Genomic DNA, 56,701 nt, shown 5'->3' on the forward strand with positions numbered 1-56,701 from the left:
CAGGGTGTCCACCGCCAGCGCCTTGCTACGCGCAATTCACGCGCCAGATCAACGACTTGCCGCTCCCAGCTCGGGCAACAGTCACGGATTCAGGAACATGACTATTGATTGATGACAATGCGTCTACAGCTTCAATCTCACGCCAGTGAATGTGGTCTCGCTAGTCTCGCTATGGTATGTAGCGCCCACAACTTACAGCAGGATCTATCGGAATTGCGCCGTCGCTTTTCGGTTGGCTTAAAGGGAGTAACGCTACAGCAACTGAGTAGCTTTGCAGCAGCGTTAGGCTTTGCGCCTCGAGCGGTCCGCCTGGAGCTCGAAGAACTTGGAGCCTTACGTCTCCCATGTATATTGCATTGGGATCTGAATCACTTTGTGGTTCTGGAGAAGGTTTCCGGCAGTCAAGCATTAATACTCGACCCTGCCGTCGGCAAGCGTAGACTTACCATTTCCGAAGTATCCAGACATTTCACTGGTGTGGCTTTAGAAGTCACACCGATCGGTGAATTAACGTCCAAAGTCTACGCCCCACGCGTCAGTTTATCGGCGCTGACTGGCAAGGTCACAGGTTTGAAGCGTGCACTCCTGCAAATCCTCTGTGTCGCGGTGGTGCTGGAGTTCTTCGCCATCGCCGCCCCACTACTAAATCAAATGGTCGTGGACGAGGTGCTGACGTCAGGAGACCGCGATCTATTGACTGTCCTCGTTTTGGGCTTCGGCCTACTGCTTGTTGTACAGACTCTGATCAGTCTGAGTCGCTCTTGGATGGTCATCGTGCTCGGCCAGACGCTTTCGCTGCAGTTGACGGGGACTGTCTTCGCGCACTTGGTGCGTTTGCCAGTTGAGTTCTTCGAGAAGCGACATTTAGGTGACATTACCTCTCGCTTCGGCGCAGTTAGTGCAATTCAGCAAACTTTAACCACTTCGGTAATTGAGGCAATCCTAGATGGATTGATGGCAGTTGCAGCCTTGGTCATGATGCTTGTCTATGCTCCCATGCTCGCGGCGATTACCGTAGGGTCAGTGGTGCTGTACGGCGTATTGCGTTGGGCCTCCTATGGCCCCTTTCGCAATGCCTCCGCAGAGCGACTGGTCGTCGCCGCTAGAGAAAACACCCATTTCTTGGAAACGCTTCGCGCAATCACGCCCTTGAAGCTATTTGGCCGAGAACAGGAGCGCCGGGCTCGCTGGCAGAATCTTGTCGTAGAAGTACAAAATCGCGACGTGCGCACAGCAAGAATGAGCATGATCTTCTCGACAGCAAACACCTTCCTTTCTGGCTTGGAGAACCTGTTGGTGCTCTGGCTGGGTGCCAAGCTTGTCATGAGTGGCATGGTAAATGGTAGCGTGAGTTCAGGCGCAGGGATGACTATCGGCATGCTGTATGCCTTTATAAGTTACAAAAGCCAGTTTTCTGGTCGGGTTTCAGCCTTAATTAATTATGCAGTTGAGCTCAAAATGCTTGGCCTACACGCTGAACGTTTAGCTGATATCTGCTTAGAACCACCCGAGCCAGACGAGGCCCCAGCAAACGATCTCTCACACTTGAATCCATGCATTGAGCTTCGCGGCGTCAGTTTTCGCTATAGCGAGGGCGAGCCATGGATTCTTAAGGACGCGACTTTCAAAATTGACGCGGGCCAGTGTGTAGCTATTGTGGGCGTCTCAGGCGCTGGAAAGACTACGTTGCTCAAAATAGCGCTGGGGCTCCTCAAGCCCACGGAGGGAGAGGTGTTATATGGGGGCCGACCGATTCGCCATCTCGGCATTGCCAACTACCGACGCCAGATTGGTACCGTGATGCAGGAGGACGTGCTGCTTACTGGCAGCCTTGCCGACAACATCGGCTTCTTCGACTTGCGGCCAGATCAGGCTCGCATCGAGACATGCGCTCGAATCGCCCAGCTGCATGAAGACATCGCCAGAATGTCAATGGGGTACCAGACGCTAGTGGGTGACCTCGGCTCAGGTCTCTCGGGCGGACAGAAGCAACGCCTACTACTGGCCAGAGCTCTATACAAGCAGCCGCGAGTGCTGGCCCTCGATGAAGCAACAAGCCATTTAGACTTGGGCAATGAGCGTGCTGTGGCGTCGGCGATCACTCGGTTGCAGCTGACTCGGCTGATTGTCGCGCATCGCCCCGAGACCATCGCTGGGGCACAGCGGGTTGTGCAGCTTAGGGACGGCCAAGTCTTTGACTTGGCTCGCGCCGCAGCCTGAGGTGACCTTGCCCGCGTTTCCCGGATCACATAGCTGAGACCATTACGCGGCTTGCCTTTGTTGGGCGGCAAGCCATGCCCTTTCGAACTGCATCGGACTGACGTAGCCCAGCGACGAGTGGAGCCGTCGATGGTTGTAGAACGACAGCCAGTCGACGACCTCGTCCATCGCCTCGCGTCGCGAACCGCTGCCCGTGAAGCCTGTCGCTGGTAGCTGCCGGCCTCAGCATGTCGGCGGCTACGAGGGTAGTCTCGCGATCGCGAGATCACGCGTCCTTGAACAGCGAATGGCTGCCGATGGGCACTGTCTCAGCCATAAACGACGGCAACGCAGTCGGCCTTCGGATGGGCCGCAGGACCCGTCCCCGGCGCCCGCTCAGCGAGTCGGCTTCAGCAGCACAAAGCTGACAACGTCATCCCGGCGCACGACCAGATTGATGACCTTGGCCTTGTCGGCCTTGGCGATCTGCGCCTGGAAGGCCTTGACCGAGCCCACCTCGACGTTGTCCACCGACAGGATCAGATCGCCCTCGCGCAAGCCGGCGCGGGCGGCGGCGCCGGTGGCGGCATCGACCTTGACCCCGGACTTGATCTTCAGGTCCTTGCGCTGGGCCTCGGTCAGCTCCGACACCTTCAAGCCCAGGACCGCACTCGGCGCCGCGGCCGGCGCGGCCTCGCCATCACCAGCCGCGGCAGCCGCGCCCTGGCGCTTGCTGCGCTCGTCCTCGCCGATGGTGACGACCAGGTCCTTGTAGCCGCCGCGGCGGAACACGGTCAGCGTCGCCTTGGCGCCGGGCTTCACGGCGGCGATCAGGCGGCGCAGGTCGGCGGCCTTGTCCACCGGCTTGCCGTCGACCTTGGTGATGACGTCACCGCCCTCGACGCCCCCCTTCTCCGCCGGGCTGCCGGCCGTCACGTTGCGCACGACGGCACCAGCTGGCTTGCCCAGCCCGATGGCCTCGGCCACTTCCTTGGTGATGTCGTCGGGCAGCACGCCGAGGAAGCCGCGCACGACATGGCCGCCGGCGCGCAGTTCGTCGGCCACACGCATCGCGTCGGCGATCGGGATCGCGAAGGAGATGCCCATGTAGCCACCGCTCTGGCTGTAGATCTGCGAGTTGATGCCGATGACCTCGCCGCGCATGTTGACGAGCGGGCCGCCGGAGTTGCCGGGGTTGATGGCCACGTCGGTCTGGATCAGCGGCAGCAGGTCACCGGTGTCGCGCTGCTTGGCGCTGATGATGCCGGCCGTCACCGAGTTCTCGAGGCCGAACGGCGAGCCGATGGCCATGACCCATTCGCCGACCTTGGCCCTGTTGCTGTCGCCGATCTTCACGACCGGCAGCCCGCTGGCTTCGACCTTGACGACGGCCACGTCGGAGCGCTGGTCGACACCGATGATCTTGGCCTTGAGCTCGCGCTTGTCGGTCAGCGTGACGATGACCTCGTCGGCGCCCTGCACGACGTGGGCGTTGGTCATCACATAGCCGTCGGCGCTGAGGATGAAGCCCGAGCCGACGCCGCGGCGGGTCGGTGCATCGTCTTCCCCGCCCGGCGTGCCGTCGCGCGGCGCGCCGCGGCGCTGGTTGGGCACGGGGATGCCGAAGCGGCGGAAGAACTCCTGCATCTGCTCGTTCATCTCGCCCTGGTTGTCGGCCAGCTTGACCTTCTCGGCCGTGCGGATGTTGACGACGGCCGGGCCGACGCGCTCGACCAGCTCGGTGAAGTCCGGCAGCTCGCGGGCCTGGGCCGCGGCGGTCGGCTGGCCAAAGGCGAAGGCGAGCGCCAGCGCCGTGCCCGACAGCAGCAGGCGTGCACGGGCGGGATGGGGGCGGTTCTCAGCGTGCATATTGAGTTTCCAGGAATGCGACAACGAAGGGGTCAGGTGGAACAACGCAAGGCTAACGGCCAGGGACTTCAGCGACGGGCCGCGAGGCGGCCGGTTCGGGCAGGCTCAGTTCCCAATCCACGATCTCTGGCGCCGGCTCGCCCGCGAGGATGCCGATAGAAGGCAGCGTACGGCCTGCGGCGGTCTGTGCAAAGCTGGCACCGCCAAGCCCCTGCGCGCGGGCCAATGTGACCGGCACCGCGGCCACGACCTCACCGGGAGCCTGGGCCGGCCTCAGCGCACCGATGCCAAGAGCCATCGCGACGAAGCCCGCCGCGACAGCCAGCGGCGCCAGCCAGTCGCGACGACGCGGATGCTCGACAACCGGCGCCGGCAATTGCGCATGCAGGGCCGCCAGCAAGGCCTCGGGGTCGCGATGCAGGGCGGGCAACTCGGCGGCGCGCAGGCCATCGCCGGCCGCATGCCAATGCGCCCAGCGCTCGCGCAGCGCCGGGTCGCGTGCCCAGTCCTCGCTGACGCGCGCCCAGTCGGCCGGCGTCGCGCGGCCGTCCATCACGGCGGACAGCGCCTCGTTCAGCGCCTCGTTCAGCGCTTCATCACCCGGGCTCACCATCGCCGCCCTCCCCCGCCGCCCAGCAGCGGCCTGAGCCGCGCGGCCACGGCCTCGCGTGCGCGGAAGATGCGCGAGCGCACGGTACCGGGCGGGCAGTCCAGCAGGTCGGCGATCTCTTCGTAGCTCAAGCCATCCACCTCTCGCAGCAGCAGGGCGCGGCGCTGGTCCTCGGCCAGCGCCTCGACCGCCGCATTCAGCCCCTGGGCCAGCTGCCGGCTCGCCAGCAAGGCTTCGGGGGTCGCATCTTCGGTTGGAGCCACCTCGGTGCCAAAAGTTCCGTCCTCGTCATCCAGCGACCCGGCTGGCCTGTGCCGGCTGCGGTGGCGCTGCGCCGCATTGACGGCGATGCGGTAGAGCCAGGTGTAGAAGGCGCTCTCGCCGCGGAAGGCCGGCAGCGCCCGATAGGCGGCCAGGAAGGTTTCCTGGCAGAGGTCGGCCACGTCTTCGGGCGAGCGCACGCTGCGCGCGAGCAGGCGCTCGACACGGCGCTGGTATTTCAGCACCAGCATGTCGAAGGCGGCCCGATTGCCGGCCTGGGCCTCGCGCACCAGCAGCGCGTCGGCGTCGGGATTGCTCATTGCGGCACTGCCGGCGCGGCGAACAAGGTCGCACGCAGGGCACCCCAATGCGCGGCCTGCTGGTGCCGCGACCGCGCCAGCCAGCGCGGCCCCGGGCCGGCGCGCAGCAGCAGCCATGCGTCGAGGTCGATCAGCACGGCGACTTGCACGGCGGTTTCGTCATCGCGATGGGGTTCGGCCAGCCACCGGGCCTGCCCATCCCAGCGCAGGCTGCGTGGCCGCACAGCGGCGGCCCACCAGGCCCAGAGCGCCACGAATGGCACGACCAGCAGCACGGGCCAGGCCTTGTCCTGGTGGCTGATGGCCCAGACGGCCAGCCCGCCCGATGCGAGCGTGGCGATGAGGGCCACGACGGCCTGCACCGCGGGCTGCGGCGACAGTTGCACGACGACGGGCGGCGTGCGGCGCATCGCGCGGCCGGCTGGGGCTTAGACGCGCTTGAAGATCAGCGTGCCGTTGGTGCCGCCGAAGCCGAAGTTGTTCTTCGCCGCGACATCGATCTTCATCGGCCGCGCCTCGTTGGCGCAGTAGTCCAGGTCGCACTCGGGGTCCTGGTTGAAGATATTGATCGTCGGCGGCGCGACCTGGTCGCGGATGGCCAGTGCGGTGAAGACCGACTCGATACCGCCCGCGCCGCCCAGCAGGTGGCCGGTCATGGACTTGGTCGAGCTGACGACCATCTTCTTGGCGTGGTCGCCGAAGGCCAGCTTGATGGCGTTGGTCTCGTTCACGTCGCCCAGCGGCGTGGACGTGCCGTGGGCGTTCATGTATTGGATCTGGTCGGGGTTCATGCCCGCGTTGCGCAGCGCCGCGCGCATGGAGCGCTTGGGGCCGTCGACGTTGGGCGCGGTCATGTGATAGGCGTCCGAGCCCATGCCGAAGCCAACCAGCTCGCAGTAGATCTTGGCGCCGCGCCTCTTGGCGTGTTCGTACTCTTCGAGCACCAGCACGCCGGCGCCCTCGCCCAGCACGAAGCCGTCGCGGTCCTTGTCCCAGGGGCGGGACGCGGTCGCGGGATCGTCATTGCGGGTGGAGAGCGCCCGGGCCGAGGCGAAGCCGCCAATGCCCAGCGCCGACACCGCACCTTCGGAACCGCCCGCGATCATCACGTCGGCATCGCCGTACTCGATGAGGCGGCCGGCTTCCCCGATCGCGTGCAGACCCGTGGTGCAGGCTGTCACGATCGCCAGGTTGGGGCCCTGGAAGCCGAAGTTGATGGAGACGTGGCCCGAGATCATGTTGATGATCGAGGCCGGGATGAAGAACGGCGAGATGCGGCGCGGGCCACGGTTCATCAGCTCGGTGTGGGTGTCCTCGATCATCGGCAGGCCGCCGATGCCCGAGCCCACGAGCACGCCGATGCGCTCGGCCTGTTCTTCGGTCAGTTGATCGCCGGTGGGGATACCGGAGTCCCGCACCGCCTGAAACGCAGCCGCCAGGCCGTAATGGATGAAGGCATCCATGTGCCGGGCTTCCTTGGCGGGGATGTAATCCTCGATGTTGAAGCCCTTGACCTCACCCGCGAAGTGGCACGCCAGGATGCTGGCGTCGAAGCGGGTGACGGTGGCAATGCCGGAACGACCGGCGAGGATATTGGCCCAACCTTCGGCAACGGTGTTGCCGACGGGACTGATCAGGCCAAGACCGGTGACGACAACGCGGCGACGGGTCATGCAGTGCGGATCAGAGAGTTGCGAGAGAAGGGGCTGAGGCCGAAAAGGCGCTCAGGCCTTCTGGTGCTTGACGGCGTAGTCGATCGCCAGTTGCACGGTGGTGATCTTCTCGGCCTCTTCGTCCGGGATCTCGATGCCGAACTCGTCTTCGAGGGCCATCACCAGTTCCACGGTGTCCAGAGAATCGGCGCCCAGGTCGGCGACGAATGCCTTCCCGTTCGTGACGTCGGCTTCCGCCACGCCGAGTTGCTCGGCGATGATTTTCTTGACTCGTGCTTCGATATCGCTCATGACTCCTCCAGGAGGGGTTTGCTGAAAACAGCCCGCCATTCTACGGGCTCTAGAGTGGCACCCCTAGTTCAAGGTGCCGGGGTGGCCTGGAAGGGTCCGCAGGCCACCAGGGGTCAGGACATGAACATGCCGCCGTTGACGTGCAGTTCGGTGCCGGTAATGTAGGCCGCGCCCGGTGACGCGAGGAAGACCACGGCGGCGGCGATCTCGTCGGCCGAACCCAGGCGGCCCAGCGGGATCTGGGCCAGCAGCGCGGCCTTCTGGGCCTCGGGCAGCACCTCGGTCATGTCGGTGGCGATGAAGCCCGGCGCGATGCAGTTGACCGTGATGTTGCGGCTGCCCAGTTCGCGGGCCAGCGAGCGGGTCAGGCCCGCGACGCCGGCCTTGGCCGCCGCGTAGTTGGCCTGGCCGGCATTGCCGGAGGCGCCGACGACGGAAGTGATGTTGACGATACGGCCGCCGCGCTGCTTCATCATCGGCTTGGTGGCCGCGCGCGCGAGGCGGAAGACCGCCTTCAGATTGGTGTCGATGACGGCGTCCCAGTCCTCGTCCTTCATGCGCATGGACAGCATGTCGCGCGTGATGCCGGCGTTGTTGACGAGGAGTTGCAGGCCGCCTTCCTTGGCGACGATGTCATCGATGGCGGCCTGGGCGGCTGCACCATCGGTCACGTTCAGCACGATGCCGCGGCCGCCGTGGGACGCGAGCGCCTCGGTGATGCCGGTGGCGCCGGATTCGGACGTGGCGGTGCCGATCACGCGCCAGCCGGCTTCGGCCAGGCGCAGCGCGATGGCGCGGCCGATGCCGCGGCTGGCGCCGGTGACGAGGGCGACGCCCTTGGATGCAGTTTCAGTCATGGATTCAGCCTCCGAGCAGGGCGCGGGCCTCGGTCAGCGAGGCGGGGTCGAAGACGCAGGCGGCCTGCAGCTCGGCGTCGATGCGCTTGGCCATGCCGGTCAACACCTTGCCGGGGCCGGCCTCGATGAGGTGGTTCACGCCGCGGGCCTTGAGCGCCTGCACGACCTCGACCCAGCGCACCGGCCCGAAGGCCTGGCGGTAGAGGGCGTCACGCAGTGCATCGGCGCTCTCGGTCACGGCGACGTCGATGTTGTTGACGACCGGGAAGGCGGCAGCCTGGAACTGCACCGTGGCGAGCCTGTCCTTCAGGCGCTCGGCGGCCGGCTTCATCAAGCTGGAGTGGAAGGGCGCGGACACCGCCAGCGGCAGCGCGCGCTTGGCGCCCATGGCCTTCAGGATCTCGGCGGCCTTCTCGGCACCGGCCTTGCTGCCGGCGATGACGGTCTGCTTGGGGTCGTTGAAGTTGACCGCCTCGATGGCCTCGCCGGTTTCGGCCGCGGCCTTGGCACAGCCCTCGCGGACGGCCTGGCCGTCCAGGCCCAGGATGGCGTACATGGCGCCGGCGCCGACCGGCACGGCCTCCTGCATGGCCTGGGCACGGAAGCGCACCAGCGGCAGCGCGTCGGCCAGGCTCAGCGCGCCGGCGGCAACCAGCGCCGTGTACTCGCCCAGGCTGTGGCCGGCCGCGGCGACGGGCACTGCGCCGGTTTCGGCGACGAAGGCGCGCCAGCAGGCGATGCCGGCCGTCAGCATGACGGGCTGGGTGTTGGTGGTCAGGTCCAGCTGCTCCTTGGGGCCGGCATGGATCAGCGCGGCCATGTCCTCGCCCAGGGCGGCCGAGGCTTCTTCGAGGGTACGGCGGACTTCGGGGTGGTCTCCCCAGGCATCCAGCATGCCCACGGCCTGGGAGCCCTGGCCGGGGAAGACGACAGCAAATTGTGCAGACATGGGAATTTCAGTAGTTCAGCAGGGCCGCGCCCCAGGTGAAGCCGCCGCCGACGCCTTCCAGCATCAAGGTGTCGCCGCGCCGCACACGGCCGCTGCGCACGGCCACGTCGAGCGCCAGCGGCACCGAGGCGGCCGAGGTGTTGCCATGCTCGTCGACGGTGACGATGAGCTTGTCCAGCGGCATGCGCAGCTTCTTGGCCGTGCCCTGCATGATGCGGATATTGGCCTGGTGGGGGATCAGCCAGTCGATGTCGGCATCGGTCAGGCCGGCCTTGTCGAGCACCGAGCGGGCGACCTTCTCCAGCACGCCGACGGCGACCTTGAAGACGGCCTGGCCGTCCATCCTCAGCAGCGGCGAGCCGATGACCTGGCCACCGGACACGGTGCCGGGCGTGCAGAGGATGTCGGAGTGGCGCGCGTCGGCACGCAGCTCGGTCGCGAGGATGCCCGGCGTGTCGCTGGCCCCCAGCACGACGGCGCCGGCGCCATCGCCGAACAGCACGCAGGTCGTGCGGTCCTTGAAGTCGAGGATGCGCGAGAACACCTCGGCACCGACGATCAGGGCCTTGCTGGCCGCGCCGGCCTTGATCATGGAGTCGGCCACGCTGAGCGCGTAGACGAAGCCCGCGCAGACGGCCTGCACGTCGAAGGCGGCGCAACCGAAGGCGCCGAGCTTCTTTTGCAGCAGGCAGGCGGTGGACGGGAAGACCATGTCGGGCGTGGACGTCGCGACGATGATGAGGTCGAGCTCCTCGGCCTTGACGCCGGCGGCCTCGAGCGCGGCCTGTGCGGCGGGCAAGGCCAGGTCGCTGGAGGTCTGGTCGGGGGCCGCGAAATGGCGGGCCCGGATGCCGGTGCGCTCGACGATCCAGTCGTCGGAAGTCTCGATGCCGTCGGCCGCGAGGCGCTCGGCCAGGGCCTGGTTGGTCACCCGGTCAGTGGGCAGGAAACTGCCGGTGCCGAGGATGCGGGAATAGCGGGGGGAAGTCATGCAGCCTGCGCGGCCGTCGCCGCGCTGTCTCCGGTGTTGTGTCCGGCATCGGTCGCTGACGCTTGCAGCGTGCCGACGATGCGCTCGTGCACCCGGTCAAGCAACCGGTTGCGGGCGGCATCATAAGCGCGGGCCAATGCCTGCTCGAAGGCGAAGGCGTCGGCCGAGCCATGGCTCTTGAAGACCAGGCCGCGCAGACCGAGCAGTGCCGCGCCGTTGAATCGGCGATGGTCGACACGTCGCTTGAAGCGGTTCAGCACCGGCAGCGCGACCAGCGCCGCGAGCTTGCTGAGCCAGTCGCGCCCGAACTCCGCCTTGATGAAGCCGCCCATCATGCCGGCCAGGCCTTCGGAGGCCTTGAGCATCACGTTGCCGACGAAACCATCGCAGACGACGATGTCGGTCGTGCCCTTGAAGATGTCGTTGCCCTCGACGTTGCCGTGGAAGTTCAGCTGGCCGGCAGCCCCGGCCGCACGCAGCAGCTCGCCGGCCTGCTTGATGGTCTCGCTGCCCTTGATGGCCTCTTCGCCGATATTGAGCAGGCCGACGCTGGGCTCTTCGATGCCATCCACGGCTCCCACGAGCGCGCTGCCCATGACCGCGAACTGCAGCAGGTTCTCGGCGGAGGAATCGACATTGGCGCCCAGGTCCAGCACCGTCGTAAAACGACCCTTGGCATTGGGCATGACCGCCGCGATCGCCGGGCGGTCGATGCCCGCCAGCGTCTTCAGCAGCACCTTGGCTACGGCCATCAGCGCGCCCGTGTTGCCGGCCGACACGCAGGCGTGGGCCACCGCCGGCTCGCCGTCACGGCCCTCCTTAAGCTGCTGGATGGCGACGCGCATCGACGAATCGCGCTTGCGGCGCAGCGCCACCTCGATGGGGTCGTCCATCGTGACGACCTCGCTGGCCGCCACGATGCGGCAGCGCGGCCAGCCTGCGGCGGCGGTCAACGCCTCGGGTTGGCCGACGAGGATGAGTTCGGCGCCGGGGTGCTTGTCGAGGAAGGCGCGGCAGGCCGGCAGCGTGACCGAAGGGCCGTGGTCGCCGCCCATGCAATCGACGGCGAGGCGGACAGGATCGGGCAGGGGCGCGTGGGTCATCGAGACGGCGGTCCGGGCAAAAACGGTTCAGAAAAGACCAAACCCGGCACTGCGCGAAACGCAGGCCGGGTCGGCAGATTCATCGTTGCACGCCGCCCACGGGCGGCGCGAAGCATCAGGCCGCGTCGGCCTTGCTCTTCAGCACCTTGCGGCCACGGTAGAAGCCGGTGGGGCTGATGTGGTGACGCAGATGCACTTCGCCGGTCGTCGGCTCGATGGCCGTGCCCGGGGTCACCAGGGCGTTGTGGGAACGGTGCATGCCGCGCTTGGAGGGCGACTTCTTGTTTTGCTGAACGGCCATGAAATTCTCCGAAATCTGCGGGGTTTGGGGTTGCGACCCCGGGGAGTGAGAACAAGGCTCGAACTCCAGGCCGCAGAAAAGCCCATGAGTGTAGCACCGGATGCCAAAAACGCCAAGGCGCGCGCTTCACAGGCGGCTGGAGCGGCAGGCTCGGCATGATCGTCAGCCGTCCTTGCGCTTGAGCGCGGCCAGCGCGGCGAAGGGGTTGGGCCGCTCTTCCGGCACGGGCTCGCCTTCTTCGTCAGCAACCGCCAGCGGCTCCGGGCAATGCTCGTGGCGCGGCACGAGCGGCAGGGCCAGCAGCAGCTCGTCCTCGATCAGCTCGCGCGCATCGAGGTGGCGCGGCAGGGCCAGCACATCGTCGTCGCTGTCCACATCCAGTGCGGCGGCTTCAGCCTCGGTATCGACGAAGCGGATCCAGCGATCGATGGCAATGGCCTCCGGCACCGGCTTCAAGCAGCGCTGGCAGGTCAGCGCGACCTGGGCCGACGCGGTCAGATGCAGCCAGGTCTGCGCAGCGGCGGCCTTGGGCCGGCGGACCTCGCCGTGCAGGCTCCAGCCCAGAGGCGGCCAGCCGGTGGCCGGCGCCTCGGGCGCGGCCGCATCGGCCAGGCGCTCCAGCGCGGCCGCGGGCCATTCGCCCTCCAGGCTGGCGCCGTCATGCGCGAAGGCGGCGAGGTCAAGCTTCTCTGGAACGAAGGCGCGCGATTTCATAGCCCTGAGTTTAGATAAGGAGTTCGGCACATCCAGGCGCCTCGACGCCGCCTGCACGGCCGTCGCCCTACCTCCCTACCCGTGAGCCCACGGCCAGCCCCTCGGTTCGAAGCGACGGGTTCGCCGCACGCGGCCCGGCGGGCGACTCGCGCGCCCGATGCCTGCGCCGCTTCGGGAGCCGTTGACTCAGCCTCACTGACGCCTCACCGAGACCCGGAGTGCGGCAGCATATCCAGCGCGCGCCGGAACTCGAACCGTCGCATGGCATCCTCGACAGCGCTGGCGGAACCGCCCAGCACTTGACTCAACAGCTCGCGCTCGCGATCAAAAAGGATCAGCGCCTGAGCGTTGTCTGTTTCCAGGAGTTGCCGGAAGACTCGCAGTTGCGCCCGAGCACGGCTCGGATCAGAGGCCGAAGGCGTGCCGGGCCCGCGTCGTGCTGCACCCTCCAGCAGCGCCAGCAGAGCCTGCTGCAGATCGAGCCCCTGGGACAGCGCGAGGGTGGCGGCGGCATCATCATGCCGCTCCAGCGCCATCTCCAGGAGGCCCGCTGACCGCGCCAGTTGTGCAGCACCGAGCAGGCCCGCCACGCTGCGGGCGGTGTGGGCCGCGCGTACCGCGGCGGCATGATCGCCTGACTCCAGGGCCTGCGTGACCTGATGCAGGTGGCCTTGGCGGTCGTTGCGGAACCGTTCGACGACGGACGCATATAGGGCGGTCTTGTTCATGAGCCGGCCCAGTGCCAGGTCCACCTCCAGCCCACCGTCGCGCAAGACGTCAAGATTCAACGGCGGGTCATCGCCAGGAGTGCAGGGGGCGGTGCGAGCCGCCCTTGCAGCGCCGGGGCACCAGCGCTCGATACGGTCGAAAAGCCTGGTGGGATCGAGGGGCTTGCCAAGGTGGTCGTCCATGCCGGCCTCCAGGCAGCGCTCACGGTCGCCCGCCATCGCATTTGCCGTCAGGGCCAAGATGGGGATGTGCTTGCCGTCGCTCCTTTCGCGCTCACGGCGACGCCAGGCGCGAGCCGCGCTCATCCCGTCCATCAGCGGCATCTGCATGTCCATCAGCACGATATCGTGCCCGCCCGACTCCAGGTGCCGCAACGCCTCCTCGCCATTGCTCGCGACGGTCACGGCTGCACCCACCGAGTGCAGCAACTCCGTGACCACCTGCTGGTTGACCTCGTTGTCCTCGGCCAGCAGCACTCGCAGGCCCTCGAAACGCGTCGCCACCGGTACGACGGCCACATGGCGTCCCGAGGCGAGCGTGGGCACTTGCACGTTCAACAATCCATCGACGGTATTGGAAAGCAGGCTGGCGCATACAGGCTTGATGAGCACGCCTGCAAAGCCTGCCTGTTCGGCCTCGCGGATCACCTGCTCACGCCCGTAACCTGTGAGGAGGATGCAAGGCGGCGGCCGACCCACGGACTGCGCCAATAGCTGGCGGCGCACTTCGATACCGTCCATGTGGGGCATGCGCCAGTCCAGTAGCACCACATCGTAGGGTTTGCCTGCGACGGCGGCGCGCGGAATCCGCTGCAGAGCCTCGGCGCCACCCTCGGCCTGCTCAACGCTGAAGCCCATGCCCAGCAATACCTGCATGAGTGCGTTGCGCGTGCCCTCATGGTCGTCGACGACGAGGATCCGTCGCCCCTCGACCTCGGCAGCCGGCCGCAGCATAGGTTTGGCATGCCCGCGTCCGAAATTGGCCGTGCACCAGAACGTGCTGCCCTTGCCGGGCTCGCTGATCGCGCCGATCTGGCCATGCATCAGCTCGACGAGGGCTTTCGAGATCGCCAATCCAAGGCCCGTACCACCGAAACGCCGCGTGACGGAGGTGTCGGCCTGCTGGAACGATCGGAACAACCCCCGCGCCTGCTCATCCGTCATGCCCATGCCGGTATCCGACACCTCGATGCGCAACTCCACCGACGTTTCATGCAAAGCGACGCTGCGCACGTGCACCGCGATCTCGCCCTGTTCGGTGAACTTGATCGCGTTGTTCGTGAGGTTGATGAGGATCTGGCCGAACCGGAGAGCGTCACCCACGAGCATGAAGTCGATGTGGGGATCGACATCGAACAGCAACTCCAGCCCCTTGGCCTCGGCGCGCTCGCCCACAAGCATGGCGAGGTTCTCGAGCACAACCTCGAGGTCAAATTCGACCCGCTCCAATTCCATGCGACCGGCCTCGATCTTCGAGAAGTCGAGGATGTCGTTGATGATCGCGAGGAGGTGCTGACCCGAACTCTGGATCTTGTTCAGGTAGTCGAACTGCCGCGTATCCAGGTCGGTCTGCAACGCCAGATAGGTCATGCCGAGCACGGCATTCATCGGCGTGCGAATCTCATGGCTCATGTTGGCCAGGAAATCGCTCTTGGCGCGGGTTGCCGCTTCGGCCAGTTCGTTGGCCGCGGCGAGCTCGCGGTTCTGCGCCTGGATCAGCTCGAACAACTCCTCGCGGCTCGCCTCCTGAAACTGCTGCCGCATCGCCTCCACCTCGCCCGGGCTCGGCGCGCCCGTCAGCTGGCAGCGCAGGTAGATGCCATTGCGCACCCTGCCGAGCTCCAGGCCAGCGCCCAGATGGGCCGGCAGCGCGATGTCCGGCCAGTCCTGCGTGCCGGCCGGGGTGATCTCGAGGCGCAGGGACCGCCCGTCAGGCGCAAGATCGGCCCGCAGCCGGAGCGCTGGCAGGCGGCGTAGCACCGGCGCGCAGATCTCTGACAGCAGGCTGCAGCAGCCGATCGCCTGAGTCGTGCCGAGAGTGTGGCAACGGGCCAGCATGCTCAGCAGCTTTCGTCGCGCATTGACATGAGCAAAGGCGCCGCCGAGCCGCACCTCACCCAAGGGCACCGCGCGCTCCGTCATGCCAGCCTCACCACGGCACAAGCTGCGTCGTCGAGGGCCTGGCCACATTGGCTCACCACCTGATGGGCCAGGGCCGGTGCATCGCTCGTTCCTGGCAGGCCGCCGCGAAAGCCACCCAGCGACTCGCTGACGCCATCCGAACAGAGCAACAGCACCTGCCCCGGCGAAAGCCGGACCTGTTGCACGAAGGGTGTCGGGAAACGGTCGCCGAGAACGCCGTTACGCGACACGCCGGCCCAAGCCCGTTCGCCAGATCCTGGCCCCAACAAGTGCGCGCGCACATTGCCGACACCGGCATAGCGCAGCAGGTGCGCCACAGGATCGATACGCGCCACGCCCGCCGCGGCGCCAGCCGTGTTGCGGCAGGCCTGGTGCAGGGCCTCGAGCAGCGGCACGATGTCCGGTCGCGGATGTCCCTCCACCAGGGCCACCAGGCGCATGACCAGATCGTTGGCGCGCGGCCCGTGGCCGGACGCGTCAATCATCGCGACAAGGAGCTGGCCGCTCGTGATCTGCCGGAACACGATGGCATCGCCAGAAATAGGTTGCCCCAGGCAGGGGCGGGTTTCCCGGCCACAACTCATCTGGAGCGCCGTCGGCTTCGCACCCGGGCGGAGGAGATAAGTCAGGTGTGCACGCTTTTGAGGTGGTCCTTCCCCAAGGCACGTGAGGGCTCGCACGCTCGTGCCACAGCCCGGGCCTGTCTCAATGTGAACTTGGTCCGCCATGCGGATCACACCAGGCAGACCCAGGCCTAGTGTGCCCGCGGTGCTGAAGTGTTCACACACGGCAGCCGGCACGTCAGCGATGCCGGGGCCGGTATCCTCGGACAGGATTTCGATCATGTCCTGGCCGGACTTCTGGCACCGGCACACGCGCAGATCGCCGCCATGCGCGAACTTGAGCATGTTGCTGCCGAGTTCGGCAGCGATGGTGCACAGCAGCGTGCGCTGCGCCTCGGCGACGCCGGCCAGCAACACGGTCCGTGGTAAATGGCTCAGCGCCAGCTGCAGGTCCAGCTCGCTGCGCAGCCGGAAAACCACCTGCTGCTCACCCGTCAGAGCGTCCTTCGCACCGTAAATCGGCCCGCCGGGCGGGCTTAGGGCCTCCACAAGTCGGTGTTCGGGGCTCATGAAGCCGCCTCCGCCTCGGCCATGCTGCGCGCATGATCCAGATCGCGACAAAAGCGCAGCGCCGGAGCCTCCGATTGTGTGAGCGCGAGGTGGATGGCGATGCCCGGATTCAGCGCTGCCAGATAGGCGCGGGCGCCCAACAGCTGGCACATGCCTCCCAGATCGGCCAGGCGCGCGAAGTCATGGCTGTCCATCACGAGCACGGCCGAACAGTCCAGCACGACCGTCCGCCAGGGCCTCGACGCCAGTCGCTGCAAGACGGCCTGCGCAAGTCGCTCCAGGCGGTCTGGCGCCATATCGGGCGGGAGATTGGCCACGAGCATGCCGCCCAGCTCGCTGATCCGGCTGGCATGCTCAATGTCGTCGGCGTCCAACATGTTGGAGGCAGGTTTCAGATCGCCTTGCCGACTCGCTTTAGCGCCATCTCGAAGGCATCGCGCAGTGTGGCGGTCGTTTGGATGTCGCCGACCGACACGCCCAGTTCAACCATGGTCCGCGCGATGGACGGAGACACGCCCGAAATGATGGCCTCGCAGCCCATGAATTGCGTGGCCTTCGTGATCTTGATGAGTTGGTTGGCGACACCGGTGTCCACGCTGGCGACGCCCGAGATGTCGAGTACGAAAACCCGTGCGCGCGTCTCGGCGATCTTCGTGAGCGACTTGGTCATCACGTCGGCCGTACGCGTGGAATCGATGATGCCCACCAGCGGCAGCAGCAGGATGCTGTCCCAGATGGGCGTCACCGGCGTGCTCATCTCCATGACGGCCTTGGCGTGAAGCGCGATCTTGTCGCGCGCGATCGTCGCGATGGTGTCGATGACGACGTAGGTGTCCAGCAGCATCAGCTTGCCGATGGCTGCCGTCTGCCGCACTGCGGCGGCCAAGTCGTCGGAGCGCAATTCACGCAGACGCTCAGTAATGAAGGCCAGGAACTGGCTGACGCCCGCGAAATAGATGTCGTTGGGTAGGTCGATGCTGGCGTGCACCTGCCCGATATGTTGGCGTTGAGAAAGATAGACGGCATCCACGCGGCCGCGCAGAAAGGTGCGCCAATGCTGGGTCTGCTGGCTCCTCACTCGGCCCAGCTGCTCGTCGGACGAAAAGAGCTTCATGGCGCCGGGCTGGCTGCGCAGCCACTCGTACCAGCGCTCCACGATTTGGTCAATCTGCCCGTCGAGCACGACGCCAGCGGCCGCGACTTCAGCCAAATCGGCCTCGGAAATCGAGAACATTCCCAGCAAGTCGTCTGGCGTCATACATGCTCCCTTGTCCCGTTTTTCGGGCTCCACCGCGGCCACTCTAAGGCGTCCATGGATTGGGTGACTAGGGAACACACACTGGCAGTGCGGATTTCCGAAATTCCGGTGGAATTCAGGAGCGTCGGAGCTTGGGGCGATCGGCGCCTCGAGCCCCCCAAAAGTACCGGGCACTCGTCCAGCAAGGACGTCAACGGAGGCTCAGGGGTGGCGCTGCCCATGGCGCAAGCCACGCGGAATGTCTCGTCGCTCCACCAACGAGATGACGACGTCCAAGATGGTCTATCCCGCCGCCGCCGAGGGAGCTGCCGTCAGCGTCTCATCGTAGGCAGCTTGAAAGTGGCAACCTTCCGCACCAGTTGCAAGGCCTGCGCGCGTAGGCCATCGGCTGCGGCGGCCATTTGCTCGACCATGGCGGCGTTCTGCTGCGTAGCTTGATCAATTTGCGAAACGGCGGCACCGACCTGGCTTACGCCTGAGCGCTGCTCCGTGCTGGATGAGCTGATCTCGCCCACGATGTCGGCCACACGCTGGATGCTGGCAACGACCTTCACCATCGTTTCGCCAGCCTGATCGACGAGTGAGTTGCCACGATCCACCCGCTCCATGCTCTGCGTGATCAGTTGCTTGATCTCGCGTGCAGCTTCGGCACTGCGCCCGGCAAGCGAGCGCACCTCTGCGGCAACCACCGCAAAACCTCTGCCCTGCTCTCCTGCCCGTGCGGCCTCGACTGCCGCGTTCAGCGCGAGGATGTTGGTCTCGACGACCTCCGAGACCACTTGACCACCCTCCGACGCGATTTGGGATGCGCCGCGCGCCAACTGGTTGGCTTGAAGGGCGTTGTCGACGTGGTTGCGCACCGTCGCCCCCAACTCTTCCATCGAAGCCGCCGTCTGCTGCAGGGCGCTGGCTTGGCTCTCCGTGCGTGCACTCAGATCCTGATTTCCGGAGGCAATCTCGGAGCTGGCGTTGGCGACCGACTCCGATCCGTCACGCACCTGCCGAACGATGCCGACCATGCTGTCGCGCATGGTTTTCACACCCTGCATCACGCTTGCACGATCACTCGCACCCAGTTCAATTTCAACGCTGAGATCGCCTTGAGCCAATCTGTTCGTGATCGCATTCACCTGTGCCGGCTCACCACCCAGCTGGCGCGTGATGCTGTCGTTCGCGGAACGCTTACAGCTCATCGCCCACGGCCTCAAGAGCGCGGGCTGTGCGCACACCCTGCTGGCCGACTCGGGGCTGGAGATCCTGCGCCAGGCCTGCAAGGGGCTGCCCCGCCAGGCCAGTCGCATCTTGTGCACCGCCATGCGGCTGGCCGTGCCCAAGGGGCTCAACCACCTGCCCGACGAACTGCTGCAGCAGGCCATCGCGGAGTTGCAATGACCACGCCCGGCACTTCAGCGCCGCACGACAGCATCCCGCTGCCCCGCCTCAGCGACGAGGCCGCCGTCGAGCTCTACCTCTTCGTCGAGCACCTGTTCATGCTCCTCGAGTCGCGCTACGGCGATCAGATCCGGCGCCACTTCGACGATCGAGACCGCCACAACCTCCTGGACGCCGACCCCGATCGGTCGGCGAACGATCCGCCGTTCTGACGCCACCTCGCACTCACCGCCAACGCCGCCAGCCCACCCCTGGCGGCGTTGTTCATCGCGCCTTCGCCATCGCCGTCTCACGGTGCTCAGGGCGCGAGTTCCCCCTGATGCTTCATGAGACAGCGGCCTCGACTCGCCCTCGAATAGCTCGGGACCGCGAGTCCAAAACTACGCGGGACGTAACACGCAGCAAGACGCCGGACCTGGTGCAGCAAGAACTGTGGGGGCTGTTGCTGGCGCGCTTCGCCGTGCGCCAACTCATGGCTCAGGCGGCCTGGCGCCAAGAACTCTATCCTGACCGATTGAGCTTCATGCACGCGGTGCGCGCGATCAAGCGAAAACTGCCGCAAGCCGCGGCTGTTCCCCCCCCTGAGCGCCTAGGTCAACGGCGAGATGCCTCGCTCGCGGAGATCGGTCGTGGGCTGTGCTCCAGCAGCCGAGGCCGCAGCAACCCGCGCGGGGTCAAACGCAAGATGAGTAACTTCACCGTCCGCCATCGCGGCGCCGTACTACATCGCAGGCAACAACCAATTCCTGTCCTTCGTATCTGAACAGTATTGAATCTAGGCCGCATGGCGTTGTTGCACGCAATGATCGACTACGGCACCTCCTTGGCTTGGGCCGGGCGCAGCGACGTCTCTCCCGTGGGCCCGATGTTGACGCCCGACGCATGGTGCCGTGTCGACCTTCAGGGCGGCGTCGCCCAGCTGCATGTGCAGGCACTCGACGCGGGCCTCGGCGGTCGCCGGGGCACCTGCTCGTTCGACTACGTAGAACGGCTATATGTTGCCGTGCTAACAATGTAATCAAGACGACCCACTCGAAAAAGCATCAAACGAGCCTTGTCAAGGAGCGAGCAGGCTCGTAGGCTTTCTGTACTCGCGTGCCGCCAGCAATAACTACTCTAGGCGCACCGTCGTAGAGCTGGTTAGGGAGGCTTGAGTGCACGCACCTATCCCATTCCTTCTACAGCGTTGCCCGTTCCTGGTCGGCATCGGTGGGATTGCGTTGCTAACGGCCCTGTGCGGATTGACCCATCGCCGGTGCCAGACCACCGCGGGGGTATCCAAGCTTCGTGTCGCCAGGAAGTTCCCGGGCAAGGTCGAAGACGCGGTCATCCATGTCGGTACCGGGGTTGGGGACGGGCAACAGGTCTGCTTCGTGTCGGACAACGGCGCTGGCTTTGACGTGACCCATGTCTCGCGGCTGCTCGACGCGTTTCAGTACCTTCATCACGAGGTCGATTTCCGGGGCACTGGCGTCGGCCTGGCCATCGCCCAACGCGTGATGCGCCGCCACGGCTGGTTGTTGGGGGCCAATGCGTCCGTCAGCCATGGCGCGACCTTTCATTTCCGTCTAACGGAACATGATGATGAACGATGAGAATAAGACCATCCTGCGGGGTGAAGCCAACCCGGCCGACGTCGCGCTGACACCGCGGGCCTCTAAGCGCAGCCATCTGACGGACCCGCTCGCTGTCGCCCGCGATGGCGTCGAGGCACTCAACTTTCCCTTTGCGCGCGGCGCCCATGCCGGCGGAGTCGGGACGTATTTGCCGACGCTGGTCGTAGTCGACCTGAAGCTGCCAAAGCTTGATGACTTGGGTGTGCTCAAGTCCTTGCGCGCTGATACGCGCACGGCACCGCTGCCCACGGCCATCCTGACCTCATCCAAGGCAGAGCAAGACGTTCTGTCGGCCTATTCCTTCGGCGCAAACCGCTACGTTCGAAAGCCCGTCGATTTCGTCGAGTTTGTCAGTGCCGTCAAGGTGCTTGGCCAGTACTGGCGCGCACGCAAGCAAATCCCACGGCGACGGACACCATGAACGAGCGCCGAATCAAGGTCCTCGCTGTCGAGGACTCCGAAAACGACTTTCGCTTGGCCATTCGCCAACTCAGACGGGCGGGTTTCGAGCCGGACTGCCAGCGCGTCCAGGACCTGACGAGCCTGAGGAAGGCCTTGGGCGAAGGCCCCTGGGACGCCGTCATCTCCGACTTCAGCATGCCGGGCTTCAGCGGGCTGGATGCGCTCGCCGAGTTCCGCAAGGCGGCGCTGGACGTTCCCTTCATCTTCGTCTCAGGAACGATCGGCGAGGAAACCGCTGTCTCGGCGATGCAGGCAGGTGCCAACGACTACGTGATGAAGGAGAACATGAATCGTCTCGGCCCCGCGCTCGAGCGTGAGTTGGGCCAGGCCGCAAGGCGCGCCGCCCACCGGCAGGCGGAAGCCGAATTGAGCCGATTCGAGGCGCAGCTCCACCAGGCCCAGAAGATGGAGTCCCTGGGTACCCTGGCCGGCGGCATTGCCCATGACTTCAACAACCTCCTCGGCGCCATCCTTGGCAACCTTGAGCTGGCTAGGTCCGACTTGCCGCCTGATCACCCTGTGCAAGTCGCGTTGGGCCAAGTCCAGCAGGCGAGCGTGCGGGCTCGTGACTTGGTCCGGCAAATATTGACCTTCAGCCGACGCCAGCCGCAACAGTTGCAGAACATTCCGCTGGGGCCCGTCGTCGAGGAGACCTTCCGGCTGCTGCGCGCAACGCTGCCCGCCAGCGTCGAGCTGAGGCTGCGGCAGGGAAAAACGCCGCTGTACGCGAACGCCGACGCGACCCAGTTGCAGCAGGTCTTGATGAACCTGTGCACGAATGCCTGGCACGCGCTGCACGGCGAGCCGGGACAGATCGACATCGGCTTGGAGGCCACGCACATCGACACGGCCACCGCCCGTATGCGTGGCCTTGTCGCAGGCCCGCATGTTCATCTCTGGGTGAAGGACACGGGCTCCGGCATAGATGCTTCAACGCTCGCCAGGATCTTTGAGCCCTTCTTCACCACCAAGTCCACCGGGCAAGGTACCGGACTGGGGCTGTCGGTCGTGCATGGCATCGTCATGAGTCATCACGGCAGCATCTCCGTAGACAGCGATCCCGGGGCGGGCAGCACCTTCCATGTGCACCTTCCTGCGACATCCGCAGTACCTGCATTGGCAATGCCGACCGAGCCCCCAGCGCCAGTCGAGCCTGCGCGAGGAGAGCACGTGGTCTATCTTGATGACGACGAGACCGTCATGCTCGTCATGGTCCGGATTCTCGAGAAGGCGGGTTACCGATGCAGCGGGTTTCAGGACGCACATAGCGCTTTAGCCGCCGTCCGAGATGCGTCCCAAAGGGTCAAAGTCTTCATCACCGACTTCAACATGCCCGGCCTGTCGGGGCTGGAGGTGGCCCGTGAAGTGGCGGCCATCCGGCCCGGGCTTCCCATCGCGATCAGCTCCGGCCTGATCACTGACGAACTCCGCGAGCAGGCACGACGGGTTGGCGTGCTGGCTGTGATCGAGAAGGAAAACGCCTTCAGCGAGATCGTGCCGCAGGTGGCCCGCCTGTTGAACTTCGCAGCAAAGCCAGCCTCCACTTGATGGGCAACATCCAGATCGGCACTTGCTATCGGCTGACCGGGTTGCCCGGCGCAGGCAAGACAACCCTTGCGAGCGCCTGCCGACGACGCCTGAAGTCTGAAGGGCGCGACGCCTGTGTTCTGGTCGCGGATGTGCTGCGGGAGGGCATCAATCGCCATGCCACTGATCGCGGACAGTGTCCGGGCGATCGCGGATACCCTGAGTCGAGTGCCTGAGTGACGGCCCGGATGGTAGGTCGTGAATCTGCTGCCCGATGGGTGGATGCCGCTACGCTACATGGCGTATGCAAAAAACAACGCTCTCAGCCTGTGATCGCGCCGAGCCTGACGACCGTTGGACTGCTGCTGGCTCTGCTGGCGCCGCCGGCCGTCGCCAACGGTTGTCCAAGCCAGCTTCGCATCGGCGTCGTCGACTATGAGTTGCGCCCGCTGGTGCTGGCCGGCGGGCGCGGAGTCGCGCCGCAGGGACGGCTGATCGACTGGGTGAGGCAGGCTGTGTCGCGCAGCGGATGCTCGCCGACACTGAGCTTCGAGCGCATGCCGATACGGCGCGGCCGCGTCGAACTGGAGCGTGGGAGCATAGACATCTGGGCCGTTGCGCTGGTCGACGGCAGCCTTCACGAGCAGGGAGCGCTGCCGATGGCGCGCGGCCAGTCCGACGCCATGCTGGGCTTCTACCGCGCCAGCTACTCGCTGTATGTACTGACCGGCGAGACCCGCGTCAGTTGGGACGGCGACATTCTCAGTGGGCCGGCCGAGTTCAGCGTCGGCATAGCACCGGTGCAGGCTCTGGCCGAGGTGAGCCGCGACAAGGGCTGGACGGTGGATCGCGCCCCGGACACGCCCGGCGCACTGGCCAAGTTGCTATCGGGCCGCCATCTGGTGGCCATCCTGCCCGACCCGGCGATCGCGGCCCAGCTTCCCGAGGTGACGCAAAAGCTGCGCCGCCTATCGCCACCGGTATTGACCACCTGGTACCACTCGCCCGCCAGCAAACCCTTCGCGGCCCACTACCCCGACTTCATGCACAGCTATTGGCTGGAGTTGTGCCGCATCGGCCGTGCCGAGCAACGAGAGGGCCTGCCCTGCCGGGAACCTTGAGCCTGTCAATTGCACAGCAGCCGCTCGCCGGTGGCTGGCGATGACATCTCGCAAGGTGTTGGCGGTTGTCAGGATTCGCGCCTATTCGGCGGTGAGGACGCGGTTTTGAGCTTGAGCCAGTAGCCGGCGCGAGAAGCGGCGGAGCCCCCGCGGGGGGGGGCTCAGGTCAATGGGATGAGGGATGCGCCAGCGACGGCGGAGACGTTAAAACGGCGCCTCCGGGTCCAGAGCAGGCGGCGTAGTCGTCGGGGACGAGTTGGTCGCGCCAGGCTTGCTGGATCCGCGAGCTGTATTGGGCCCACAACAGCTCACGCAGGGCCTGCAGGCACTCGAAGACGGCCGACAGCCAAATATGCCGACACGTACCTGGCCGCCTTCACCTACCGCTTCGACTTGCTCGGCTTGGTCGCCTGTCTCATGCAGCGAATCCCGACAGTCGTCGTAGAAGCGTTGCGAACACAACGCTGGCGGAATGCCCTCGATGCCGTAGCCGTCGACCATCAAGACGTCCATGCGATGAGGGGCCGAGCGCGCGAAATCCGCGCCGTCGCCTCTGCGCACCGAAAACCGAGCATCGTCAGGCGGCACATGAAACATGTCTCTGAGCGCGATCACATGCGGATTGATCTCGACGACGTCGATGCGCGCCGCCCCTGTTGCGGCAAGACCTGGCCCATGACTGCACGGCGGCGACGCCCCCACATGCGAGCGCCGTCGGCAGTCCGGCAAACTCGGTCGCTTGAGCCGGAGCTAGAACGACGTCCACTCGCCCTTGTCGGCCTCGGCGACGACGACGCCGGCAAAGGCGGGTCTAGCGGCCTTCTTCAGGGTGGGCTTGACCGCGAGTTCAGCCTTGGCAAGCTTGGGCTTGAGCGCAGCCGACGCCGGCGGGTTGGCTCCCCCCCGGGGCCGTTCAGTAGGCACATCGAGCTTGAAGGTGGCCACCTTCTCGGCAAGCTGCCGGGCTTGGATGCGCAGGCTTTCGGCTGCCGCGGCGCTCTCCTCGACGAGAGCCGCGTTTTGTTGCGTGACCTGGTCGAGCTGAGTGACGGCCTCGCCGACCTGGGCGATCCCCTTGCTCTGCTCGCTGCTGGCCGTGCTGATCTCGCTGATCAGATCGGCGACCCGCCTGACCTGGTCGACCACCTCGCCAATGGTGCGGCCGGCTTCGCCGACCAGTGCGTTGCCGGCCTCGACACGCTCGACGCTGCTGCCGATCAACGTCTTGATTTCGCGCGAGGCCTCGGCGCTACGCTGAGCCAAGGTACGCACCTCGCCGGCCACGACCGCGAAGCCGCGCCCCTGCTCCCCGGCACGCGCAGCTTCGACAGCCGCGTTCAACGCCAGGATATTGGTTTGGAAGGCGATGCCGTCGATGGTGCCGATGATGTCGGCGATCTTCTTCGAGCTCGTCGTGATCTGGTCCATCGTTTCGATGACCTGACTCATGACTTGGCCGCCGTTGCCGGCCATGCGAGCGGCGCTGTCGGCCAATTGGGCGGCCTGGCTAGCGGTATCGGTGTTGTGGTTGACGGTCGCGCTGAGCTCTTCCATCGATGCGGCCGTCTGCTGCAGATTGCTGGCCTGCTCCTCGGTGCGCTGGCTCAGCTCGGCGTTGCCCTGGGCGATCTGACCGCTGGCCGTCGCGACACTGTCCGCATTGCCACGCACCGTGCCAACGATGCCAACGAGGCCGTCATTCATGCGTTGCAGCGCACCGAGCAGTTGGCCGGCCTCGTCCTTGCGCGTCGTCGCCAGCCGCAGCCGCAGGTCGCCCGAGGCCACCGTTTCGGCCGCCGCGACGGCCTCACGGATAGGCGCGACGACGGAGCGTGTGATCAACAGGGCCATCGCCGCGCCGATCATCACGGCCGCTCCGGCGGCCACCAGGACAGCCACCGAAGCGAAGGCCACCGAAGCGTCGGCAGCCCGGGCCGACTCACGCATCAGCCCTCGCTGGAAATCGACCAGCGCATCCAATGTCGCGAAATAGTGTCGTTGGCTCGTTCGGACCTCGCCCAGCAGCGCGTCGCGAGCGGCGTCCTTCTGCTGTTGTTGCGCAAGGTCCAACGCCCGCTGCATCGACGAGGTATAGCCTGCCCTCGCCTCCTTGGCCGCGGCCATCAGTTTCGCCCCCTCGCCGTCAACGATGGTCTGCTGCAGTTTCTCGTACAGCTCGACCGTGCTCTTGCGGTTGGCCGCGATGGTGCTCATCTCCTGCTTCATCGCGTTCTCGTCGTTCAAGAGCATGATGTTGCGCACCGCCCGAGCCGTGAGATTGGCGTTGTTCTTGATCGCCATGAGCTGTTCGACCTTGACGATCCGGTCATTGACCATGACCGTCAACTGGTCGTTGATCTGCCAGAGCTGCACGCGGGCATAGCCCGCCAACAGCACGCAAAAGCCAATGGAAATCGCGAAGGCCATGCCGAGGCGCTGGCCGATGCGCAGGTCAGTCAGGAATCCCATCGTTCTCTCTCCCTGGTGGCTAAACGGCCAAATACATTGGCCACTCGAACGCATATCATGACTGCTAGCGGTGCGACTGGTGTGAGTCGGTGCCAGTCTTTTTCGTCACTTGTCACATACGCAGCCGACCCGCAGCCCAACTCGAAGACCAAGGCCGCCTGCGCCAATGGCTACGCCCGTGTCTTCGGGCCCTTCGCTACGGCCGAAGTCTCCTCGACCAACGCTACGCCTTCTTGCGTGACCTGATCCATCTGGCTCCACGGTGCCCCGGCTTGCTCGATGCCAGCGCTTTGCGCTGACGTGACGCGACTGATCTTTCCCGCAATGAATGCCGGCGCACCTCATTGGGGCACGATCGCGAAAGGCCCTTCGATAGCCGATTTCTCACCTCGCGCCATGCACCAGCAATACCGCGCCGGCCAACATCAGCAAAAGCGCGACGAACCTTCGGATCTGAATTGAACCCACACGTAACGGAAAGCGCCTCTGCACCCTACTGACGCCGTAGACGATGGGCACGGCGCACAGACTCAGCAGCAGCGCCTCCCGCGAAAATCGCCCGACGGCCAGCACCAATATGAGGCGCACCAGGCTATTGACAGCGACCGCCACGAACAAGCATTGTCGAATCGCCTCTTGCGGCAGCGGTTGTCGATACATGTGGAACACGAGCGGAGGTCCCGCCGCGGAGAAGAGACCGCCCAACAACCCGGACAACGCGCCCGCCACGCCATAGGAGAGCGGCATTGACATCGAGGCTCGCGTGCGCTGCTGAACGAGCAGCAGCGCGGCACAGGCGATGATGGTCGCCCCCAGCATCAGCCCCAGTAGCTGCACGGCATTGCTGCTGAGCCAGCCCAGAAGCAGCACGCCGAACCCTACCCCCACGAGGCCGCCCGGCAGGGCCGGCAACACGACACGCCATTGCGGTGTCAGCGGATGCGCGCGCAAGTACACGATCGCGTTGAGCAGTCCAAGCACCGTGGCTGCGTTGGCTGCATCGCCCACCGAGGCGAGCTGCAAAAGACTGCTCAGCGTCAGAAGCACCAGCGCGAATGCAAATCCGGTGAGTCCTTGCAGATACGTCGCAAAACCGACACAAATGGCGAAGAGGAAATAGTTCACGAACGCCGCAACTTGAAATCAGTGCGCGACAGTGCAGGCGCGCGAATTTCGCTGCAGTCCCCGGTCGAATTCCATTGACAGCGACTCTCCTGCGGAGGAGCATAACGCCGCAAGACAATGGCAGGGAGTGCCGACCATGCAACCGACGCGCGAGCCGCTGGATGCCGTCCGTGTGCCTGCGCGCGCGACGCAAATCAATGTATTCCGGCATCCAAGCCATGTCTTGCTGGAACATCGAGAGCGCCTGTTGAACCAGCGGCCCGCCACGGTATGGCTCACGGGGTTGAGCGGAGCTGGCAAGTCCACCTTGGCCTACGAGATGGAGCGCCGTCTGCTCGGCAAGGGCAGCCTGGCTTTCGTGCTCGACGGCGACAACCTGCGCCACCATCTCAATCGAGACCTCGGCTTCACCGCCCAGGACCGCCACGAGAACATCCGCCGCACCGCCGAAGTGGCCTCGCTGATGAACGACGCAGGGTTGATCGTCTTCAGCGCGCTGATATCGCCGCACCGGGCAGACCGCGCCATGGCGCGCGCCATCATCGGAGACGAGCGTTTCGTCGAGGTTCATGTCAGCGCAGACCTGCAGGTCTGCGAGGAGCGCGACCCCAAAGGCTTGTACGGAAGGGCGCGCGCCGGTCTCATCACTCATTTCACCGGCATCTCCGCACCTTACGAGGCGCCCGAGGACCCCGCCCTGCGTATCGACACGAGTCAGCTTGATCTCCATCAGTCAGCCGACCAGCTGATGAGCTACCTGTGCGAACGCGGGCTCGTCCAGTGAACGACCACGCCTACGACCTGTTCAACGGCGATGCCGACGGCATCTGCGCACTGCATCAGCTTCGCATGGCCGAACCACGCGAGGCGACGCTCGTCACCGGCGTGAAGCGAGACATCGAGCTGTTGCGCCACTTGCCCGCTGGAGAAGCGGCGGATGCCACGGTGCTGGACCTCTGCTTCGACCGCAACGAAACCGGTGTGCGCCGCGTGCTGGACGCCGGCGGCCGCGTGCACTACATCGACCACCACGCCGCCCACAACCTCTTCGAACATCCGCGCTTGACCAGCCTCATCGACACGTCGAAGGGCGTTTGCAGCGCGCTACTCGTCGATCAACATGTGGGCGGGCGGTTCAGGGACTGGGCCATCGTCGGCGCATTCGGCGACAACCTGCTCGGCGTCGCGGGCGCATTGGCGCAGCAACGCGGGCACGACGAGCCGGCGACGGCGTGCCTGGGGCGCCTTGGCCTGCTGCTGAACTACAACGCCTACGGCGAAACGGCCGAAGACCTGCACCTGCACCCTCGAGTGCTCTACGAGGCGCTGCACGAGTTCGAGAGCCCCTTCGACTTCATCGACCATGCGCCGGAATACGGGCATCTCGCTGAAGGCTACGAGCTCGACAGGCGCGGCCTGGCCTCACTGCGGCCATACCGGCAGGACGACACGGGCGAGCTGTACCTGTTGCCTGGCGAGCCGTGGGCACGTCGGCTCGCCGGCACGTTGGCCAACCAGCGCGCCGCGCTGTACGCGCGCAAGTCCATCGCCGTGCTCACCAGCCGCACCGACGGCGGCTACCTCGCCAGCGTGCGTGTCGCCGCGAATTGCACTGCCGGCGCCGATGTCCTGTGCCGTCGTTACCCCGGCGGCAACGGGCGCTCGGCGGCAGCCGGCGTCGACCAGTTGCCCGATTCGGCGTTGGACGGCTTCATCGCCGACTTCTTTCTGCACATCAAGGGAGATCACAAATGACTTCGACCGAGAATCGCGGCGGCTCGCGCCGCCCGCGCCCGCTGCTGATGGTGCCGTTACGCCGCTGCGGTAGCCATGCCTTGCGGCTGCGCCTGAACTTCAACCGCGAGTTCTACTCACCCTACCCGCTGCACATCATCGACTTCATGCCGCTCGTGCCGATGTACGGCGATCTCGATGACGACCGGAACTATTTCCAGCTCGTGGTGGACGTGGTGGGCCTGCAGGCGGCCAGCATGGTCAAGTGGCCCGGGGTCGTGTTCGACCCTGCCGAGGTCTTCGATGCCATCCAGGCTCAATCACGCAGCGTGCATCGCGTCGTGTGGGAGTTGTTGCTGCGCGCCGGCGAGCACCATGGCGCGAAGATCGTCATGGACAAGTCGCTCGACAGCGTGCACTACGCGACCGAGCTGATGCAGATCTTCCCCGACATGCTGTTCCTCAACGTCGTGCGGGACCCGCGCGCGCAGGTGGCGTCGATGAACCGAGCGATCATCCACGACTTCGACACCACACTGAACGCGAAGACATGGGTCGAGGCCCACGACGCAGGTCGCGCGCTCGCCCAGCGACATCCCGAGCGCGTGCTGACCATCCGCTACGAAGACTTCCTGTCCGACCAGGAGCGAACGCTGAGAAACGTCTGCGTCTTCATGGGCATCGAGTTCCTGCCGCAAATGCTGGACGTGGCCGACTCGCAGGAGGCGCAGCAACTGTCGAAGATGTCCGATCTGTGGAGCTCGAACTGCTTCGCACCCATCCCGGCCAACAAGGACAAGTTCAAGAGTCAGCTCAGCGGCGACGAGATCGAGACCATCGAGACCGTGGCTCGCGAGCACATGCTGCATTACGGTTACGAATTCATGACCGGGGCCCAGAGCGCACTGCCCAACGAGAGCGCACTTGCCAGCTGCCAAGATCGCTCCGCGCGCGGGCGTGCACAAGCATGGCGACAGCTTGCGCAGAACAACTACCGTGACCACGCGCTTCGCCGCTTCCGCGCAGATTACCTGGCGCGCCTGCGCGACGGCCTGCAGGCCCACTCGAATCCCACCTGATCCCCGCCGACCGAGCGCTCGTCAGCGCTTTGGCCCTCGTCTCGCTCATCTCATTGCACAGCAGAGGAAGGCCCTGCCATGGACTGGACGATCGCGTTCGCCGGCTTTGGTGTCGGCGCATTGGTGGGCATGACCGGTGTGGGTGGCGGCTCCCTGATGACGCCGCTGCTCGTGCTGCTATTCGGTTTCGCGCCCACGACTTCCGTTGGCACGGACTTGTGGTTCGCAGCCATCACCAAGCTCGTGGGCGCGGCTGTCCACCACAAGCGTGGCGGCATCGACTGGCAGGTGCTGTGGCGCTTGAGCTTGGGCAGCCTTCCCGCAGCCGTGCTCACGTTGCTGTGGCTTCATCACAGTGGGGCTGAGCGCATCCATCAAGGGACGATCGTCAACGCTCTTGGTGGTGTGATCCTCGTGACTGCATTCGCAATCCTGTTCAAGAAAAGGGCTCTGGCTGCAGCGCGGTCCGTGAGCCAATACATGCCCAAGTGGCGCGCGCTGGCCTCGCCCTCGGCGATGACGGTGGTGGCCGGAACGATCCTCGGCGTCCTGGTCACGCTGACGTCCGTAGGCGGAGGAGCGCTGGGCGTAGTAATGCTGATGCTCCTCTATCCGACGCGCATGAAACCGGCCGAGCTGGTTGGCACCGACATCGCGCATGCGATACCGCTCACGCTGATCGCCGGCACCGGGCACTTGATGCTCGGCCACGTGGATTTCGCGCTGCTGGGTCAACTGCTGCTGGGCTCAATCCCCGGCGTCGTTCTCGGCTCGCTAGGGGCGGCCCGTGCGCCGGAGACACTGATACGCAGCGCCATCGCCCTCACCCTGATGCTTGCGGGCGGCAAACTGCTTGCAGCCTAGAACCTAACTGTGAATCATGTCCGGCGCCACGCCGCAAGCGGCCCAAGGCGCACTCGATGCCGCGCTCCGCGCCGAACCGCCTCGGCGGGCCACCGTCGAGGATCTGGAGCAGCTGGACGAGGTCCATGTCGACGTCATCGCGGCCCCGCTACACGTACACGACCGAAGAGTGGATTGCCGTGTTCATCGCCCACTTCGGAATGAGCGACCACTGCGAATCGCACGAGAAGAGGCCCCGGCCGCCACGCACCGATGGCTCGCTGTGGCAAGCGGCGCGTGTCCGATCGCCGCGGCCCACCAGCAGATCCGGGACGGGTCAAGGCGTCGCGCGCACGAATCGAGCCGAGCGGCGAACAGTGGAACGCCGGCGCCCGCAGGTGCCCCCAGCATGCTCGCGATGCCGGTAACGCCCATGGAGCATGGACATGCAACTGAAATCTGGCAGACCTGGACAACATCATCGCCTGGCGAAGGGGGCGGCTGGAGGCGCAGTGGTTCCGGCTCGGCCCTGCGAGCCCCTTCCACCCCGGCAAGGCTTGCAGTGACTGCAGCGCAAGGAAGGTGCGTTCCGCACGCAGTCAGTTTCTCCGCAGGCATCTTGCGAACTCATCGGAATCAGGCGAAGCTAGCGGTCAACGAATTTTGAGGTTAGCGGCCAAAGGCCGAGTCAGGCGACGTGGGGCAAGGGGCTCGAGGGCCCGCGCCAATTCCATCGCATCGCTGACGGACCTCTTGGAGGTGGCAGATGGACTTGGCCAGCTTTACCGACCATTGGCAGGCGCAGCGGCAGCGGCTCTTCAAATCGGTACCGCCCGAAGGCCGCAAGGTCCGCTATCTGGACAAGGAGTTCCTGGTTTACCCCGACACCTTCTGGCCTTTCGCCGACAGCCTGCCTTTGGTCAGGCATTTCAAGGTCGGGTCGGGTGAAAGCGTGCTTGACGTGGGCACCGGCTCGGGTGTCATCGGCGTCTTTGCCTGCTACCGGGGGGCGGGGCGCGTCGTCGGGGTGGACGTCAATCCGGCAGCCATCCGGAGTGCCACCCACAATGCCCAGGCGCACGGCTTCGCCGGCACGATGCAGGTGCTGCAGTCCAACCTGTTCGAAGCGCTGGGTGATGAACAGTTCGACGTCATCACCGCCAACCTGCCGTTTCGGAACAAGCCCGCGCATGACATGGTGGCCATGTCGCAGTGGGACACGGACTTCAAGACCAACACCGGCTTTTTCGAGGGCGTGGGCCGGCACTTGAAACCCAAGGGGCGCATCTACTTCGTGCAGTCCAACTTCGGCGAAATCGAGGCCATGAAATGCCTCGCGCAAGCAGCGGACCTGCAGACCACGGAACTCGCTAGCGAATCGACCGACGAAACCCGGCGTCAGCAGTTCTTCGTCTTCGAGATGACCCGGGCCTGACACTGCGTTTACCGTGGACAGCTTTCTACTGGCCATCACGTCGCGCCGCGACGTTCCCAGTTCCGAACTGGACTTGATGGTCCGCAGAGTGGTGGTCATCTTGTCGGGTTCGCGCGGCGGGTCCAGCCTGTTCAAGGAGACTCTGGCCCTTCATCCCCGCATCGCTTCGCTGGATGGGGAGTTGGATCCCTTGCTGATCTTGTCCGGCAACGGATTCAACCAGAACTCCGACAGCGATTGCATCGAATGGATCGCCAACGCGGCGGAGCTGACCAGCAACATCCTGGACGAGCTTTCCTTTGCGTCGGCAGACCTTCTCGACACCGAACTGTTGCTGAGGAAATGGAAGAACCGGCTGCCGCTGCAGTTCCCTTTGCACTTTCTCGACCCCGACACCTATCGCCGGCTGGAGCAGTCGCTGGAAGCGGCGTTGAGCCAGTTCGACCATGACGATCATCGCAGCGAGGCCGAGCTTCAGGAGCTTGTGCTCCGGGCCGTTTTCGGGGACGAGCCCTGGCGGATCAGCTACTACGACGGAAAGGCCGCTCCAGGATCGAACCTGCATTTCGACGAGCCACTGAAGATCGAGGAACCACCCTTCGTGGTGCCCACGCTCCGGCGGCGTGCCTTCGGCCTGGCTGACGTGCAGGACGCGGTACTCCTGTTCAAATCCCCGTCCGATGCCTACCGCATCGGCATGTACGAACAGCTGTTCCCCAATGCCGAGGTGACCTATATCCACCTGACTCGCGGCTTTGCTCAGTCCGTCAACGGCCTGATGGATGGATGGCTCTACCCACTCGGATTCTTTTCGCACGATCTCAGCAAGATTGGCTGCGAACTCGACATCCCGGGGTACTCGGACACCACACCCTTTGGGCGCAAATGGTGGAAGTTCGACCTGCCGCGCAACTGGCGGTACTTCACGAACTCGAAGCTGGAAGAGGTGTGCCTGAACCAGTGGTACTCCATTCACGATGCCATCCTGCAAAGCGGCGTCTGCACCTTGCGTGTCTCCTTTGAAGACTTCATCGCCAAACCCGCCGCGACGTTGAAGCTGATCACGGATCACCTGGACCTGCCCGCGATGGCCTTGCCAGCCGTGCTGCCTGTCAGGATGGCCACCGAGCCGCCTCGTTCGAGGCGCTGGCACAAAAGAGGTCGCCTGCTGATGGACCTTGGGCAGCGGGACGAGGTTCCCGAAATGATGGACAGGCTCGGTTACCCGATGGACCCCGACGCATGGCTGTGAACGCAAGGCTTCTGCTGCCCTACCTGATGGGCCAACGCCGCGACGGCCTTCGCCGCGTGCTCGACATCGACTGTCATCCCTGGGAGGTGCTGGCGCCGGAGCGACTGCACCACACGCGCATCGCCGACCCTGTTGCCAAGCTGCAAAGCCTCGGCTCGCTCTACGCGCTGCAGGCCGCACGCGTCGCCGCACTGACCCGCAGCGGAATGCGGCCGGTCTGCTTGGCGGGCGACTGCGTCGCCAGCCTAGGCATGTTGGCCGGCTTGCAACAAGCCGGACAGCCGCCCGAGCGCGTCCTTTGGTTGGACGCCCATGGTGACTTCCACACCTGGTCCAGCACGCAGACCGAGTACATCGGCGGCATGCCGCTGGCCATGTTCGTCGGCCGCGTGGACCACGACTCCGATCCGCGCAGCCAGGCGGCACTCGCCTGTCTGGCCACCATCGGCGTGCAGGCCTATCCGCAGTCGCAGATCGTTCTTGCCGATGCGCGCGACCTCGATCCCGGCGAGCGGGAAGCCCTGCTGGAGTCTCAGATCCAACGTTGCGACGTCGGCGCTGTCCTGGAGCACCTGCAGCCGCGAGAGCGGATCTATGTGCACTGGGACACCGACGTCATCGACGATCAGGCTCAAATGCCGGCGCTCAAATACCATGTCCAACGCGGACCGAGTGCCGCCGACATGGCCGCTCTTTTCGAGGCCCTGCGGGCTTGCAACATCGTTGCAGTCTCCGTCTCCGCCTGGCATGCGGAGCGGGACGAAGACGACATGACCGCCAGGGCTTGCCTGAACCTGTTGAACACGCTGATCGCCCCATGACGCCTCGCCTGCTGGGGAGGCCCGGCGCGAAACCGATGCCGAAGCAAGGGCGCAAGCCCAACAGCACCGGTGTGCCGCTCGGGATTGCACGAGGAATACCTGACACCCTCCCCTGACGCGTTTCGTGAGACGGTCACCCACCAGCATCGTCGAACCCGAACCAGCATCGTTGGACCCAAGGCAGTTAGTCTTGTGAGGCCACGCTTAAGCTCAATGGGGCTCGGCAGAGCTCCATATGCGTCGAGCTGCTCTCGGCCAACATCTGGGCCTTGCCGGCATGCGCCAGGGCATTCCTCATGAAATGCAAGCGGCAGCACTGCCGGCTTGCTTTGAGCCCCCTGCTGGCGGCCGCTTTGACGCCCTGGTGGCTGTCGCTGACATGAGCTTCCGCCGCGCAGCCCGCGGCGGTTGAGGCCGCGCAGGAACTCGGCCAAGAAGAGTTCGGCTTCGCTGGCGCCGACCTTCAGCCCAAGCACCTCGCGCTCGCCGTCGGCGTTGACCGCCCATGGCAACCATGACGGCCAAGTCCGATTCGCGTGACGTAGTTCCTTTGTATTTCAAGCGGCGGAGCGCTCAATGGCGTCGTCGTGACTAATGTGACATTCGGAACTTACGTGACGACCCGAATCAGGCCGCCGGATCCGGCCTAAGCACAGACCGAAGCGGGAAGACGCTCCGGCGTGCACCGCCCGAAAGGCTTGCCATGCGCACCAACCTTCCCATCACTCAACGCGAATTCGACTTTCCAGCCGGCGTCACCCTCATGTCGACGACAGACACTCACAGCCGCATCAACTATGCCAATGCAGCGTTCATTGGGGTCAGCGGCTTCGACCGTGATGAGCTCATGGGCCAGCCGCACAACCTTGTGCGACACCCTGACATGCCGACACAGGCTTTTGCGGACATGTGGGCCACACTCAAGGCCGGAGAGTCCTGGACGGCGCTGGTCAAGAATCGTCGCAAGAACGGCGACCACTATTGGGTGCGCGCCAACGCCACGCCGGTCATCCGCAACGGTCAAACGACCGGCTATATGTCCGTGCGCACGAAGCCCAGTCGCGAAGAGGTGGCCCAAGCCGAAACGCTCTACCGGGAACTCCGCGAAGGCCGTGCCAGCCACAGGGCATTTCGCCAGGGCCTCGTCGTCCGCACCGGCCTGTTGGGATGGATGTCAGCCTTGCAGACCATGCCAATACGCTGGCGCATTCGCGTCGCACTCGGCGCGGTCGCGGTGCTCGGAAGCGTCGGTGCGGCCATGTCAGGACTCGCCGGTATTCCCCTGTCGACCTTCGCCACGGGACTGGCTGCCGTGGTCGGAGCCGCGATGGGCTGGCTGGAAGCGCAGATCGCCCGGCCCCTGCAGGTCGTGCAGCGGCAGGCGCTGAGCGTGGCGGCCGGGCAGCCGGGCAGCCGGGGGAGAATATCCATCTGAACCGTGTGGACGAGGTGGGCATGATCCTGCGCGCGGTCAATCAGGCAGGGTTGAACCTGAGGTCCTTGGTCGATGATGTCGACGGGCAGGTTTCTGGGCTGCGAACGCCAGCGCGGAAATCGCGCAGGGCAATGGCGACCTCAGCGCCCGCACTGAACAGGCAGCCTCCAGCCTGCAACAGACTGCTGCCTCGATGGAAGAAATGACCGCCGCGGTCAAGGCCAGCGCCGAATCGGCGCGACAGGCCGTGCAACTGGCAGGTTCGGCCCGAGACGCCGCGGCGAAGGGTGGCGATGTCGTTGGGCAAGTGGTCGAGACGATGCGCCGCATCAGCGAAGCCAGCCATCGAATCTCCGACATCATCGGCGTCATCGACAGCATCGCCTTCCAGACCAACATCCTGGCCCTGAACGCCGCGGTCGAGGCGGCGCGCGCCGGTGACCAGGGGCGAGGCTTTGCCGTGGTGGCAGGAGAAGTGCGCGTTCTCGCGCGCCGCAGCGCGGACGCGGCCAAGGAAATCAAGCAACTGATCGGCAGCAGCGTCGAGCGCGTCGAGGCGGGATCGGACCTTGTCGGTCAGGCCGGCAACCGCATGGAAGAGATCGTGACCCAAGTCCGGCGCGTGACCGACCTCATCAGCGAGATTGGTGCTGCCACCGAGGAGCAGTCGAGCGGCATCGGCCAGGTCAACCAGGCCGTCTCCCAATTGGATGAGGTCACTCAGCAGAACGCGGCGCTCGTCGAACAGTCGGCGGCCTCGGCGCATAGCCTCCAAGGACAGGCAGGACGGTTGGTGGAGGCTTTGGCCGTCTTCAGCCGCGCCTGATGCAGTTGCTCCCGCGCCCCCGGGCATCTCCGGGATTGCCCGCAACAAGTCTCCCGCGTTCGTGAAGTAGTTCCTTGGGATCCTGCAGTCGGCGGCGCGCCAATGGAGGCGTCGTGACCAACGTGCCAATTGGAACTTGTGTGACGACTCGGAACGGCTGCCGTATTCAGCCGGCGTTCACAGCCTAACCGGCGCCGAGAAGCGCCGATCGAAAGGACCCACCATGCGTGCCAACCTGCTTGACGGCCAAAGGAGTTCCGGTCTCGCGGCTAATGCTGCTGCCCTTCCGATATCCCGACGTAGCCCAGTCGTGGATGACGTCGGTCGTGCCCAGCCTTTGGACTATCCATGCGACGTGCCATGGCAGCCGACCATGATGGACCAATCCAGTTGGCTCGCGGGGAGGGAGTGGGCTTGGGAGGGCCTCGGCGCACAGGCATCGCAAGCGACGCCTGTCCCGCACGCACCGCGAAGATCTGGGCGCCGCTAACCCAGGGAACAAGCCGCCTCCACTGGGTCACACCAACGCGTCACCGGTCATGCCTCACGAACCCAATCCAGCCCCCCCTTCAGTCCTGACTTCCCGGGAGGCCGGACAGCTTTGCGGCGTCAGCTTTCGCACGGTGATCCGTTGGATCGAGCGCGGCGAGCTGTCGGCGTATCGCCTCCCCGGTCGTGGCGACTATCGGATCGCGCTCTCCGATCTTCGGGATTTCGCGCGGCGGCACGGCCTGCCTGATCCAGCGGCCGCCAGCAGTGCGCCTACCCGTCCCGACCGCATCCTCGTCGCGGACGACGAGCCCTCGATGGCCCGGGCCATACAGCGTGTACTCCGCCCCGCGGGCTACGAGACGCTCGTGGCTACCGACGGTTTCCAGGCCGGCTCGATGCTGCACAGTTTCGCCCCGGCGTTGATGACGTTGGACCTACAGATGCCGGGGCTGGACGGCTTTGGCGTGCTGCGCTTCCTGCGCGACAGCAAGCCACGTCCCGATCTGCGTATCCTGGTCGTTTCGGGCGAATCGGAACAGCGACTGCGTGAAGCGCGCGAACTGGGCGCACATAGGACGCTTGCCAAGCCTTTTGACAACGGGCAGTTGTTGGCGACCGTGCAGGCGCTGCTGGCGGGATCACACTGACGGAGGCGCCTGATGAGCTACCTCAAGGCAAGCTACGACCCCTGGTTGGTCGTCCTGTCGGTCTTCATCGCCAGCTTCGCCTCGTATGTTGCCTTGAACCTCGCTCGCCGCGTGGGCGAACCGGACCGACGGGCCGCAAAGGCCTGGTGGGTCGGTGGCTCCGTCGTGATGGGGACGGGAATCTGGTCCATGCATTTCGTCGGCATGCTGGCGTTCAGTCTGCCGATCGCGATTGGCTACACCGCGCTGCTGACCTTCACCTCCTGGATCGCCGCGGTCGTCGTATCCGGCATCGCGCTGGGTATCGCCGGTCGTGGTGCGCTGACGGGCGGGCGACTTGTGCAGGGGGCGGTAGCCATGGGAGCCGGCATCTGCGCGATGCACTACAGCGGCATGGCCGCAATCGACATGGAGCCCGGCATTGCTTGGGATCCGGGATGGGTGTTGGTCTCTGTCGCTATCGCGGTGGGCGCCTCAGCCACCGCCCTCGTCATCTTCTTCAAACTGGCGCGGCTGGATGGGTTTCGCGGCGCTATGGTGCAAGGGCTCTCCGCGGTCGTCATGGGTCTGGCCATCAGTGGCATGCACTACACCGCCATGGCCGCCGCACGCGTCCCGCTCGACGCCGTTTGCTCGAGCGCCGGAGCGCTCTCCGGGAGCAGGCTGGAGACCCTGGTCGTCATGGTCGCGCTGGCGATGTTGGCATGTACGTGGATTGTCTTGTCGCTGGACGCCCGCACGCAGCGCAAGACGCTCGTGCTTGCGAAATCTCTGCGCCTCTCCAACGAACAACTTGCAAGAGCCAACGAGGAACTGCGCCGCCGCACCTTCGTGGATCCCTTGACCGACCTGCCCAATCGCAAGCTGTTCGAGGACCGACTCGCTCATGCCGTGGCGATCCACAAGCGGCTCGATGACCGCCCGGGGGAACGCGCGCATGGGACGCTGGCCGTGCTCTTCATCGACCTGGACGGCTTCAAGCCCGTCAATGATTCATTCGGCCACGGCGCTGGCGACCTGGTGCTCACGGAAGTGGCGCGACGGCTTGGTCAGAGCGCACGGGCCGGCGATACGGTGGCTCGTGTGGGCGGCGACGAATTCCTGCTGCTGATGGAGGATGTGGGCACGGTCGCCGACTGCACGGCCCTGGCTGCCCGCCTGTGCGAAGCCCTACGCGCGCCGATCAAGCTGGGCGGACAGGCCATCGAGATCTCAGCCTCCATCGGCATCGCCGCTGCACCGGGGCATGGTGAGCGTGATCGCCTCATCGCCCATGCCGACGCAGCGATGTACGCAGCCAAGCGTGCTGGCGGCAACGGCTACACGCTGTTCGAGTCCCGCATGGACGCCGATGCACATGCGCAGCTGAGCCTGCAAGCCGAACTGCGGCATGCCGCCGAGCGCGGCGAGTTGATGCTGTACTACCAGCCCAAGATTGCAGGCCGGGGCGGCCAGATCCACAGCGTCGAGGCCCTGCTGCGCTGGCGCCACCCTCGGCGCGGTTTGATCGGGCCGGCCGAGTTCATCCCGCTGGCGGAGCGTTTTGGCTTCATCGCGCAGGTCGGCCAATGGGTTGTCGAAGAGACCTGCCGACAAATGCACGAATGGAGTGCGCAAGGTGTTCATATCCGCGTGGCCATCAACCTGTCCGCCCAGCAGTTGCGTGATGCAGACCTCGCAGGGAAGATCGGCCGCGCAATCCGGTGTTACGACATCGCCCCTGATCGACTGCTCTGCGAGATCACCGAATCGGCCGCGATGGAAGATGTGGAGTCCACGCAACGCGTATTCGATGGCTTGGCCCGTATCGGCATATTCCTGTCCATCGACGACTTCGGCACCGGCTTCAGCAGCCTGGGCTATCTACGCCGACTCCCGGCCAAGCAGTTGAAGATCGACCGCAGCTTTGTCCAGGATCTGGAAACCAGCCCGGACGCCCGGGCCATCGTCGACGCTGTCGTGCAGCTAGCTCATGCCCTGGGCCTCAAGGTCGTCGCCGAGGGTGTCGAAACCGAAGCCCAGCGAGCCATCTTGGTCGCCCTCGGCAGCGATGAGCTTCAGGGCTACCTGTTCGCACGCCCCATGCCCGCCATGGATTTGCTGGACTGGATGCTGGACCGCACGCCTGTCGGCGATATCGACTTCGCCCCCTCGGTCATTGATGCGTGAACTGCTGCTCAACCGTCGGATGACCATGCCTGACAGTTCGGGAATACGGCAAAAACTAGACAGTCGCGCCACAGCCGGCATGCCTAAACTTCCTTCTCAATGGCAAGGCTAGGTCCAGGGAGAACCGTATGGATTCAATTGCCTCCGATCCACCTGTCGTCCTCTTCGTCGACGACGAGCCCGCCATCCTCAGTGCGCTACGACGCCTCTTCCGGCCGCTGGGTTACCGCGTGCTGCTGGCCGAGAGCGGCCCAGCGGGACTGGATCTTCTGGAGAAGGAGCCGGTCGACCTCGTGGTCTCCGACATGCGCATGCCGGAGATGGACGGGGCGACCTTGTTGGAAAAGGTACGCGAGCGCTGGCCAACGGTCGGTCGCATCCTGCTGACCGGCTATGCCGACATCGCCTCCACCGTCGCCGCAATCAACCGTGGACAAATCCACCGCTATATCGCGAAGCCCTGGGATGACCGCGAGCTCGTGATGTGCGTTCAGGACGGGCTGGAGCGCCGTCGTCTGGAGCAGGAGAACAAGTCACTGCTGCGTCTGACGCGCGAGCAGAACGATGAACTGCAGACCCTCAACGCCAGCCTTGCCGAGCGGGTGAAGGCGCGAACGGGGGAGCTCGAGCAGGTCAATGCCATGCTCGAGACCTCGTTCGCTCAGGTGCAGGAGAACTTCCTGCTCTCGATCAATGTCTTCTCCGGCCTCGTCGAGCTGCGCTCCAGTGGCTTGGCCGGATATTCGCGTCAGGTGGCCGACTTGGCGCGGCGCATTGCACGCCGCCTCAGTGGTGGAGCGATGATGGAGGAGGATGTCTACATCGCCGGGCTTCTGCATGAGATCGGCAAGATTGGGTTTCCGGACCCGCTGTTGCGCAAGCCGCTGTCGGCCATGTCCGGCGATGAGCTGGCTCTGTATCGCCGCCATACCTTGAACGGTGAAGCCGCCTTGCTGCCCCTGGGCCGGCTCCAGCGCGTCGCCCGCTACGTGCGCTCGCATCATGAGCGCATCGATGGCAAGGGCTTCCCGGATGCGCTGAGTGGTGAAGAAGTCCCCCTCGGCGCACAGATCCTCAGCGTATCCAGCGATTTCTACGCCGCCCAGTCGGGACGGCTGTCACTCAAGCGCTACGCCCCGGCAGAAGCACAGGCCCTGATCCGCGGTGGCGCCGAAACACGCTACAAGACCAGTGTCGTCGAAGCCTTCGAACTGGCGCTGGGCGACGAACCCACCGACAAGCCTGACGACCGTCAACTGCAGGCTTACGAGGTCGCCCCTGGCATGGTGCTGTCGCGCGACCTGCTGTCCCCACAGGGTACGCTGCTGCTGGCCGCTGGCTTCGTCTTCGACGCACGCGTCGTCCGGCAGCTGCGCGAGTTTTCCGGTCGCGAGGGTGTGAAGCTCGAGATCTTCGTCAAGCTGCAAGAAGGAGTCCATCCTTGAGCGCACGCATCCTGCTCGTCGACGACGAACCCAACATCCTCGCCTCCCTGCAGCGCCTGATGCGCAACGGTCTCGAGGATGCCGAAGGTGGTCGCTACCAGGTGGAATGCTTCACCGACGCGAGCGCCGCCCTGGCTCGCGCCCTGGAGTGCGCCTTCGCCCTGGTCATCTCGGACCAGCGCATGCCCGGGATGAGCGGGGTGGAATTCCTGACAGCGCTGCGCCAGATCCAGCCCGATTGCGGCCGCATCGTGCTGTCCGGTTACGCGGACCTGAACGCGCTGATGGCGGCCATCAACGAAGCCGCCATCGACCGCTTCATCTCCAAGCCCTGGACCGATTTCGAACTGCTCAGCGCAGTGCGCCAGGTACTGCGCATCCGCGAGTTGACCGTTGAGAACCAGTTGCTGGCCGATCAGGTCCGCCAGCAGCGCGGCGTGCTCAGTGCGCAAGAAGCCGAGATTCGTCGCCTGGAGAAGCTGGAACCCGGAATCACCCATGTCCGATGGGGATGCGATGGCTCCTTCATCCTCGAGGATCCGGGCGAGGTCGCACCATGAACTCCATGCCCTTGAACGGCGATTTCCGGCTCGCCCTGCAGGCGGTGACGACGCCGACGCTGGTGCACGACGCGGACCGGATTCTGCTCGCGAACGCTGCCATGCAGCGCCTTCTTGGCTACGCTGAAGACGAGCTGCAGAAGATGCCGCCTCACGGCTGGGCAGTTGCCGAACATGCGGATGTACTGAAGCGCTATGGCGAGCGCTGCCTGAGCGAGGATGGTGAACTGCCGGCCATCGAGATCGAGGCCAGCACCGGCAGCGGCGCGAATCGGGTGCTGGAGATCAAGGGCCAGCGGGTCGTCTCGGGTGGCCAAGCCTGTGCGGTTCTGAGCGGGGTGGATCTCAGTGACATCCGCCACGTGCAGAACAGCTTGTACGACATGGGCCGCGTGCTCACCCAAATCCTCGAGAACAGCCCGGTTGCAACCTTCGTCATCGACAAGGCGCACCGGGTCACGCACTGGAATTCCGCCTGCGCCCAGACGACGGGCCGCGATGCGTCCTACATGCTGGGCCGCGAAGATGCCTGGCGCGCCTTCTATCCCCGGCACAGACCTTTGTTGGCGGACCTGATCGTGGACGGTCTCGTAGAGAGGGAAAGCCAGTACTTGTACGGGGGGCGCTGCCATCGGTCACCCCACATTTCCAACGCCTTCGAGGTCGAGAGTTTCTTCCCCGACTTCGGCGAAGGGGGGCGTTGGCTCTTCTTCACGGCCGCACCGATCAGCGACATGCAGGGGCAGATCATCGGCGCCATCGAGACGCTGCAGGACGTCACACGCCGCCGCCAGGCCGAGGACGAACTACGCCGTCATCGGAGCGAACTCGAGAACATGATCGCCGATCGCACGGCCGAGCTGCTCAGCACCCACCATGAACTCGAGGCCTTCCTGGAGAACGCGTCGGTCGGGATCATCGCGACGGCGAACAACCGCGTACAGCGGGGAAACAAGAAGTTCGTCGAGATGTTCGAACTTGGCGACATTCCAGCGCACGGCTTGGAGACACGTCGCCTGTTCAAGAGCGACGACGATTTCATGGCTTTGGGGCGCATTGCCCACCCGGTGCTGTCCCAGGGCGACTCACTGCTTCACGAGATGGAGGTTTGCACGCTGGCCGGGCATCGCTTATGGGTGCAGATCATTGCCTATGTCGCCAATCCTTCGGAGCCTGATGCCGGCACATGGTGGCTGTTGCAGGACCGCACCGAAGTGCGCCGGGTGCAGCGTGAGCTGGAGCTGAACTACGAACGCATCAAGCAGACCAATTCGCGCCTCGAAGAGGCGCAGAACCAGTTGCTGCAGTCCGAAAAGATGGCATCCATCGGACAACTCGCCGCCGGCGTCGCCCATGAGATCAACAACCCCATCGGATTTGTCAGCTCCAACCTCGGTTCGCTGCGCGGCTACATCGAGCCCGTGTTCGGCCTGCTGAAGCTTCTCAAGCGCCTGCCTGCTGCCGCACTGCCATCCGAACTCAGCGCAGAGCTCAGGCGTGTCGATGCAGCCGTCGACCTGGATTTCGTGCAGGAGGATTTGCCCCAGTTGCTCGATGAGAGCGAGGAGGGTTTATCACGGGTGAAGAAGATCGTTCAGGACCTGAAAGACTTCTCTCGCGTCGACCACGCCGACTGGCAGGACGCCGATCTCAATGCCGGCTTGGACTCCACCCTCAACGTCGTCATGAACGAGGTCAAGTACAAGGCCGAGGTGCGCAAGAACTATGGTGTCCTGCCACCCGTTCGCTGCATCGCGGCCCAACTGAACCAGGTCTTCATGAACCTGATCGTCAACGCGGCCCATGCCATCCCCGAGCGCGGCACGCTCACTTTGAGCAGCCGTGCGGAAAACGATTGGGTCTGCATCGAGGTCGCCGACACCGGGACCGGCATGACCGAGGAGGTCAAGCGCCGCATCTTCGAGCCCTTCTTCACGACCAAGCCTGTCGGGAAGGGCACAGGCCTGGGCCTGTCCCTGTCCTTCTCCATCGTGCAAAAGCATGGTGGCCGTATCGAGGTGGACTCCGAGCCTGGTGTCGGCACGCGCTTTTACGTCTGGATTCCTGTGCGCCCTGCCCAGTCGTGATGATCATCACCTTGAACTTCGCCCACTACCTGTCTTCACGTCGGCCTCGTCGGCCAGTCGCCTCAGCAAGGGATCCGGTTTTCGGGGGGCAAGGTCACAGTGATGGCGATAAGGTGCATAAACACACAAGCACTCAAGCACTCAAGCACTCAAGCACCGTATTGGAGGGCAATATGAACACCGTTCGCTGGAACATCGCCGTGTCGCCGGACGTAGATCAGTCCGTGCGCATGTTCATCGCCGCGCAGGGCGGCGGCCGCAAGGGCGACTTGTCGCGCTTCATCGAGGAAGCTGTGCGCGCCTACCTGCTGGAGCGCGCCGTCGATCAGGCCAAGACGGCTGCTACCAGCATGAGCGAAACCGAATTGATCGACCTCATCGACGAGGCTGTGCAATGGGCGCGTGAGCACTGATGCGCGTAATCCTTGACACCAACGTTCTGCTCGGCGCGCTGATTTCGCCCCATGGGCCACCCGATGCGATCTATCGCGCCTGGCGCGCGGCGCGCTTCGAGCTGGTGACATCGGCGGCACAGCTCGACGAGCTGCGGCGGATGAGCCGCTACCCCAAGCTCAAGACCATCTTGCCCGCGCACCGCGTCGGCACGATGGTCAACAGCATGCAGCGCGCCATCGTTTTGGCGCAACTGCCGCCGCTGCCGGATGGCATCGAGGCGAATGATCCGAACGATGCGTTCCTGCTGGCGATGGCCATGGGCGGCGACGCCGACTACCTGGTGACGGGCGACCGCCGCGCCGGGCTGCTGCAACGCGGCAGCATTGGGCGCGCGCATCGTCACGCCGGCCACCTTCTGCGCCGAGGCGCTTTGAGCCATGCCGGTCAGCTTCCTGTCCATCACGCAACGGGAACGCTACGGCCGTTACCCAGACACGCTTTCCGGCGAAGAACTGGCGCGCTACTTCCACCTGCCGTCCATCAGCGGTCATCGGCGCCCCCCGGTCCCTGGTGGAAGACGAGGTCCTCGACGACCCGGCCACCGACCAGATGTTGTTCGACGATGCGCGCCATATTGGCCGGCGTGACGTTGTAGTACCAGGTGCCGTCGGGCTGCACGCACATCACCGGGCCACCCTTGCAGGCGGCGAAGCAGTTGACGCGGCTCCGCTTGACGCGGAGTTCGCCCTCATGGAGCCCGGCGGCCTTGAAGCGCTCGCCCAGGCTGTCGAACAAGGCCTGGGATTCGCCATCCTGGGTGCAGCGCGGGCCGGTGCAGACGAGCAGGTGGCGGCGGTAGCCGGAAATCTTGGGTTTCTGGACAGGTTCGGTCATGGCGGTTGCGGGCCGGTTCTGTTCAACGCTCGTCTGCGTCCTCGGCACCGACGGGCTCGACGGCGCCGTCCATCGGTTCGGCCAGCGTCGCGGCGATGTAGTCCTCGGGCAGGTCGTGCTCGCACGCCAGCTCGGCCACGGAGCGGCCCGCGTCGACCTGCTCGCGCAGCGCGTGCAGCCAGCCCAGCAGGCCGGTGGACAACGAGCGCCCTGGCTTCTCGCCATCGCGCGTCTCGCCGCCCTGCGCGAGCCCGTCGTACTTGTTCGCGTAGCCGCGCGGCGTCACCATCAGCCCGTTGCGCAAAAACGTGCTGCTGTTGCCGATCAGCACGGTGCTGAGCATGCCGATGTCCTGCTCGCTCATCTGGTCCAGCGTCGTGAAGACGAGGTTCTGGCGACGCCGGTAGGCGCTCTTGACGATGGCCACGGGGGTATCCGCGCGCCGATGCCGCAGGAACAGACGCTGCGCCTCGACGATCTGGCGCGTGCGCCGACCGCTCTTGGGGTTGTAGAGCGCGACGACAAAGTCCGCCCGCGCGACCGCATCGAGCCGGCGCGCGATGACGGGCCAGGGCGTCAGCAGGTCGCTCAGCGAGATCGCGCAGAAGTCGTGCGTTAGCGGCGCGCCGACGAGAGCCGCGCAGGCGTTGAGTGCGGATGCACCCGGCACGATCTCGACCTGCACCGCATCGTCTGGCGTCCAGCCGGCCTGGAACAGCACTTCGTAGGTCGGGCCGGCCATGCCATAGACGCCGGCGTCACCGGACGAGATCAGCGCGACCTTCTTGCCTTCGCGCGCGGCCTCCAGCGCGCTGACCGCCCGGTCCAGCTCCTCGGTCATGCCCTTGCGCACGACCTCCTTGCCCTCGAGCAGGTCAGCCACGAGCTTGATGTAGGTCACATAGCCGACGACGACGTCGGCCTCGGCGATCGCGCTGCGCGCGCGCGCCGTCATGTGCTCGACGCTGCCGGGGCCGATGCCCACGAGCGTGATCTTGCCGGCCGCGGACATCAAGCCGCCAGTCCGGCGCGCCTGCACCAGCCCTCATCGAATGCCAGCGCCACGAGGGCACGGCCGCCACTCGAGCGCAGCCTGCCGCCCAGCGCCACCAGGCCGATCGTCATGAGCGGCTCCACCGCCACAAGCAGTAGGTAGGAGGCGGCAAACGTCGCCCAGCCGGCCAGCGGTGCGGCCACCGTGCTGATGGACAGCCAGAAGCCCACCATCAGCGTGACACCGGCGTAGTAGAGAGCGTCCAGCTTGACGACGTTGGCCACCGTCAGGCGCTGCAGCCTGCGGCCGAGTGTGTGGTGCACGAGGACAAGCGGCAGCCCGAGGCTGAGGAAGTTCACCGCCAGATGGACCATGTCCTGCGGCTCGAACAGCAGCGCCTGCAGCAGCAGACCCAGGCCGAAGCCGAACAGCGTGGGCACGAAGCCGAACAGCAGGTAGGCCGGCATTGCGCCGACCAGGTGCAGCTCGGACGGGCCGACAGGTAGATGCCAGGCCTGCATCAGCAGCGAGAAGAAGAAGGCAGCCAACGCGGTGCGCAGCCACAGCACCGGCTGCTTCAGCAGGGCCGGCGCATGGGCCGCCAGCAGCGCGCTCGCGCCCGCGGCCGCCAGCGCCAGCTTGGGCGATGTCAGGATGCCGATTTCGATGTGCATGAAAAGTCTCCTTCAGGGGTTGATGAGGACAGGGAAAGTTGGGGCGGCGCAGCGCGCCACCGACACGGTGGCGTGGCGGCCGTCGCCGCCGCGGAGCTTGTGTTTCTCGACCAGCAGCGCCGACGTATCCGCCGCGCCGGCGGCCAGCAGCGCGGCCGCCTCGCTGACCGAGGGCGTGCCGGTGTGGCGGCGCACGGTCTCCGACGGGTTGGGCACGGCCACTGCGGCCAGTTGCTCGGGCGCGTAGAAGCGCAGCAGCCAGCCGTGCCGGGCGGCCAGCGCGAGCAGGCCCGGCTCGTCGGCCTTGAGGTTGATGCTCGCGGCCGCGGCGACGTCGCCGAGCTGCGCGCCAGCCCGCGCCAGCGCCTCGCCGACGGCGTGCTCGAGCGTCTGCGCCGGCGTGCCGCGATCGCAGCCCAGGCCGAGGGCGACCTTCATCGCGCCGCCTCCGCGGCTGCGCGCGGCGGCCGGTAGACCACCAGCCGCTCGTGCAGGCGCTGCCACAGGGCCGGCGGCACTTCGGCATGGGTGACCCACAGCACGGCCGCATAGCGGTCCAGGTCCACCGCGTCGAAGCGCTCGAAGCGGTGGATGTTGGCCGGCAGCGGCGTCGGCCGCGTCCACCAGTGCGGGCTGCCCGCCTCCTGCACGAAGGCCACCGGCTCCTCGTTGACGACGGCGGCCGACACGCGCGTGATGTTGAGCTTGGGGGCCTCGACGGTCCAGCCGAGCTCGCGGCCGAGGATGTCCACCGGGATGGTCTTGCCGACGTCGGACGCCGTCGTCAGCACCGGCACGGCGCCGAGCAGTGCGGCCACCGTCTCGGCGCAGGCGTTGGCGCCGCCGACATGGCCCGACAGCACCGGGATCACGAACTGGCCGGCGTCGTCGACGACCAGCACGCCGGGGTCCTCGTCTTTGCTCTTCAGATGCGGCGCGATCAGCCGCACGACGGCGCCGAGCGACACGAAGAAGACGATCTGATCGTGGCTCGCAAACAGCCCGGCGATTTCATCCTTGAACGGCCCGGTGTAGGCCCAGACCTCGTTGGGCAGGCCCTGCATCGCGTCGGCGAACTTCGCGGCCACGCAAACGCGCGCTCGCGGCAGCGCGCGCGCCAGGGCCGCGGCCTGCTGCGCGCCATGCTTGGTGATGGCCACCAGCACGATGCGCACCGGTCCGGTCTCGTGGCGGGGCTCGTTCATTGCACCGTCTCCTCGGCCGGCAGCGGCCCGGTTTTCTTCAGGCATCCGCGGATGCGATCGCCGCGCACGCGCCGTGGGTTGGCCACGAGCAGCAGGGACAGATAGCTGAGCTTGGTCCCGCGCAGGTCCAACATGTCGCGGCCGCGCAGCACGCGCTCGTCGGGCGCACCGCAGCGCTCGACGAAGGCGGCTCCGTCCAGCAGCCCGCGCGCCAGCAGCCAGTCGAGCAGCTCGTCGACGAGGGGCTTGACCTTCAGCAGCACCAGCGTGTCGAAGTCGTCGAGCAGCCGGTCGAGCGCGGCCACGCCATAGGCAGCGGGCACGATGGCCACCGTGTCGTCCTGCTCAGCCAGCGGCCGGCCCACGCCGGCGCAGGCCGCAGTGAACGCGTTGACGCCGGGCAGCACCTGGATTTCGACGCGCCCGTCCAACGCGCGCACGGTGCGCGCGAGATGGCCGAAGGTGGCGTAGGTGCTGGCGTCGCCCTCGACGAGGAAGAGCACGTCGCGGCCGGCCTGCAGCAACGGCAGCACGGCCTCGGCGGCGCGCAACCAGGCGCGCGACAGCTTCTCGCCGTCATGGGTCATCGGGAACAGCAGGCAATGGTGCTCGCCCGGCGGCGCCAGGCCCGCGCGCTGCACGATGTCGAAGGCATAGCTCGGAGTCTTCGTGCTTCGCGCCGGATAGGTCCAGACCGTGTCGCGGCGCTCGAGCTGGGCCCAGGCGGCGCGCGTGATCAGCCCCGGGTCGCCGGGGCCCAGGCTGACGCCGACGAGCCGGCCCATGCGCGTGACGGCACCGCTCATCGCGCGCCCTCCTTGGCGGCGCAGACGATCCACACCGGGTTCTCGGCCGCCAGCCGGTGCATGTGCAGGATGGGCTTGCTGCGCGAGGCCTGCAGCATGACGACGTCCCAGGCCGCGCCGAGCTGCTGCAGCGCCGCGGTCGCCGCCGCGAGGTTCTCCAGCGTCACGAAGTTCATCACGAGCTGGCCGCCCGGCCGCAGCCGCCGCAGGCACTGCGCGACGAGTTCGGCCAGCTCGCCGCCCGAGCCGCCGATGAAAACGGCGTCCGGGTCCGCCCAGCCGTCCAGCAGCTCGGGCGCCTTGCCGTGCGCCAGCGTGTGGTTGCTCAGGCCCATCGCGGTGCGGTTGCGCGCGGCGATCGCGATGTCGTCGGCGTTCTTCTCGATCGCGTAGACATGGCCGGCCGGGCACAGCCGCGCGGCCTCCAGGCCGACGGCGCCGGAGCCGGCGCCGATGTCCCAGACGACGCTGTCCTCGCGCAGCTGCAGCCGCGCCAGCGACACGGCGCGCACCTCATGCTTGGTGATGAGCCCCTTGTCCGGATGGCGCTGCTCGTAGCTGGCGTCGGGCAGACCGAAGCGCACAGGCCGCGCCACGGCGGCGCTGCGCCACAGCAGCAGCACGTTGGGGTCGGCGAAGCGCTGCGCGGCAGCCTCGGCCGCACTCAGGCCGGCGACGATGCGCTCGCCGGGCTGCAGCAGCCGCTCGGCCACGGCAAGCTGGAAGTCGTCGGCCAGGCCTTCGGCGAGCAGCAGCCGCGCGACGCGGTCCGGCGTGTTGGCCGGGCTGGTCAGCACGGCCAGGCGCTCGTGGCAGCGCAGCGCCTGGGCCAGGGCATAAAGGCCGTGCCGTGGATCCGCGCCGACGGCCCATTCGCCCGCGTCCTTCGCATGGATGCTGACGATCTTCAGCTCCTGCGAGACCAGGCCGACGCGCGCACAGGCGAGCTGGATCGTGGACAGATTGGGCAGCACCTCGATCGCATCGAGGCAGAGCTGCATCGCCAGATAGCCGGCGATGCCGTGGCAGAGCGGGTCGCCGGTGGCGAGCACGACGCTGCGCCGGCCGGCGGCCTGGGCCGCGCGCACGGTCTCGGCGACGGCACCCAGGCCGGCGATCTCGTGGCGCTGGGCCTCGGGCGAAAGCTCGGCCTCAAGCAGCGCGAGCGTGCGGCGCGCACCGATGACGACGTCGGCCTCGGCCAGGCTGCGCAGCGCCGCGGTACCGAGGCTGGCGGCGCCATCGTCGAGCACGCCGACGATGCGGCAGCGCGGCGGACGCGGGTTGGCGGAATCAGTCATCGGACGAGGCCTCGGCAATCTTGTGTCCATCGAAGTCGCAGACCAGCACATCGAGGCGGAAGCGCCCCGGGTAGCGGCCCATCACGGTGCTGACGACCTTGCGCGCCAGCGCGGCGTGGAAGGCGTCGACCAGGCCGAGGGCCTGCATGCGCTCGGCCGCGAAGCGCGCCGTCTCGGCCGCCGCGATCGCGCGGCATTCTTCGGCCGGTGCGCCGATACCGGCGGCGAGCTCGGCCAGCAGCGCGGTGTCGACCTCGGCGCGGTTCGCGTGCGTGATCGTCTCGCCCTGTGCGATCTTGGTCAGCTTGCCAACCATGCCGCCGATGACGACGCGCCGCAGCTTGGCGCGCACCGCCGCGTCGAGCGCATAGCGCAGGAAGTCGCCCATCTGCACGAAGCAGGCCTCGGGCAGGCCGGGCAGCTCGGCGATCGCGAACTTCTCGGTGCGCCCGCCCGTCGTCAGCACAACGGTGCCCGCGCCGGTGCTGGCGGCCACCTCGACGCCCTGCACGACGCTGGCCCGGTAGGCCGCGGTGCTGTAGGGCTTGACGATGCCGGTCGTGCCGAGGATGGAGATACCGCCGAGGATGCCGAGCCTTGCGTTCAGCGTCTTCCTCGCCATCTCGATGCCCTGCGGCACCGAGATCGTCACCTCCAGGCCGTCGCGGGCCAGCAGCGCGGCGCCGGCCTCGCGCACGTTGTCCTCGATGTTGCGGCGGGGCACCGGGTTGATCGCCGGGCCGCCGACCTCCAGGCCCAGGCCGGCCATCGTCACGGTGCCGACGCCGAAGCCGCCGAGCAGCAGCAAGGCCTCGGCCTGGCCCGGCAGGCGCCGTACGTCGGCGGTGAGGTGGGCCTTGTCGGTGCAGTCCGGGTCGTCGCCCGCGTCCTTGATGACCATTGCGTGCGCCGTGCCGGCGTCGCAGCGGCCGTCGTGCACGTCAAAGCGCACGCGCTGGCCGTTCGGTAGCAGCGCCTCGACCGCGTCGGGCACGCGGCCCTCGACGAGGCCGAGCACCGCCGCCCGTGCTGCGGCGGCCGAGCAGGCGCCGGTCGTGAAGCCGGTGCGCGTGCCGCGCTTGACAGTCTTCTCCATCATGAGGACGTCCTTTCCTCCTCGCGCTCGCGCGTCTCGGCCAGACCCAGCAGCGCGTGCAGCGCCGCGACGACCAGCGTCGAGCCGCCCTTGCGGCCGTCGATGACGATCCAGGGCACCTCTGTCAGCTCGGCGGCCAGCGCCTTGGACTCGGCCGCCGACACGAAGCCGACCGGCAGGCCGACGATCAGCGCGGGCCGCGCGCCCGCTTCGCGCACCAGCCGCACCAGCTCGATCAGCGCCGTTGGCGCGTTGCCGATGCCGACGATGGCACCGTCCAGCAGGCCCAGGCGCTGCGCCTTGCGCATCGCCTGCACGGCACGCGTCGTGTCCGCGGCCTGGGCCGCAGCGATGACGTCCGCGTCGGCGATGAAATGGTGCGTCGCCAGCCCGAAATGCGCGAGGCGCGGCGCCGACAGGCCGACGCAGATCATCTCCACGTCGGCGACGATGCGGCTGCGCCGCGAGCGCAGCGCCGCGATGCCAGCCGCGACGGCACCGGGGTGAAAGCGCGTGAGGCCGTTGAAGTCGAAGTCGGCGTTCGCATGGATCATGCGCCGCACAACGGGCCACTGCTCGGCACTGTAGGCATGCGGCCCGGCCTCGCGGTCGATGGTCGCGAAGCTGTCGTGCTCGATGGCCTGGCCAGCGCGCGTGAGCTGCTCAGTGACCGGCGTGAGCATGGTCGTGGTGGTCGCTAGGGTCATGATGGACGTGGTCGTGGCCGTGGTGGTGGCCCTGCCAGCGCGCGGCCGCGTCGTCGACAGGCACGGCGGCCAGCGTGCCGCGCAGCAGGCCGCCGACGCGCTCGGACAGCAATGCGGTGACCTCGGGCTCGAAGCCGAAGTAGGAGCCCAGCGCGAAGCGCACCTGCGGGTACTGCTGCCGCAGGTGCTCGACCTGGCGGCCGATGCGCGCGATCAGCGTGCCGGTGAACAGGTAGTAAGGCAGGACGACGATCTGGCGCATGCCCAACGCCACCTGGCGCTGCACGACGCGCTCGAGTCGAGGCCAGGCGATGCCCGTGAAGGCCAGGTCCACCAGCTCGTGATCGGCCTCCTCGAACAGCCAGCGCGCCATGCGCGCCATCTCGCCATTGGCCTCGCGGCTGGAGGAGCCGCGGCCCAGCAGCACGATGCCGGTGCCGCTGGGATCGGGCATGTCCAGCGACTGCATGCAGCCCTTGAGCCGGCGCTTCAGGATCGCCAGGATGGGCTCGCAAACACCCAGGTGCGGCGCATAGTCGAAACGCACGCCCGGGTGGCGCTGGCGTGCACGGGCGATGTGCGACGGGATCTCGATGTTGACGTGGCCGGCCGCATTGAGGATCAGCGGCACGACGACGACGCGACGCGATCCGCGCGCCGCGAGGTCGAGTCCTTGCTCGACCTCGACGTCGGCGAACTCGATGAAACAAAGTTCCGTGCGCCACTGCGGATGGCGCTCGCGCCACTGCTCGGCGAAGCGCTCGATCTCGTCGTTGCCGGTCTTCTCACGCGAGCCGTGGCCCACTAGTAGGATGGTGTCCGGGTTCATGCGCTGGCCTTTCTGAAGCGATGGGTGAATGAGGCGTCGTAGAGCCTGGACTTGGCGAGCTCGGGCCAGCCACGGGCGCCGAGCGTGGGGCTGGCGATGACCATGGCCTGGCTGACGATGCCGGCCTCGCGGCACCGCTGCTTGATCGTCGCGAGCGTGCCGCGCACGATGCGCTCCTCGCCGGGCCAACTGGCCTTGTGCACGACGAGGACCGGCGCGTCGTCGGGCCAGCCGGCCTCGCGCAGCCCGACCTCGACCTTTTGCAGCAGCGTGATGGACAGGAAGATGCACAGCGTGCAGCGATGTGCTGCCAGCTCGCGCAGCGATTCGCCGGCCGGCATCGGTGTGCGGCCCTCGACGCGCGTGAAGATCGTCGTCTGCGTGACCTCCGGCAGCGTGAAGCTCTCCACCGCCGCCGCGGCCGAGGCCATCGCTGACGACACGCCGGGAACCACGGCGACCGGGATGCCGGCCGCGTCCAGCGGCTGCACCAGCTCGATCAGCGTGCCGTACAGCGCCGGGTCGCCGGTCTGAAGACGCAGCACGACTTCGTGGCGCGCCGCGCGTTCGATCAGCCAAGCACTCATCTGCTCGAGCGTCATGTCCTTGCTGTCGGCGATGTCGCAGCTGGCAGGCGCCCAGCGCATCGCTGCCTCGCTGACCAGCGAGCCCGCGTAGAGGATGGCGCCGGCGCGCTCGACCAGGCCGCGCCCCTTGACGGTGATGAGGTCGGGGTCGCCGGGGCCCGCGCCAACGAACCAGACGGTGCCGTACTTCGTCGCCGTGCTCATGTGCGCCCGCCCGGGGGCGCGGCAAAAAGTGCCGTCTTGAACGGTCTTGCCTGGCACAGGTCGACAACGCGACCCGACACGGAGCGCCCGCACCGATGCCCCATGGCCGGCACGGCATTCGACAGGGCCGGCCCACGGGCCGCCTTCGCCGCAAACATATTCATCAGGAAACTCACCAGACCGAACGGCCGCCTGCTTCCCCGCAGGAGTCCGCACAAAGGCATGCCGCGTCTTCGACGCCGCACACCCACCTCGTTGGCCGGTCTCCGGGCTGGCGAACATCTCGCGTGCCCCCTTCCCACGAGCATCACGCTCGCAGTGGGTGTCCTGCACACGACGAAGCCAAGGCTTCGTTCGCTTACCGTTGCGGGGGCAGCTCAGGTTGGATCTGTTCCGACGGAACGCGTCTTCCTGATTCCCGTTTCACTGCATTGGCCGAATAGCCGCTGCGAGCACCAACGTGAGGAGATCATAGCTTCAGGCTCGCGGAGGTTTCGGCGCCTAGGCGGCGGGCAAGTGCGGGCTGCATGTTGGCAGCCTCGCTGCCGGTAGCCCCGAAACTGCGAAAGCCAACCAACCTAAACTCATCCCCGCCCGGCGGGTTCCTGCTCCCTGCCCCCATCCTCAGCTCGTTGTTAGGTCGGTGGCTCAGATTCGCGTCGGTGCGGACGGCGGTGCAGCAATTCCTTGACGTCGCTTTGCGCAAGCGACCCATGCTGATAGGCTAGTTTGGCAAATGGTGACTTGATGAGCGAAATCACCGAATTGTTGAGGCGCGTCAACACGGGCGACACGAGCGCACGCGATTCGCTGTTCGCGTTGCTCTACCAGGATTTGCGAGAGCTCGCTCGGTCACGTTTGCGCAGGAGTGAGACCATCACACTGCTGGATACCACGTCGCTTGTACACGAGTCCTACCTGCGCTTCCTGAACGCGCGTGAACTCGACTTCGGTGGCCGTGGCAAGTTTTTCGCCTTCGCAGCCAGCGTGATGCGTTCCATCATCGTCGACGAGTTGCGCAAGCGCCATGCCCAGCGGCGCGGTGGCGTCGCCGTGCATGTCGAACTCGACGAGGAGTTGGCGGCCTCGCTCGCGCACGACGACATGCAGGTCGTGCGCGTCCATGAGGCGTTGGACGAACTGGCCACGCTCGATCCGCGCTTGACGCAGGTAGTCGAGATGCGGTTCTTTGCCGGTCTCAGCGAGGAGGAAATTGCGGACGCTCTGGGTGTCACTGATCGTACGGTGCGTCGTGACTGGGACAAGGCGCGCACGCTGCTCTATGGCGCACTCAAGTAGCACCCCTGCAGGGGCGGCGATGCCCTGCCGTCTGCGCCCTGGCCCGCCATGAGGCTGGACGCCGCCAACTGGCCCGTGCTGTCGGTCCTCTTCGACCAGGGACTGGATCTGCCGGCACCCGCGCGCGCCTGCTGGCTCGATGGCCTTGAGCCCGGGCAGCTTGAGCTGCGGCCCCTGCTGGAGCGCCTGCTGGCCGATCACTCGGAGATGCAGACGCGGAATTTCTTGGAGACACTGCCGCGCGTCTCCCTCGCTGAAGACCCTATCGATCCAATCGCAGCGCCTGGCCCCAGCGTTGGCCCCTACCGCCTTTTGCGCGAGATCGGGCGCGGTGGCATGGGCAGCGTCTGGCTGGCCGAACGGCATGACGGCCTGCTGAAGCGGCCCGTGGCGCTGAAGCTCCCGCATCCGGGACTCGCGACCTGCACCTTTTCTGAGCGTTTGGAGCGCGAGCGCGATATCCTCGCGTCGCTGGCCCATCCGCACATCGCCCGGCTTTACGACGCCGGCGTGAGTGCCGATGGCCAGCCTTACATCGCGCTCGAGTACGTCGATGGTCAGGCGATCACCGAGGCCTGCGACCTGCGGCGGCTCGGGCTGCGCGAGCGGATCGGGCTGTTCATGCAGGTGCTTGACGCGGTTCAGCACGCGCATGCGCATCTGGTGCTGCATCGCGACCTGAAGCCGTCGAATGTGCTGGTCGATACACAGGCTCAGGTGCGGCTACTTGACTTCGGACTCGCCAAGCTCATGGTCGAAGGTCAGGGTGCAGCGAGCGAGCTGACACTCGACGCAGGTCAAGCGCTGACGCCCGACTACGCGTCGCCCGAGCAGATCCTGGGTAAGCCCTTGGGCACGGCGAGCGACGTCTACTCGCTGGGCGTGCTGCTCTATGAGTTGTTGGCAGGGGTCCGGCCCTACCGACTGCTGCGGCCAGAGGGCGTATCGCTCGCCCAGGCGCTGCAGTCCATCAACGTGTCGCGGCCGAGTGCTGTGGTCACGCAGGGCGCCGCGGCGGCTCTCGGCATGACGGCCAGACAGTTGGCACGCGCGCTGCACGGCGACCTTGACACGATCATCCTGACGGCGCTGGCCCATGACGTCCCACGGCGCTATCCAAGCGCCGAAGCCCTGGGCGCGGACCTGGCGCGCTTCCTCGCGGGCAAGCCGGTGCTGGCTCGGCCCGAGGGCGCCTGGTACGTGGCGAAAAAGTTCATCGCCCGCCATCGCTGGGCCATGGGCTCGGGCTTGCTGGCGGCGACGGTCCTGACCGCAACCTCGGCCGTTGCGCTTTGGCAGGCCAGCGTCGCGCGTGAGCAGGCCGAAACAGCGCGTGCGGTGCAGGGCTTCCTAGAGGACATGCTCAAGCCCAACTCGCAGCGGCAAGCCGACCCGGTCAAGGCGCGCGAAGCGACGGCGCGCCAGCTGCTCGACCTCGCGGCGCAGCGCATAGACGCCAGCCTCGATACGGCGCCCCAAGCCAAGCTGAGGGTGCTCGACATCATCTCCCGCATGTACACGGACTTCCAGCTCCAGGCGTCGTCGGCGCACGCCCTGGAGCGCAAGCTCGCCTTGGAGCGAAAGCTGTACGCGCCCGGCGACGCGCGTCTGGTGGCGACGCTGTCTGATCTCGCAGACAGGGTGCGGTCCGACGACCGCGCGCGGGCGGCCAGCCTGCTGAGCGAGGCGGTCGCGATCGTCGATCAGCGCCGCGACGTCGACCCGGTGGTCAGCGCGGTGCTGCTGCGGCGCCAGTCCAACCTGCTGGAAACG

The 56,701-nt window shown here is 66.1% G+C and carries 52 protein-coding genes, 6 pseudogenes and 1 riboswitch (1 of these 59 cut by a window edge); of the genes and pseudogenes, 26 read left to right on the top strand and 32 right to left on the bottom strand.

The window, feature by feature from the left end:
* Positions 1-117 precede the first annotated feature (117 nt).
* Entirely contained in the window at positions 118-2,220 is a 2,103-nt protein-coding gene (locus EV671_RS16840) for a peptidase domain-containing ABC transporter (RefSeq protein ID WP_243655781.1), read from the top strand.
* A 42-nt stretch (positions 2,221-2,262) separates the two neighbouring features.
* Here the strand turns inward: EV671_RS16840 and EV671_RS16845 are convergent.
* From EV671_RS16845 to EV671_RS16930, 18 genes and pseudogenes are all read right to left on the bottom strand, one after another.
* Positions 2,263-2,403: pseudogene (locus EV671_RS16845) on the bottom strand (IS3 family transposase); the annotation flags it as partial.
* 192 nt (positions 2,404-2,595) lie between these two features.
* Positions 2,596-4,068: a Do family serine endopeptidase gene (locus EV671_RS16850; RefSeq protein WP_132573836.1), complete on the bottom strand. Its 1,473-nt coding sequence runs from the start codon at positions 4,066-4,068 to the stop codon at positions 2,596-2,598.
* A 52-nt stretch (positions 4,069-4,120) separates the two neighbouring features.
* Positions 4,121-4,681, bottom strand: coding sequence for a sigma-E factor negative regulatory protein (locus EV671_RS16855; RefSeq protein WP_132573838.1), 561 nt, complete (start codon positions 4,679-4,681; stop codon positions 4,121-4,123).
* The gene (locus EV671_RS16860) at positions 4,675-5,259 is read right to left on the bottom strand and encodes a sigma-70 family RNA polymerase sigma factor (RefSeq protein ID WP_132573840.1); all 585 of its coding nucleotides are present in this window, start codon (positions 5,257-5,259) and stop codon (positions 4,675-4,677) included. Before EV671_RS16860 ends, EV671_RS16855 begins: the two co-directional genes overlap by 7 nt.
* Entirely contained in the window at positions 5,256-5,669 is a 414-nt protein-coding gene (locus EV671_RS16865) for a hypothetical protein (protein ID WP_132573842.1), read from the bottom strand. Before EV671_RS16865 ends, EV671_RS16860 begins: the two co-directional genes overlap by 4 nt.
* Positions 5,670-5,687: 18 nt before the next feature.
* Positions 5,688-6,932 carry a beta-ketoacyl-ACP synthase II gene (fabF, locus tag EV671_RS16870; protein ID WP_132573844.1) on the bottom strand — a complete coding sequence of 415 codons (1,245 nt, stop codon included), beginning with the start codon at positions 6,930-6,932 and terminating at the stop codon, positions 5,688-5,690.
* A gap of 51 nt (positions 6,933-6,983) precedes the next feature.
* The gene (gene acpP, locus EV671_RS16875) at positions 6,984-7,223 is read right to left on the bottom strand and encodes an acyl carrier protein (protein ID WP_132573846.1); all 240 of its coding nucleotides are present in this window, start codon (positions 7,221-7,223) and stop codon (positions 6,984-6,986) included.
* 113 nt (positions 7,224-7,336) lie between these two features.
* Positions 7,337-8,080 (bottom strand): 3-oxoacyl-ACP reductase FabG, encoded by a 744-nt coding sequence (gene fabG / locus EV671_RS16880; RefSeq protein ID WP_132573848.1) that lies wholly within the window; start codon positions 8,078-8,080, stop codon positions 7,337-7,339.
* A gap of 4 nt (positions 8,081-8,084) precedes the next feature.
* Positions 8,085-9,029, bottom strand: a complete 945-nt coding sequence (gene fabD, locus EV671_RS16885; RefSeq protein ID WP_132573850.1) for an ACP S-malonyltransferase — start codon at positions 9,027-9,029, stop codon at positions 8,085-8,087.
* 7 nt (positions 9,030-9,036) lie between these two features.
* Positions 9,037-10,020: a beta-ketoacyl-ACP synthase III gene (locus EV671_RS16890; RefSeq protein WP_132573852.1), complete on the bottom strand. Its 984-nt coding sequence runs from the start codon at positions 10,018-10,020 to the stop codon at positions 9,037-9,039.
* Positions 10,017-11,123: a phosphate acyltransferase PlsX gene (gene plsX, locus EV671_RS16895; protein ID WP_132573854.1), complete on the bottom strand. Its 1,107-nt coding sequence runs from the start codon at positions 11,121-11,123 to the stop codon at positions 10,017-10,019. Before plsX ends, EV671_RS16890 begins: the two co-directional genes overlap by 4 nt.
* Positions 11,124-11,238: 115 nt before the next feature.
* The gene (rpmF, locus tag EV671_RS16900; protein WP_056876082.1) at positions 11,239-11,424 is read right to left on the bottom strand and encodes a 50S ribosomal protein L32; all 186 of its coding nucleotides are present in this window, start codon (positions 11,422-11,424) and stop codon (positions 11,239-11,241) included.
* A gap of 162 nt (positions 11,425-11,586) precedes the next feature.
* A complete protein-coding gene (locus tag EV671_RS16905) occupies positions 11,587-12,138 on the bottom strand; it encodes a YceD family protein (RefSeq protein ID WP_132573856.1) in 552 nt (183 codons plus the stop codon).
* 203 nt (positions 12,139-12,341) lie between these two features.
* On the bottom strand, positions 12,342-15,008 hold the full coding sequence (locus EV671_RS16910; protein WP_165917614.1) for a response regulator: 2,667 nt from the start codon (positions 15,006-15,008) through the stop codon (positions 12,342-12,344).
* A complete protein-coding gene (locus tag EV671_RS16915) occupies positions 15,005-16,141 on the bottom strand; it encodes a SpoIIE family protein phosphatase (RefSeq protein WP_132573860.1) in 1,137 nt (378 codons plus the stop codon). Before EV671_RS16915 ends, EV671_RS16910 begins: the two co-directional genes overlap by 4 nt.
* Positions 16,138-16,518: an STAS domain-containing protein gene (locus tag EV671_RS16920; RefSeq protein ID WP_132573862.1), complete on the bottom strand. Its 381-nt coding sequence runs from the start codon at positions 16,516-16,518 to the stop codon at positions 16,138-16,140. The genes EV671_RS16915 and EV671_RS16920 overlap by 4 nt, the downstream gene beginning before the upstream one ends.
* Before the next feature lie 14 nt (positions 16,519-16,532).
* Entirely contained in the window at positions 16,533-17,399 is an 867-nt protein-coding gene (locus EV671_RS16925; protein WP_132573864.1) for a protoglobin domain-containing protein, read from the bottom strand.
* A 311-nt stretch (positions 17,400-17,710) separates the two neighbouring features.
* Positions 17,711-18,562: pseudogene (locus EV671_RS16930) on the bottom strand (methyl-accepting chemotaxis protein); the annotation flags it as partial.
* On the opposite strand from EV671_RS16930, the gene EV671_RS27470 reads away from it, so the two are divergent.
* The 8 genes and pseudogenes from EV671_RS27470 (at position 18,516) to EV671_RS16965 (ending at position 23,517) form a co-directional block, all read left to right on the top strand.
* Positions 18,516-18,791 (top strand): hypothetical protein, encoded by a 276-nt coding sequence (locus EV671_RS27470; protein ID WP_243655782.1) that lies wholly within the window; start codon positions 18,516-18,518, stop codon positions 18,789-18,791. The pseudogene EV671_RS16930 and the gene EV671_RS27470 overlap by 47 nt on opposite strands.
* On the top strand, positions 18,788-19,003 hold the full coding sequence (locus EV671_RS16935) for a hypothetical protein (protein ID WP_132573868.1): 216 nt from the start codon (positions 18,788-18,790) through the stop codon (positions 19,001-19,003). Before EV671_RS27470 ends, EV671_RS16935 begins: the two co-directional genes overlap by 4 nt.
* Positions 19,004-19,182: 179 nt before the next feature.
* Positions 19,183-19,371: pseudogene (locus EV671_RS16940) on the top strand (IS4 family transposase); the annotation flags it as partial.
* Between the two features lie 574 nt (positions 19,372-19,945).
* The gene (locus EV671_RS16945) at positions 19,946-20,386 is read left to right on the top strand and encodes an ATP-binding protein (RefSeq protein WP_132573870.1); all 441 of its coding nucleotides are present in this window, start codon (positions 19,946-19,948) and stop codon (positions 20,384-20,386) included.
* Positions 20,376-20,828 carry a response regulator gene (locus EV671_RS16950; RefSeq protein ID WP_132573872.1) on the top strand — a complete coding sequence of 151 codons (453 nt, stop codon included), beginning with the start codon at positions 20,376-20,378 and terminating at the stop codon, positions 20,826-20,828. Before EV671_RS16945 ends, EV671_RS16950 begins: the two co-directional genes overlap by 11 nt.
* Positions 20,825-22,417: a response regulator gene (locus EV671_RS16955; protein ID WP_132573874.1), complete on the top strand. Its 1,593-nt coding sequence runs from the start codon at positions 20,825-20,827 to the stop codon at positions 22,415-22,417. The genes EV671_RS16950 and EV671_RS16955 overlap by 4 nt, the downstream gene beginning before the upstream one ends.
* On the top strand, positions 22,417-22,632 hold the full coding sequence (locus EV671_RS16960) for an adenylyl-sulfate kinase (protein WP_132573876.1): 216 nt from the start codon (positions 22,417-22,419) through the stop codon (positions 22,630-22,632). Before EV671_RS16955 ends, EV671_RS16960 begins: the two co-directional genes overlap by 1 nt.
* A 93-nt stretch (positions 22,633-22,725) precedes the next feature.
* Entirely contained in the window at positions 22,726-23,517 is a 792-nt protein-coding gene (locus tag EV671_RS16965; protein ID WP_132573878.1) for a hypothetical protein, read from the top strand.
* Between the two features lie 750 nt (positions 23,518-24,267).
* On the opposite strand, the gene EV671_RS27800 is transcribed toward EV671_RS16965, so the two are convergent.
* The gene (locus tag EV671_RS27800; RefSeq protein WP_165917616.1) at positions 24,268-26,040 is read right to left on the bottom strand and encodes a methyl-accepting chemotaxis protein; all 1,773 of its coding nucleotides are present in this window, start codon (positions 26,038-26,040) and stop codon (positions 24,268-24,270) included.
* 330 nt (positions 26,041-26,370) lie between these two features.
* On the bottom strand, positions 26,371-27,111 hold the full coding sequence (locus EV671_RS16975) for a TSUP family transporter (RefSeq protein WP_132573880.1): 741 nt from the start codon (positions 27,109-27,111) through the stop codon (positions 26,371-26,373).
* Between the two features lie 73 nt (positions 27,112-27,184).
* Here EV671_RS16975 and cysC point away from each other — a divergent pair, with 73 nt between their 5' ends.
* The 7 genes from cysC (at position 27,185) to EV671_RS17015 (ending at position 34,275) form a co-directional block, all read left to right on the top strand.
* The gene (cysC, locus tag EV671_RS16980; RefSeq protein ID WP_415840439.1) at positions 27,185-27,895 is read left to right on the top strand and encodes an adenylyl-sulfate kinase; all 711 of its coding nucleotides are present in this window, start codon (positions 27,185-27,187) and stop codon (positions 27,893-27,895) included.
* On the top strand, positions 27,892-28,866 hold the full coding sequence (locus EV671_RS16985) for a hypothetical protein (RefSeq protein ID WP_132573884.1): 975 nt from the start codon (positions 27,892-27,894) through the stop codon (positions 28,864-28,866). The genes cysC and EV671_RS16985 overlap by 4 nt, the downstream gene beginning before the upstream one ends.
* Positions 28,863-29,924: a sulfotransferase family protein gene (locus tag EV671_RS16990; protein ID WP_132573886.1), complete on the top strand. Its 1,062-nt coding sequence runs from the start codon at positions 28,863-28,865 to the stop codon at positions 29,922-29,924. The genes EV671_RS16985 and EV671_RS16990 overlap by 4 nt, the downstream gene beginning before the upstream one ends.
* A gap of 78 nt (positions 29,925-30,002) precedes the next feature.
* Entirely contained in the window at positions 30,003-30,788 is a 786-nt protein-coding gene (locus EV671_RS16995) for a sulfite exporter TauE/SafE family protein (protein ID WP_132573888.1), read from the top strand.
* Positions 30,789-31,533: 745 nt separating this feature from the next.
* On the top strand, positions 31,534-32,202 hold the full coding sequence (locus EV671_RS17005) for a methyltransferase (RefSeq protein WP_132573892.1): 669 nt from the start codon (positions 31,534-31,536) through the stop codon (positions 32,200-32,202).
* Positions 32,203-32,215: 13 nt separating this feature from the next.
* The gene (locus EV671_RS17010; protein WP_132573894.1) at positions 32,216-33,454 is read left to right on the top strand and encodes a sulfotransferase family protein; all 1,239 of its coding nucleotides are present in this window, start codon (positions 32,216-32,218) and stop codon (positions 33,452-33,454) included.
* Positions 33,445-34,275 (top strand): arginase family protein, encoded by an 831-nt coding sequence (locus tag EV671_RS17015; protein ID WP_243655777.1) that lies wholly within the window; start codon positions 33,445-33,447, stop codon positions 34,273-34,275. Before EV671_RS17010 ends, EV671_RS17015 begins: the two co-directional genes overlap by 10 nt.
* Positions 34,276-34,540: 265 nt before the next feature.
* Here EV671_RS17015 and EV671_RS27485 read toward each other — a convergent pair.
* Positions 34,541-34,800: pseudogene (locus tag EV671_RS27485) on the bottom strand (transposase); the annotation flags it as partial.
* 178 nt (positions 34,801-34,978) lie between these two features.
* Between EV671_RS27485 and EV671_RS27805 the strand changes: the two are divergent.
* From EV671_RS27805 to EV671_RS17065, 8 genes and pseudogenes are all read left to right on the top strand, one after another.
* Positions 34,979-36,536: pseudogene (locus tag EV671_RS27805) on the top strand (methyl-accepting chemotaxis protein).
* A gap of 539 nt (positions 36,537-37,075) precedes the next feature.
* Positions 37,076-37,675 (top strand): response regulator, encoded by a 600-nt coding sequence (locus tag EV671_RS17035; RefSeq protein WP_132573902.1) that lies wholly within the window; start codon positions 37,076-37,078, stop codon positions 37,673-37,675.
* A 12-nt stretch (positions 37,676-37,687) separates the two neighbouring features.
* Positions 37,688-39,844 carry a putative bifunctional diguanylate cyclase/phosphodiesterase gene (locus EV671_RS17040; protein WP_132573904.1) on the top strand — a complete coding sequence of 719 codons (2,157 nt, stop codon included), beginning with the start codon at positions 37,688-37,690 and terminating at the stop codon, positions 39,842-39,844.
* 128 nt (positions 39,845-39,972) lie between these two features.
* Positions 39,973-41,289, top strand: a complete 1,317-nt coding sequence (gene nosR, locus EV671_RS17045) for a response regulator c-di-GMP phosphodiesterase, NosR family (RefSeq protein WP_132573906.1) — start codon at positions 39,973-39,975, stop codon at positions 41,287-41,289.
* Entirely contained in the window at positions 41,286-41,849 is a 564-nt protein-coding gene (locus EV671_RS17050) for a response regulator (RefSeq protein WP_132573908.1), read from the top strand. Before nosR ends, EV671_RS17050 begins: the two co-directional genes overlap by 4 nt.
* Positions 41,846-43,936, top strand: a complete 2,091-nt coding sequence (locus EV671_RS17055) for an ATP-binding protein (protein WP_165917618.1) — start codon at positions 41,846-41,848, stop codon at positions 43,934-43,936. Before EV671_RS17050 ends, EV671_RS17055 begins: the two co-directional genes overlap by 4 nt.
* A gap of 173 nt (positions 43,937-44,109) precedes the next feature.
* On the top strand, positions 44,110-44,349 hold the full coding sequence (locus tag EV671_RS17060; protein ID WP_132573912.1) for a ribbon-helix-helix domain-containing protein: 240 nt from the start codon (positions 44,110-44,112) through the stop codon (positions 44,347-44,349).
* Positions 44,349-44,766, top strand: a pseudogene (locus EV671_RS17065) (putative toxin-antitoxin system toxin component, PIN family). Before EV671_RS17060 ends, EV671_RS17065 begins: the two are co-directional and overlap by 1 nt.
* 106 nt (positions 44,767-44,872) lie before the next feature.
* Here the strand turns inward: EV671_RS17065 and EV671_RS17070 are convergent.
* Genes EV671_RS17070 through cobM form a run of 11 tightly spaced genes read right to left on the bottom strand, consistent with a single transcriptional unit; the run spans position 44,873 to position 53,629 of the window.
* Positions 44,873-45,226 carry a (2Fe-2S) ferredoxin domain-containing protein gene (locus tag EV671_RS17070; RefSeq protein WP_132573914.1) on the bottom strand — a complete coding sequence of 118 codons (354 nt, stop codon included), beginning with the start codon at positions 45,224-45,226 and terminating at the stop codon, positions 44,873-44,875.
* Positions 45,227-45,248: 22 nt separating this feature from the next.
* Positions 45,249-46,238 (bottom strand): precorrin-3B C(17)-methyltransferase, encoded by a 990-nt coding sequence (cobJ, locus tag EV671_RS17075; RefSeq protein ID WP_132573916.1) that lies wholly within the window; start codon positions 46,236-46,238, stop codon positions 45,249-45,251.
* A complete protein-coding gene (locus EV671_RS17080) occupies positions 46,238-46,894 on the bottom strand; it encodes an energy-coupling factor ABC transporter permease (RefSeq protein WP_132573918.1) in 657 nt (218 codons plus the stop codon). Before EV671_RS17080 ends, cobJ begins: the two co-directional genes overlap by 1 nt.
* Positions 46,895-46,906: 12 nt before the next feature.
* Positions 46,907-47,332 (bottom strand): cobalamin biosynthesis protein, encoded by a 426-nt coding sequence (locus tag EV671_RS17085; RefSeq protein WP_132573920.1) that lies wholly within the window; start codon positions 47,330-47,332, stop codon positions 46,907-46,909.
* Positions 47,329-48,099 carry a cobalamin biosynthesis central domain-containing protein gene (locus EV671_RS17090; RefSeq protein WP_132573922.1) on the bottom strand — a complete coding sequence of 257 codons (771 nt, stop codon included), beginning with the start codon at positions 48,097-48,099 and terminating at the stop codon, positions 47,329-47,331. Before EV671_RS17090 ends, EV671_RS17085 begins: the two co-directional genes overlap by 4 nt.
* Positions 48,096-48,905, bottom strand: a complete 810-nt coding sequence (gene cobI / locus EV671_RS17095; RefSeq protein WP_132573924.1) for a precorrin-2 C(20)-methyltransferase — start codon at positions 48,903-48,905, stop codon at positions 48,096-48,098. The genes EV671_RS17090 and cobI overlap by 4 nt, the downstream gene beginning before the upstream one ends.
* Positions 48,902-50,206 (bottom strand): precorrin-6y C5,15-methyltransferase (decarboxylating) subunit CbiE, encoded by a 1,305-nt coding sequence (gene cbiE / locus EV671_RS17100; RefSeq protein ID WP_132573926.1) that lies wholly within the window; start codon positions 50,204-50,206, stop codon positions 48,902-48,904. The genes cobI and cbiE overlap by 4 nt, the downstream gene beginning before the upstream one ends.
* Positions 50,199-51,305: a cobalt-precorrin-5B (C(1))-methyltransferase gene (locus EV671_RS17105; RefSeq protein WP_132573928.1), complete on the bottom strand. Its 1,107-nt coding sequence runs from the start codon at positions 51,303-51,305 to the stop codon at positions 50,199-50,201. The genes cbiE and EV671_RS17105 overlap by 8 nt, the downstream gene beginning before the upstream one ends.
* Positions 51,302-52,009: a precorrin-8X methylmutase gene (locus EV671_RS17110; protein WP_277592410.1), complete on the bottom strand. Its 708-nt coding sequence runs from the start codon at positions 52,007-52,009 to the stop codon at positions 51,302-51,304. The genes EV671_RS17105 and EV671_RS17110 overlap by 4 nt, the downstream gene beginning before the upstream one ends.
* Entirely contained in the window at positions 51,966-52,838 is an 873-nt protein-coding gene (locus EV671_RS17115; RefSeq protein WP_132573930.1) for a sirohydrochlorin chelatase, read from the bottom strand. Before EV671_RS17115 ends, EV671_RS17110 begins: the two co-directional genes overlap by 44 nt.
* Positions 52,835-53,629, bottom strand: coding sequence for a precorrin-4 C(11)-methyltransferase (cobM, locus tag EV671_RS17120; protein WP_132573932.1), 795 nt, complete (start codon positions 53,627-53,629; stop codon positions 52,835-52,837). The genes EV671_RS17115 and cobM overlap by 4 nt, the downstream gene beginning before the upstream one ends.
* 240 nt (positions 53,630-53,869) lie before the next feature.
* A riboswitch (cobalamin riboswitch) is annotated at positions 53,870-54,104 on the bottom strand.
* 272 nt (positions 54,105-54,376) lie between these two features.
* Here cobM and EV671_RS17125 point away from each other — a divergent pair.
* Complete coding sequence (locus EV671_RS17125; protein ID WP_132573934.1) at positions 54,377-54,928, top strand: ECF-type sigma factor; 552 nt, start codon at positions 54,377-54,379, stop codon at positions 54,926-54,928.
* 48 nt (positions 54,929-54,976) lie between these two features.
* On the top strand, positions 54,977-56,701 hold the 5' portion of the coding sequence (locus EV671_RS17130; RefSeq protein ID WP_132573936.1) for a serine/threonine-protein kinase. It continues 1,257 nt past the right edge of the window; 1,725 of the gene's 2,982 nt are visible here — the first part of the coding sequence; the start codon lies at positions 54,977-54,979; its stop codon lies beyond the right edge, outside the window.

This window comes from Roseateles saccharophilus (genome assembly GCF_004342485.1).
Lineage (GTDB): Bacteria > Pseudomonadota > Gammaproteobacteria > Burkholderiales > Burkholderiaceae_C > Pelomonas > Pelomonas saccharophila.

Coding starts and splice junctions, on each gene's coding strand:
- EV671_RS17040 (WP_132573904.1), top strand. CDS start 37,688: ATGAGCTACCTCAAGGCAAGCTACGACCCCTGGTTGGTCGTCCTGTCG.
- EV671_RS16925 (WP_132573864.1), bottom strand. CDS start 17,399: ATGACGCCAGACGACTTGCTGGGAATGTTCTCGATTTCCGAGGCCGAT.
- acpP (WP_132573846.1), bottom strand. CDS start 7,223: ATGAGCGATATCGAAGCACGAGTCAAGAAAATCATCGCCGAGCAACTC.
- EV671_RS17080 (WP_132573918.1), bottom strand. CDS start 46,894: ATGCACATCGAAATCGGCATCCTGACATCGCCCAAGCTGGCGCTGGCG.
- EV671_RS16840 (WP_243655781.1), top strand. CDS start 118: ATGCGTCTACAGCTTCAATCTCACGCCAGTGAATGTGGTCTCGCTAGT.
- EV671_RS16915 (WP_132573860.1), bottom strand. CDS start 16,141: ATGAGCCCCGAACACCGACTTGTGGAGGCCCTAAGCCCGCCCGGCGGG.
- EV671_RS17090 (WP_132573922.1), bottom strand. CDS start 48,099: ATGAACGAGCCCCGCCACGAGACCGGACCGGTGCGCATCGTGCTGGTG.
- EV671_RS17105 (WP_132573928.1), bottom strand. CDS start 51,305: ATGATGGAGAAGACTGTCAAGCGCGGCACGCGCACCGGCTTCACGACC.
- rpmF (WP_056876082.1), bottom strand. CDS start 11,424: ATGGCCGTTCAGCAAAACAAGAAGTCGCCCTCCAAGCGCGGCATGCAC.
- EV671_RS27800 (WP_165917616.1), bottom strand. CDS start 26,040: ATGCGTTCGAGTGGCCAATGTATTTGGCCGTTTAGCCACCAGGGAGAG.
- EV671_RS17005 (WP_132573892.1), top strand. CDS start 31,534: ATGGACTTGGCCAGCTTTACCGACCATTGGCAGGCGCAGCGGCAGCGG.
- cobJ (WP_132573916.1), bottom strand. CDS start 46,238: ATGTCCGCGGCCGGCAAGATCACGCTCGTGGGCATCGGCCCCGGCAGC.
- EV671_RS16860 (WP_132573840.1), bottom strand. CDS start 5,259: ATGAGCAATCCCGACGCCGACGCGCTGCTGGTGCGCGAGGCCCAGGCC.
- EV671_RS16995 (WP_132573888.1), top strand. CDS start 30,003: ATGGACTGGACGATCGCGTTCGCCGGCTTTGGTGTCGGCGCATTGGTG.
- EV671_RS17015 (WP_243655777.1), top strand. CDS start 33,445: ATGGCTGTGAACGCAAGGCTTCTGCTGCCCTACCTGATGGGCCAACGC.
- cobM (WP_132573932.1), bottom strand. CDS start 53,629: ATGAGCACGGCGACGAAGTACGGCACCGTCTGGTTCGTTGGCGCGGGC.
- EV671_RS16920 (WP_132573862.1), bottom strand. CDS start 16,518: ATGTTGGACGCCGACGACATTGAGCATGCCAGCCGGATCAGCGAGCTG.
- nosR (WP_132573906.1), top strand. CDS start 39,973: ATGGATTCAATTGCCTCCGATCCACCTGTCGTCCTCTTCGTCGACGAC.
- EV671_RS16850 (WP_132573836.1), bottom strand. CDS start 4,068: ATGCACGCTGAGAACCGCCCCCATCCCGCCCGTGCACGCCTGCTGCTG.
- fabF (WP_132573844.1), bottom strand. CDS start 6,932: ATGACCCGTCGCCGCGTTGTCGTCACCGGTCTTGGCCTGATCAGTCCC.
- EV671_RS16960 (WP_132573876.1), top strand. CDS start 22,417: ATGGGCAACATCCAGATCGGCACTTGCTATCGGCTGACCGGGTTGCCC.
- cobI (WP_132573924.1), bottom strand. CDS start 48,905: ATGAGCGGTGCCGTCACGCGCATGGGCCGGCTCGTCGGCGTCAGCCTG.
- EV671_RS16950 (WP_132573872.1), top strand. CDS start 20,376: ATGAACGATGAGAATAAGACCATCCTGCGGGGTGAAGCCAACCCGGCC.
- EV671_RS16955 (WP_132573874.1), top strand. CDS start 20,825: ATGAACGAGCGCCGAATCAAGGTCCTCGCTGTCGAGGACTCCGAAAAC.
- EV671_RS17035 (WP_132573902.1), top strand. CDS start 37,076: ATGCCTCACGAACCCAATCCAGCCCCCCCTTCAGTCCTGACTTCCCGG.
- EV671_RS16865 (WP_132573842.1), bottom strand. CDS start 5,669: ATGCGCCGCACGCCGCCCGTCGTCGTGCAACTGTCGCCGCAGCCCGCG.
- EV671_RS17125 (WP_132573934.1), top strand. CDS start 54,377: ATGAGCGAAATCACCGAATTGTTGAGGCGCGTCAACACGGGCGACACG.
- EV671_RS17110 (WP_277592410.1), bottom strand. CDS start 52,009: ATGACCCTAGCGACCACCACGACCATGCTCACGCCGGTCACTGAGCAG.
- EV671_RS16935 (WP_132573868.1), top strand. CDS start 18,788: ATGACCACGCCCGGCACTTCAGCGCCGCACGACAGCATCCCGCTGCCC.
- EV671_RS16905 (WP_132573856.1), bottom strand. CDS start 12,138: ATGAAATCGCGCGCCTTCGTTCCAGAGAAGCTTGACCTCGCCGCCTTC.
- EV671_RS17115 (WP_132573930.1), bottom strand. CDS start 52,838: ATGAACCCGGACACCATCCTACTAGTGGGCCACGGCTCGCGTGAGAAG.
- EV671_RS16890 (WP_132573852.1), bottom strand. CDS start 10,020: ATGACTTCCCCCCGCTATTCCCGCATCCTCGGCACCGGCAGTTTCCTG.
- fabG (WP_132573848.1), bottom strand. CDS start 8,080: ATGACTGAAACTGCATCCAAGGGCGTCGCCCTCGTCACCGGCGCCAGC.
- EV671_RS16855 (WP_132573838.1), bottom strand. CDS start 4,681: ATGGTGAGCCCGGGTGATGAAGCGCTGAACGAGGCGCTGAACGAGGCG.
- plsX (WP_132573854.1), bottom strand. CDS start 11,123: ATGACCCACGCGCCCCTGCCCGATCCTGTCCGCCTCGCCGTCGATTGC.
- EV671_RS17060 (WP_132573912.1), top strand. CDS start 44,110: ATGAACACCGTTCGCTGGAACATCGCCGTGTCGCCGGACGTAGATCAG.
- fabD (WP_132573850.1), bottom strand. CDS start 9,029: ATGTCTGCACAATTTGCTGTCGTCTTCCCCGGCCAGGGCTCCCAGGCC.
- cbiE (WP_132573926.1), bottom strand. CDS start 50,206: ATGACTGATTCCGCCAACCCGCGTCCGCCGCGCTGCCGCATCGTCGGC.
- EV671_RS16910 (WP_165917614.1), bottom strand. CDS start 15,008: ATGACGGAGCGCGCGGTGCCCTTGGGTGAGGTGCGGCTCGGCGGCGCC.
- EV671_RS16990 (WP_132573886.1), top strand. CDS start 28,863: ATGACTTCGACCGAGAATCGCGGCGGCTCGCGCCGCCCGCGCCCGCTG.
- EV671_RS17055 (WP_165917618.1), top strand. CDS start 41,846: ATGAACTCCATGCCCTTGAACGGCGATTTCCGGCTCGCCCTGCAGGCG.
- EV671_RS17070 (WP_132573914.1), bottom strand. CDS start 45,226: ATGACCGAACCTGTCCAGAAACCCAAGATTTCCGGCTACCGCCGCCAC.
- EV671_RS17085 (WP_132573920.1), bottom strand. CDS start 47,332: ATGAAGGTCGCCCTCGGCCTGGGCTGCGATCGCGGCACGCCGGCGCAG.